The organism is Planktotalea sp. (assembly GCF_018607995.1).
GTDB lineage: Bacteria > Pseudomonadota > Alphaproteobacteria > Rhodobacterales > Rhodobacteraceae > Planktotalea.
This window is the reverse complement of record NZ_JABBAL010000017.1, coordinates 56004-112286: the sequence shown is the minus strand read 5'-3', so window position 1 is coordinate 112286 and position 56283 is coordinate 56004. Positions and strand designations below refer to the sequence as shown.

Here is a 56283-nt window from a genome sequence, read left to right as displayed (position 1 = left end):
TTGGCGTCGGTCCCGAAAATCTAAGCGTAACGCAAGCCGCGCGTTTGGCGGCAATCTTGCCCTCCCCTAAAAAGCGTAGCGCGTCGCGACCGTCAAACTATGTGCGCAAACGCACCCGTCAGATCATTGATGGTGCAGCTACGATCCGCCGCGACGGGCGAGCGGCTTGTTTTCAGGATTGAACTTGGACGCAATGCGGGGCATTCAGAGATTCATGTAATTTTGAGTTAGTTTTAATCTCTATGGCCCGTCTGTATCACGTTCCGCTCTCTCCTTTTTGTCGCAAGGTCCGGTTGGTGCTTGCTGAAAAAAAGATTGATGTTGAGCTGGTCGAAGAACGCTATTGGGAGGCCGATCCCGATTTCATGCGCCGGAATCCTGCTGGCAAGGTGCCAATCCTCAAAATGAACGGTCGCACGATGCCCGACAGTATGGCGATTTGTGAGTACCTTGAAGAGAAAAATCCCACACCACCGCTTATGCCAAGCAGTGCTGAAGGGCGCTATGAAGTGCGGCGTTTGGTGGCGTGGTTTGATGACAAATTTCATCAGGAAGTCACGTCCAAATTGCTCTACGAGCGGGTGAATAAGAAACTGATGAAGCAGGGCTACCCTGACAGCAAGAACGTGAAAGAGGGTGCGCGCGCGATCAAGTATCACCTTGATTACATGGCGTGGCTTTTGGATCATCGTCGCTGGCTTGCGGGGGATGCGATGTCGATTGCTGATTTCGCGGCGGCTGCGCATTTGTCTTCGCTTGATTATAGCTCTGATGTGGATTGGTCACGATCCGAGACTGTGAAAGACTGGTACGCGAAGATCAAATCGCGCCCTGCGTTCCGGTCTATATTGTCCGATCAGGTACCCGGCTTCCCGCCGTCTGCGCACTACAACGATCTTGATTTCTGATCTTAAAGCCAAGCTCGTCGCAGAGGCGCATGAGATCGGGTTTGACGCCTGTCGTATTTGTCGCCCTTGGGACGTGCCGCAGGTTCCCGAACGGCTGAACACATTCCTAGAAAAAGAGCGTCACGGCCAGATGGACTGGATGGCAGAGCGAGTTCGATGGCGCAGCAATCCGGGGGCACTTTGGCCAGACGCGCGGTCGGTGATAATGCTAGGTGAAAGTTATACACCAGACCATGATCCTTTAGAGATTTTGCGGCACCCTGATCGTGGCGCGATTTCTGTCTATGCACAGAACAAAGATTATCATGATCTGGTGAAAAAGCGACTGAAGCGTTTGGCGCGTTGGTTGATTGCTGAAAGCGGTGGAGAGGTGAAAGTGTTCGTGGACACCGCACCTGTGCCAGAGAAACCTTTGGGGGCCGCTGCGGGTCTTGGATGGCAAGGCAAACACACGAACCTTGTGAGCCGGGAAATGGGCAATTGGTTCTTTTTAGGGTCTGTTTTTACGACTTTGAAGCTGCCTTCGGATGAAGCAGAGGTTGATCATTGTGGGTCCTGTTCTTCGTGTTTGGATGTTTGTCCGACCAAGGCCTTCCCTGCGCCCTATCAGTTGGATGCGCGACGGTGCATTTCCTATCTGACGATTGAGCACAAGGGACCTGTAGACGAAGAGTTGCGTGCGTTGATAGGCAACCGGGTTTACGGGTGTGACGATTGCTTGGCGGTCTGCCCTTGGAACAAGTTCGCGGTTGACGCGCGCGAGTTGCGCTATGCGGCTCGAGAAGAGTTGAAAGCGCCGCGTCTCGCGGAGCTAGCGGCATTGGATGATGCGTCGTTTCGGGTGTTGTTTTCCGGCTCGCCGATTAAGCGCATAGGGCGGGATCGGTTCGTACGTAATGTGCTCTATGCGATTGGCAATTCTGGTAGGCCTGAACTTAAAGACGTGGCCGCTGCACTGGTCGATGATCTTGATGATGCGGTTGCAGATGCGGCACGCTGGGCAATTGCACGGCTTGCTTGAGAGTGCATGACGCTCCGCGGGAAGTTTATTTTGAAAGATGAAGCCTAAGGCGGCGCAAACAGGCGGGACGTGTCGCGTTTTGCTGTTATGGCAGATGTGAATTTGGGAGGCAGTCATGACGCTTTTGCTGGGTGTGGATACGGGCGGCACGTATACCGATGCTGTGCTGTTGCGTGGCGATCGTGATGTTGTGGCCTCGGCTAAATCGCTGACGACGAAGCACGATCTATCGCTTGGGATTGGCGGCGCGATTGAAGCGGTTCTGAGCGAGAGTGGCGTTAACGCGAGTGACGTCGCAATGGCGTCGCTGTCTACGACATTAGCAACGAACGCTCTGGTCGAAGGTCAGGGTGGGCGCGTGGCGTTGATCTATATTGGCTTCAAAGAGCGCGACCTTGATACGCATGGTTTGCGTGATGCTTTGAAAGGGGATCCTGTGTTGATCCTTGAAGGGGGGCATAATCACGCAGGCGGCGAGGTCGCGCCGCTTGGCAAAGAGGCATTAAAGCACTTTTTAGAGACGCATTCTGATGTGTCAGCCGTTGCTGTCGCCGCACAATTTGCTACGCGCAATCCCGCGCATGAGTTGGCCGCGATATCGATTGTTTCGGACATGCTTGGTGTCCCTGTAAGTGCGTCGCATCAGCTTTCGGCTAAGCTCAACGGGCCCAAGCGGGCGATGACGGCGCTTTTGAATGCGCGTTTGATTGGGATGATTGACGGACTAATTGGCTCTGCGCAATCAACGTTGAAGCGGTTTGGCATTGATGCGCCTTTGATGGTCGTACGTGGCGATGGGGCTTTAATAGGGTCTGATATGGCGCGCGAGCGTCCCATTGAAACAATCCTTAGCGGGCCTGCTGCGTCCATCGTTGGCGCGCGTTGGTTGACTGGAGCGGATCATGCGTTGGTGTCGGATATAGGAGGCACAACGACGGACATCGCCGTGCTGCGAGACGGGCGGCCTGCGATTGATCCGATGGGGGCGCAAGTGGGGCCATATCGCACAATGGTCGAGGCTGTTGCCATGCGAACGCATGGGCTTGGTGGTGATAGTGAGGTGCATTTCATCGGCTCTGGTTTGAAGGGCGGTGTCACGCTGGGGCCGAGGCGCGTTGTGCCCGTTTCCCTGATTGCGCTTGATGCGCCTGACGTAGTGCACGCTGCCCTTGATGCGCAAATGCGCAGCACTGTGCCGGGAGAGCATGACGGGCGGTTCGTGCGTGTCGTGAAAGGATTGAATGTTGACGGTTTGGGCGCGCGGGAAACTGCATTGCTGGAGCGGATTGGCATAAATGTCTTGCCGATGGGACATGCTCTGAAAAACCGCATTGAGGCGCAAGCGTTGAAGCGCCTTGTCGAACGCGGACTTGTGCAGATCGCGGCATTGACGCCAAGCGATGCGAGCCATGCTTTAGGGCGTATCGAAGTTTGGGATGTTGAGGCTGCCAAGAAGGCGCTCTGCTTGATGGGGCGTCGGCGCACAGGTGCTGGTGATATGCTGGCACCCGTGGCGGATGTGATGGCGCAGATCGTCATTGATCAACTGACAGAGCAGACTGTTTTGGCCTTGTTAGAGACTGCTTTTTCAGAAGAAAACGATGAGTTCACTCACGCCCCCAGCGATCTGGCGCGACATACATTAATGCGCATGGGAATGGATCAGCATCGTGGTTTGCTGCGCATAGACGCTGGTTTGAACCTGCCGATTGTTGGGCTTGGGGCCTCTGCTATGAGCTACTATCCCGCGGTTGGTGCGCGTCTGGGATGTGAGGCAATCTTGCCTGAACATGGCGGTGTTGCGAATGCGATTGGGGCCGTTGTTGGCCGCGTGACGATGCGCAGGCAAGGCACAGTGACTGCACCAAGCGAAGGTCGGTATCGCGTGCATTTTGAAAGCGGGCCGGAGGATTACGCTGACGGTGAGCTGGCGTTGAACGCGCTAGAGGATCATTTGCGTGCGCAGGCTTTGGCGGATGCGCAAGAGTCTGGTGCTGAGGACATTCATGTGCACGCACATCGCGATGTCACCACAGCACAGGCAGAAGCGCGCGATGTGTTCATTGAAGCGGTGATTTCAGTGGAAGCATCGGGGCGCCCAAGGATCGCAAGCTGATTCTTGAGAGAAAAGCAGCGTGTGCGATAGTATCAATGTCATGTTTCAATCGTTCACGGCGTCGCGCACAGATTGAAATCTTGCTTTGATTTTTACGCCAACGCCCCATCTAATAGGAACAAGCATATTAGGAGAAAGCCATGGCCGAGTATCACAAAGATATGGATGTAGTCGCAACGCTGAACCCCGAAGAGTATCGCGTCACGCAAGAAAGCGGGACGGAGCGGCCCGGCACAGGGAAGCACCTTGGCAATAAGGAGCCAGGGATTTACGTGGATATCGTATCTGGCGAGCCACTGTTTGCCTCTTCCGACAAATACGAGAGCGGATGCGGCTGGCCCTCTTTTACCAAGCCGCTTGTACACGAGTTTGTCAAAGAGGTGCGCGACACAACGCATGGGATGATCCGTACAGAAGTGCGCTCTAGCCATGGAGATAGCCATTTAGGGCACGTCTTCAATGATGGGCCTGTAGATCGTGGTGGCCTGCGTTATTGCATCAACTCCGCCTCTTTGCGCTTCGTTCATAAGGACGAGATGGAGGGTGAAGGTTACAGCAAATATTTGGATCAAGTGGAGGATATCGCATGAATGAACGCGCAGTTTTAGCAGGCGGATGTTTCTGGGGAATGGAAGATCTGATCCGCAAGATGGATGGGGTGATTTCTACGCGCGTGGGTTATACGGGCGGTGATGTGCCAAATGCGACTTATCGTAATCATGGCACACATGCGGAGGGGATTGAGATCATCTTCGATCCTGCAGGCATTACTTACCGCGTACTTTTGGAGTTCTTTTTTCAGATCCATGACCCCACCACACCAAACCGTCAGGGCAATGATCGCGGGTTAAGCTATCGCTCTGCCATCTATTATGTCGACGAAGCGCAGAAAGCGGTTGCACTGGATACGATCGCGGATGTTGATGCCTCTGGTCTTTGGCCCGATAAGGTTGTGACAGAGCTGGAGGAAGTCAGTGATTTCTGGGAAGCAGAGCCAGAACATCAGGATTATTTAGAGCGGGTGCCAAATGGGTATACCTGCCACTTTATCCGCCCTGATTGGGTGTTGCCACGACGCTCGGCAGAGTAGCCCTTTCAACATGTGCGATGCTGTTATAGCGATGGGGTATGTCTTCATTCACTGGCATCGCGCTTAAACTCGCATCCGTCGTTCTTTTTGTTGTCATGTCTGCGCTGATTAAAGCGACGACAGAGGACGTGCCGACGGGTCAAGCGATGTTCTTTCGATCCTTCTTTGCATTGCCTGTAATTCTTGGGTGGTTGATGTGGCGCCATGATTTGCGCACAGGTTTGCGTACATCACGCCCGATGGGACACGTATGGCGTGGCCTGATTGGCGTGTGCGGCATGGGCTTTGGCTTTTCCTCGCTTGCCTATCTGCCTTTGCCGGATGTAACGGCCATCGGCTTTGCCGCGCCGCTAATGACGGTTATTTTTGCAGCATTGATCTTGGGCGAACGCCTGCGCGTTTATCGGATGTCGGCGGTTCTTTTGGGCTTGGTTGGTGTTGTAGTGATCCTGGCCCCGAGGCTGTCGATCTTCTCAGGCGGTGCCATGGAAAGTGCTGCACAAATCGGGGTGATCTTGGTGCTGGCCTCTGCGATGTTTCGCGCGTTGGCACAGATCCACATTAGACGTTTGGCGCAGACGGAGCAGACTGCAGCAATCGTGTTCTACTTTTCGATGACGACGACGGTTCTGTCGCTTTTAACGCTACCCTTTGGTTGGACCATGCCTGACGCAGGGGCGATTGCAATGTTGGTTTGCGCAGGGTTGATCGGCGGGGTTGCACAGATTTTCATCACCTCGGCCTACCGTTTCGCAGACGCTGCTGTGATCGCGCCGTTTGATTACGCGTCGATCCTGTTTGCGATGATAATTGGCTATGTGTTCTTTGCAGACGTACCCACGCCGCAAATGTTGTTTGGATCTGCGATTGTGATCCTCTCTGGACTTCTGATCATATGGCGCGAACGCGCGTTGGGATTAAAGCGGGGCAAAGCGCGTCCGACGTTGACACCGCAAGGTTAAGGGCGGGAATTGAGTTTATTTGGCAAGATGAATCGATCAGCGATCTACTATACCCATTGCTGTATAGATAGGCGGTAAGAGCCATCGGCGTTTTGACCCTAGCGGGATTCTTTTTGGGATGTTTTTTAGCACGCCAGGATAGGGGTAGCGCGGTGGTTTGTCTTGTACCAGATCCGCCAGAAGCGGGCCGCAATAGCTGGCCATTGCGACGCCGTTGCCATGATAACTCAGCGACGCAAACGCGCCGGGCATCTCTGGGATCGGCCCCGTAAAGGGCGCGCCTTTGGCGTTCATGCAGACGAGGCCAGACCACAGATGCGGCGTGTCTACGTGTTTCCAAGCGGGGAACATATCCTCAAAATCCTCGCGGATGAGCCGTTTAATTTTCGCATCAGCGCGTTTGTTGACAAAGATTCCGCCGCGCATGCCAAAGAGGAAGCGACGATCTGGCATGAGGCGGAAATAATGCAAGAGATTACGACTATCGAAGGCCATTTGATCAGAGGTCCATCTGGCCGCGTTCAGTTCATTGTCGGTTAATGGGCGGGTGACAAGAACGCTCGATTGCACCGGCAAATAGCGCGCGGTGAGCCAGTCTGGAATATCCTCGGACGAATATCCGTTGGTGGCGATGATCAAACGTTTGGCAGTGAGTTTTCCTTGAGGGGTGTGCAGCGTGAATTGTGCACCTTGCTCGATACGTGTGACGGGGGAGTAGGCATATAATCGTGCGCCAGCGTTGATCGCGGCCCGTGCAATTCCCAGTGCGTATTTCAGAGGGTTCAAACCAAAGCCAATCGGGATGGTCAGAGCGCTATTAAATGGACCGGATAGTCCATGATTTGCGAGTTCTCTTTGTGGAATAAGGATCGGCTCAACCCCGTAGTTTTCCGTCACCTCTTGCGCGTGATGTTCGAGTGTTGCGATGCGCTTGGTTTTGTGCGCGAGCAGTGTTTCGCCATTAGAGTGCGTATCAGCGTCGATTTTGAAACGCTCAAGTAGGGAGGCAACGTGTGCGATTGCATCCTTTTCTGAGGTACGCCAATCATGACGTGCGTCACGTCCGTGAACCTTGTCGATCTTTTTGTCGTCAAGGATACCGCCGCCCAGACAACAAAACCCGCCATTGCGACCAGATGCGCCCCAACCAATAGTTTCCGCGTCTAGTAATGTAACGTCAACACCGTCCTCTGCCAGATGCAGCGCCGCGTTGAGACCTGTGAAACCGCCACCAATGATAGCGACGTCCGTTTGATGCGTGCCTTGAAGAGCGGGCTGATCGAGCGATTCTATCGTCGTTTGCCAAAAGCCATGTTTAACGGGTTCAGGACCATAGGCGCGTGGTTCGTAAATGCGTTTCACCCGCGCGCGGCGGCTTGTTCATCGCGTTGTTGTTTCAGGCTCGCTTGTTTGGAGATGAGCGATGCGCCGATCACGCCAATGGTGACGATGGCGATCATGATTGTGGAGAGCGCGTTAATTTCAGGGCTGACACCAAGGCGCACAGCAGAAAAGATTTTGATTGGGAGCGTTGTCGCGGACGGGCCCGCTGTGAAGCTGGCGATGACCAGATCATCGAGCGAGAGTGTGAAGGCGAGGAGCCAGCCGGAAATGACTGCAGGCGCGATGATAGGGAGTGTGACAAGGCGGAATGCTTGCCAAGGGGAACAGCCGAGGTCGAGTGCCGCTTCTTCGAGCGAACGGTCAAAAGAGACGAGGCGCGAGGATACAACGACTGAGACATAGCACATCGCAAATGTGGTGTGGGCGAGCACTATGGTAAGTACCCCGCGATCTAGACCTATGCCGATGAACAGCAGGAGGAGCGAGAGGCCTGTGATTACTTCTGGCATGACCAGCGGTGCATAGATCATGCCGGAGAACAGCGTGCGCCCTTTGAAACGGTTTGCGCGCACGAGGACATAAGCGGCCATGGTGCCGAGGATGGTGGCGATTGTGGAGGAGAAGACGGCGACTTTGATGGTGACCCAAGCTGCGTTGAGGAACGCTTCGTTCTGGATGAGCTCACCGTACCATTTGGTGGAAAAGCCTGCCCAGACGGTAACGAGTTTACTCTCGTTGAACGAATAGATCATGAGGATCACCATTGGCAGGTAGAGAAACGCGAAGCCGAGCGTCAGGGCGGTGGCGTTAAACCATGAGAAGCGCTTCATGCTTGTCTCCCCTTTTTTGGTCGAATGCTAAAGCATCCGATCCAAGCAGGGGTGCTGCCCCCGCACCCCCGGGATATTTTTGGAAACAGGGAGATAGGTGAATTGCTCATTGGCCCTCTGCTTCCCGTTGCTTCTGCTCGTTGCGTTGGAATAGAATGATTGGAATGATGAGGATCAACAACAGGATGATGGCCACGGCGGAGGCCACGGGCCAGTCACGGTTGTTGAAGAATTCTTCCCAGAGGACTTTGCCGATCATCAGGGTTTGCGAACCGCCCAAGAGCGACGGGATAACGAACTCGCCCAGCGTCGGGATGAAGACAAGTAAACAGCCCGCGATGATGCCTGTTTTGCTAAGCGGGACAGTCACCAGCCAGAAGGCGGATGTGCGCGAGCAGCCGAGGTCTTCTGCAGCTTCGAGTAAGCTGTCGTCCATTTTTTCCAGCGCTGAATAGATCGGCAGGATCATGAAAGGCAGGTATGTGTAGACGATGCCGATGTAGACGGCGGTGTTGGTGTTAAGGATGGTCAGGGGTTCGGAGATGAGGCCGCTCCAAAGTAGGAACTGGTTGAGCAAGCCTTCGTTGGAGAGGATGCCCATCCATGCGTAGACGCGGATCAGGAAGCTCGTCCAGAACGGCAGGATTACCAGCATCAGCAATGTTGGACGCCATTCAGGGGCTGCGCGTGCCATGGAATAGGCGATGGGGTAGCCGATGAGCAGCGTGAAACCCGTTGAGATGAGCGCAATTTTGAGGCTGGACAGGTAAGCTTTCCAATAGAGATCATCAGTCGTGAGGAACTCAAAATTCTCGAAATCGAGATCAGCAAAGAAGGCTTTGACCGCACCCCAGCCGCCCGCAAAATCGAGTTGCGGTGCGTAGGGTGGGATCGCCAGAGCGGCGTCGCTGAGCGAGATCTTGAGGACAATTAGGAAAGGGATGAGAAACAACGCGAGGAGCCAAATATACGGCACAGCGATGAGGGAAAAACGGCGCATCTTAGCGCTCCAGCAAGACACCAGCGGTGTCTGTGAAGCTAACCCAAACGTCGTCTTCCCATGTGATATCGCGGCGCGCGAGGCGACGAGCGTTGGCCATCTGCGCTTTAATCATTTGCCCGCCAATGAGTTCGACGTAGTAAGTCGACACATTTCCGAGATAAGCGATATCGATGACTTTACCTTGCAGCGCATTGGGCGCGTCGGGTTTGGTTTTAGAGATATTGAGCTTCTCGGGACGGATCGCAAATGTGAGCGTTGCGCCGTCTTTCGTCTCATCCCCGTTGCTTACAATAATCGTGGGGTTCTTGTCGGACCAATTGAGCAAAAGGCCGCCATCTTGGGCAGTTTGCATCTTTTCTTGTGAGGCGGCCAACTCAGCTGTGCTGGGCGGAGGGAGGCGTTTGATCGGCTCGATACGTTCTCCAATAATGGGAGAGAGAAGCTTATCGTGTATCCATTCGCCCAGTTTGTTTGGCTGAGGACTTGGGGTCTCGTCGACGATGTTCTCAGCGACTGCCCCTGGTTCGGGGTCATTTACAGGCGCGCTTGAAACGCGCAACTCAACCGTGCCCTTGATCAGGTTCACATCGCCAATAAAATCCGCGACGTATGTGGTGTTGGGAGCCTCATAGATGACGTCAGGGGTGGCGACTTGGATGATGCGTCCCTCGTCCATCACAGCCACGCGGGAGGCAACGGTCATCGCTTCCTCTTGATCATGTGTGACGATCACAAAGGTCGTGCCTGTCTTCTCTTGAATATCCATCAGTTCGAACTGGGTATCCTGACGCAGTTTCTTGTCTAATGCGCCTAGTGGTTCATCAAGCAAGAGCAGCTTAGGCGCTTTCGCGAGGGAGCGCGCGAGGGCGACGCGTTGACGCTGACCGCCAGAGATCTGATGCGGTTTGCGCTGGGCGAATTTTTCCAAACGCGTAAGTTTGAGCATTTCGTTCACGCGTGCATCAATCGCGCCTTTGGCCATATCGGTGCGGCGTAACCCGAAGGCGATGTTTTCATAGATCGAGAGGTGCGGAAACAATGCGTAGCTTTGGAACATCATGTTCACAGCGCGCTTGTTGGGGGGGACATTGTTCATGTCCTGACCTGCGATCTGGATTGTGCCAGACGTAGGCGTTTCAAAGCCACCCAGCATGCGCATCATCGTGGTTTTTCCACAGCCGGACGGGCCGAGCAGGGCGAAGAACTCTTTGGCGTAAATGTCTTGTGTAAGATCGTCGATGGCCGTGAAATCGCCAAATTTTTTGGTGACGTTCTTGAATTGAATCAGCGGGGACTCGTTGGGATCGTTCCAAGGTTCAAACAAGGTTTCTTGCGCCATTCGGGTGATCTCCGCAGATAGAAAAACCCCCGCGTCAAATAGAACGCGAGGGCATTTTTTGGCTTAGGTACCGGACTTGATCTTAGTCCACATACGCGTGACGACGCGCTGCACTTTTGGTGGGTAAGGCGTTGTGGTGAACAAGTTTTCAAGCGTAGCTGCATCAGGGTAGATCGCAGGATCGCCGATCACGTCTTCCTCAAGCAAAGGCTGGGACGCAAGGTTGCCGTTTGCGTAGTAAACGTAGTTCGACGCATCGGCCATGTTCTGCGCGTCCATGATGAAGTTCAGGAACATGTGCGCAGCATCTGGGTTTGGAGCGTCCGCAGGAATTGCCATTTGATCGAACCACATTTGCGCGCCCTCTTTGGCGGCATGGTATGCGATTTCGACGCCGTTTTTAGCTTCCACAGCACGATCACGCGCTTGCAGGATGTCACCAGACCAACCGATGGCCACGCAGATATCGCCGTTGGCAAGTGCGTTGATATACTCAGAGCTGTGGAACTTCTGGATGTGCGGGCGTACAGCGGTCAGAACCGGTTCTGCTTTGGCAATCACATCGGGGTCGTGGCTGTCTGGGTCTTCGCCGAGGAACTTCAGCGTCATTGGGATCATTTCCGCAGGCGCGTCGAGCATATGAACGCCGCAGTCCGCCAATTTCGCCATGTTGGCTGGGTTCAAGATCAGCTCAAGGGAATCCACAGGCGCATCGTCGCCAAGGATTTCTTTCACTTTACCGAGATTCACGCCGATACCAGTCGTGCCCCACATGTAGTTGATCGAGTATGCGTTGTCGGGATCATACTGCTCCGTGCGCGAGGACACGACGTCCCACATGTTGCCCATGTTTGGCAGTTTGGACATATCGAGTTTCTGGAACGCACCCGCGGTGATCTGGCGCTGCAAGAATGTGCCAGAAGGGACGACGACATCATAGCCGGAACCGCCCGCGAGCATCTTTGTCTCAAGCAATTCGTTGCTGTCGAACACATCGTAGATCAGCTTTATGCCTGTGTTGGCTTCGAACTTCTCCAAGAGGGCTTTGTCGATATAGTCGGACCAGTTGTAAACGCGGACTTCTTCGGCCGTCGCGTTTCCTGCGATCAGCGCAATCGTCGCACTGGCGAGCATTAGTTTTTTCATGAGTGGAACTCCCTAAGACACCTTTGTCGCTGCTTTTGTGATGCATAGCAGTCTGGGGCAGATTGTTTTCATGCGCTGGAAAGAGTCGCAAGTTTTTATTGTATTGATTGATTAGACTGAAGTAACTCATATTATCAATAAAACGCCGTTTGCCCAAAGAAGGAACGCCCTGATGAACGCGATCACCAATCACATGCCGACGGCTGAATTACAGGCACTTGATGCGGCACATCATATGCACCCTTTCACGACGGGCGATGAGATCGTGGCCAAAGGTGCGCGGGTTATCACCAGTGCTGATGGCGTCATGTTGCGCGATTCTGAGGGCAATCAAATCCTTGATGCCATGGCGGGTCTATGGTGTGTCAATGTTGGTTATGGGCGCGAAGAGTTGGCTGATGTTGCGGCGCGTCAAATGCGCGAATTGCCGTATTACAACACGTTTTTCATGACGACACATGTGCCTGTGATCGCGCTTGGTCAGCGTATTGCCGAACTCGCGCCTGAGGGAATGAACACCGTCTTTTACGCGGGTTCTGGATCAGAGGCGAATGACACCAATATCCGCATGGTGCGCACCTATTGGGATATGAAAGGCAAGCCATCCAAGAAGGTGATAATCTCGCGCCATAATGCCTATCACGGCTCTTCTGTTGGCTCGGGTTCCCTAGGCGGGATGAGCGGGATGCATGCGCAAGGTGGAATGCCGATCCCCGGCATTCATCACATCGGCCAACCCAATTGGTGGGCAGAGGGTGGTGATATGACCCCTGAAGAGTTCGGTCTGATGCGCGCGCAAGAGTTAGAGCAAGCGATTGAGCAAATGGGGATCGACCGCGTCGCGGCCTTTATCGCAGAACCTGTGCAAGGCGCGGGTGGTGTTATCGTGCCGCCCTCGACCTATTGGCCCGAGATCCAGCGTATTTGTGACAAGTATCAAATCCTCTTGATCGCGGATGAGGTGATTTGCGGTTTTGGACGCACTGGCAATTGGTTCGGCTCGACCACCATGGGCATTCGCCCTGACATCATGACGATCGCTAAGGGTCTGAGTTCTGGTTATCAGCCGATTGGTGGTTCGATTATCTCCGATGAAATTGCAAGCGTGATCAACTCAGGCGAGTTCAATCACGGCTATACTTATTCTGGTCATCCCGTAGCCTCTGCCGTTGCTTTGGAGAACCTGCGCATCCTTGATGAAGAGGGTATCGTGACGCGCGTGCGTGAACAGACGGCCCCTTATCTCAAGCAGAAATGGGACACGATGTTAGAGCATCCGCTTGTGGGCGAAGCGAACCTTGTTGGGATGATGGGCTCGCTCGTTCTGACGCCGCACAAGGAAAGCCGTGCAGCGTTTAAGTCCGACACAGGCACCGTTGGTTTCATCTGCCGCGAGCGGTGCTTTGCCAACAATCTGGTGATGCGTCATGTCGGTGATCGGATGATCATTTCGCCGCCTTTGGTGATTAATGAAGCAGAAATCGACACGTTGATTGAACGCGCGTGGCAATCACTGGATGAATGTCACTCAACGCTTAAGGCTGAAGGTCTGATGGTCGCGGGTTAAACTGCGTCGCGGCCGGGTTCATTAGGATCGCAGGAATAGACTGCGATCTTATTACCTTGGGGATCACGCAAGTAACTGACGTAGAAATGCGGCCCGTAAGAAGCGCGAAAACCGGGTTGGCCTTCGTCAGTCCCACCGGCGGCGAGTGCTGCTAAATGAAGGGTGCGTACTTGGGCTTGATTGCGCGCTTCAAACGCGACCATCGTGCCATTGCCTGCCGAAGCGGGTGCACCGTTGAATGTCGGTTTTATGTAAAAATCCGGCAGAAGGGTGGTTTGGTCCGGCGCGACAGGTAGTGCGTAGCTTAGTCCCTCTGGTCCCTCTTTCAGCCCATACCCAAGTGCTGGCAAAAACGCGTCGTAGAATTGTTTCGCGCGTGCAATGTCATCTGCGCCGACTGTGACGTAGGAAATCATCGCTAGCTCAACGCTTTCCAATAGGTGACCTTATCGTCGCCCTTGCTCCAGAAATCGCGAATGCGCGCTTCTTCGGTGTAACCGACTTTCTCATAAAACCTGCGCGTTTTTGCGAAAGCGTCAGTGCCGGACGTGTCTACGATCACAATGCGGCCCCCTTGATCGTCGATTTGCACTTCCATTTGCTCAGTTAGCTGTGTGCCCGCACCGCTCCCTTGAAGCGTGGGCGAGACGGCAAGCGCCAAAATGTTCCACGTATCCTCTGACATCTGCTCGGGATTGGCATAACAAAAGCCAAGCGCGACGCCCTGCACTTCGAGTGTAAGCCACAGATCATCGGTTTCGCCGTCAAGAAACCCTTTGACCATACCCTCAAGCATGTTGCTCGGGAAAAGCTCTGTCTGGTCAAGAACCTGTTTCAGCCCTGAAATATCGCTACTTTCAGTATATCTGATATCCATGCAAGATGCGCTTTCTGTTGTAGGTCGACCGCGGTTCGTTCGCGCCACTATAAGAACGCAAAGCTGCGGACTTAAAGCAGATATGTGAAAGCGAGTTTGCCCGAATGCGTGACGCTACGTTCATGCGAGCCAGAACGTGGTGACGAATGACGCGAGGTGTTGCAAGCTGTCACGCGAACACCTTTGACGAAAGAACCTACGATGAGCGACGCAATCGAATATGAACTAAAGGGCGATATCGCGATCTTGCGCGCGAATAACCCACCTGTGAACGCACTAGGACATGCTGTGCGCAGCGGTTTGATTGCGGGTCTAGAACGCGCTGAAAGTGAAGCAAAAGCAGCGCTGATTGTTGGCGGCGGGCGCACCTTTTTTGCGGGTGCGGATATCAAAGAGTTTGGCAAGCCGTTCAAAGAGCCGGGCCTGCCAAGCGTTTGCACCCGGATCGAGCGTTGTTCACTGCCAGTGATTTCAGCGATTCATGGAACGGCGCTGGGCGGCGGTTTAGAGGTGGCGCTTGGCACCCATTACCGTATCGCTGTTTCTTCTGCGAAAGTAGGTTTGCCCGAAGTCCTGCTTGGCCTGCTTCCGGGGGCTGGTGGTACACAACGCTTACCGCGCTTGATTGCGGTTGAGCGCGCGATCGAGATCATAACAACGGGTCGCCAAGTGGGTGCCGCCGAGGCGTTGGAATTGGGCATCATCGACGAGATCGGTGAAGGCGACATAGAAGAGATTGGCGTCGCTTACGCGCAGCGCATCTTGGCCGAGGGGAAAGGCCCGCGTCCTGTCGGGAACATGCCGCGACCCACGCCTGTTGATTTCGATGCAATCCACCAAGCAGCGCTCACCAAGGGCCGTGGTCAGATTGCCCAAGCAACTGCTGTTCGCGCGGTTGAGCACGCTTGCAACAACGACATTGATGCAGGGATAAAGCTTGAGCGCGACATGTTCATGGCGCTTCTTAAGTCGCCCCAATCGCAAGGGATGATCCATGCGTTCTTTAACGAACGCGCTGTTTCGAAATTGCCAGAACTCAAAGGTGTTGAACCGCGTGACGTGAAGGCCATTGGTGTAATTGGCGGTGGCACGATGGGCGCGGGTATCACGGTTGCTGCTTTGCTTGCGGGTCTTGATGTCACGATGGTTGAACGCGATAGCTCCGCTGCTCAGGCGGGTGCAGATCGGGTGTCAGGTTTCCTTCAAGGGTCGGTGAAACGCGGTAAGTTAACCGCTGATAAATACGATGCGATTATGGCGAATGGCTTTCGCGCCAGCGACAGCTACGACGCACTTAGCAATGCGGATCTTGTGATCGAGGCTGCCTTTGAAGAGATGGGTGTGAAGAAAACGATCTTCGCCAAACTGGATCGCGTGTGCAAAAAGGGTGCTGTCTTGGCGTCCAACACGTCCTACCTTGATGTGAATGAGATCGCAGCAAGCACATCACGTCCGGCTGATGTTCTTGGCCTTCATTTCTTCTCGCCCGCTCATGTAATGAAACTACTCGAAATCGTCGTTGCGGCGGACACCGCACCTGACGTTGTCGCAACTGGTTTTGCGCTTGGCAAGATTATGCGCAAGATTGCTGTGCGCTCTGGTGTGTGTGACGGGTTCATCGGCAATCGTATCCTCAAGACTTATCGCACTTGTGCTGATCACATGGTTCTGGACGGTGCGTCGCCATTTGAGATCGACACGGCGATGACCGCGTTCGGATTTGCGATGGGTCCGTTTGAAGTCGCTGATTTGGCCGGCCTCGATATCGGTTGGGCCACACGCAAGCGCCTTGCGCCGACGCGTGATGCCCGCGAACGCGTTGCGACATATGCCGACAAGATGTGTGAGGCGGGGCATTTTGGTCAGAAGACAGGGCAGGGCTATTACATTTACGAAAAGGGTAAACGCGGTGGCACGCCTGATGCGAATGTCACGGCATTGATTGAGGCAGAACGCCGCGAACTTGGCATCACGCCGCGTGCCTTTAGCCAGGACGAAATCCAACGCCGCTACATGTGCGCGATGGTGAATGAGGCTGCTAAAGTCGTTGATGAGGGCTTCGCACGTCGGCCTCTGGATGTGGATATGGTGCTGCTCTTTGGCTACGGATTTCCGCGCCATTGGGGTGGACCCTTGAAGTGGGCGGACCTGCAAGGGCTGGATGGAATTCTGGTGGATATCCAAAGCTACGCCAAAGAGGATGATTTCTTTTGGCAGCCTGCGCAGCTTTTGGAACGCCTCGTGGCGGCTGGAAAAACTTTCGATGATCTGAACAAAGGAGACACTGTATGAAACAAGCAGTGATCGTATCAACCGCAAGAAGCGGTTTGGCAAAGTCGTTTCGCGGCTCTTTGAATCAAACACATGGAGCAACCTTGGGCGCGCATTCGGTGCAACACGCAATTTCGCGCGCGGGCATTGACCCCGCCAGCGTGGAGGATGTGCTGATTGGCTGCGCCACGCCAGAGGGCGCAACAGGCGGCAATATCGCACGTCAAATCGCATTGTGCGCAGGCCTGCCAGTGTCGGTATGCGGTGCGACAGTGAATAGGTTCTGTTCCAGCGGTTTGCAAACCATCGCAATGGCTGCGCAATCCATTCAAAACGGTGCGGGCCCGATGGTCGCGGGTGGTGTTGAGAGCATCTCGCTCACGGGCAATCACGCGGTGCCATCTCATGACCCATGGATCAAAGAACATAAGCCTGCCGTCTACATGACCATGATCGAAACGGCGGATAATGTGGCTGAGCGATATAAAATTTCGCGCGATGCACAGGATGAATATGGCCTGCGCTCGCAATTGCGTATGGCGGCGGCGCAAGCGGCGGGCAAGTTCGCGGATGAGATTGTTCCGATGGCTGCGACCATGGCTGTGAAGGACAAAGAAACGGGCGAGATCTCGCAGCACGAGGTTACTGTAGATCGCGACGAGTGTAACCGTCCGCAGACCAATATCGAGGGTCTAACTGGGCTAAGTCCGGTACGCGAAGGCGGTTATGTGACCGCTGGGAACGCAAGCCAGCTCTCTGATGGCTCTGCTGCGGTGGTGCTGATGGAGGCGAGCGATGCAGAGCGCCAAGGTATCGAACCGCTTGGTGCTTTCAAAGGCTTCGTGGTTGCGGGTTGTGAGCCTGACGAGATGGGCATCGGGCCAGTTTATGCGGTGCCGCGTTTGCTGGAGCGGCATGGGCTAAAAATTGACGACATCGATTTGTGGGAACTGAATGAAGCCTTCGCCTCCCAAGCGCTGTATTCGCGGGATCGTCTTGGGATTGATGACGAGAAATGCAACGTCAATGGTGGCTCCATCGCGATTGGGCATCCGTTCGGAATGAGCGGCACGCGCATGACTGGACACTTGCTGCTTGAGGGCAAGCGTCGTGGCGCAAAGCTGGGTGTTGTCACAATGTGTATCGGTGGCGGTATGGGTGCCGCTGGACTGTTCGAAATCTTCTAAGGGGCCACCATAATGGATCTGAGTTACACCGACGAAGAAAGCGCTTTCCAAAGTGAAGTGCGTAATTTTCTGGCTGAGAAATTGTCAAAGCAGATGTCCGAGAAAGTGCGCCTTGGCGGTGATCTGACCAAGGCTGACATGGATGAATGGCACAGCATTCTGAATGACAAAGGCTGGCTCGCGCAGAATTGGCCCAAGGCGTTTGGTGGCGCGGAATGGGACGCTGTGCAGCGTCACATTTATGAGGAAGAAGCAGCCCTCGCAAACGCGCCGCGCATTGTGCCTTTTGGCCTGTCGATGCTCGCGCCTGTGCTGCATAAATTCGGATCGAAGGAGCAATGCGATCGCTGGCTCCCGCGTATTCTAAGCGGTGAAGATTGGTGGTGTCAGGGGTACTCCGAACCGGGTGCTGGGTCCGATTTGGCGTCCCTCAAAACGCGCGCAGTGCGTGAGGGCGATCATTATATTGTCAATGGCCAGAAGACTTGGACGACCCTAGGCCAGCACGCAAACATGATCTTCTGCTTGGTGCGGACGGATGTAGATGTGAAGCAGCAAGAGGGCATTTCTTTCCTGCTGATCGACATGGACACACCGGGAATCGAAGTGCGTCCTATCGTACTTTTGGATGGTGGCGCGGAAGTGAATGAAGTGTGGTTCACTGATGTGAAAGTGCCCGTCGCAAACCTTGTTGGTGAAGAGAACAAGGGTTGGACCTATGCCAAATACCTGCTGACGCATGAGCGCACGAATATTGCGGGTGTTGGTTTTTCAAACGCGGGTCTGCAAGCCGTTAAGCGCATTGCGAAATCTGAATTGTCAGCTGGCATACCGCTGATAGAAAATCCGCACTTCGCCGCGCGTATCGCGCAGGTTGAGATCGATTTGATGGCGATGAGCCTGAGCAATCTGCGGATCGTCAGCCAAGCCGCCAAAGGTGGTGCGCCGGGGTTGGAAGCGTCAATGTTGAAAGTGAAAGGTTCCATCATCCGCCAAGAGATCAACGATCTCGCACGGCGTGCGGTTGGACCCTATGCACTGCCCTTCGCTTCAGAGGCGATTGAAGGCGCGAATGAAGCGCCATTTGGTCCCGAGTACGCGGCGCCCGTTGCAGCGGAGTATTTCAACAATCGTAAGCTCTCGATCTTTGGAGGCTCCAACGAAGTGCAGCGCCAGATCATTGCCAAAACAACCTTGGGGGCGATGCGATGAACTTTGAGCTGACCGAAGAACGCCAAATGCTGCAAGACACGTTGCGACGGTTCCTAGCTGATAAATATGACGTGCCGACGCGCAATGCGATCCTTGAAAGCGAAAGTGGTATGAGCGCTGAGATCTGGTCACAACTCGCAGAGCTTGGCATTCAAGGTGCGCTGTTTGATGAAGCGCAAGGTGGCTTTGGCGGTGCTGGTTTTGATATCGCTGTTGTCTTCGAAGAGCTCGGTCGCGCAGGTATTGTCGAACCTATCTTGGAGACCTGTATCTTTGGTGGTGGGCTGATCGCCGCGCTTGGAAATGAGGCACAAAAGGGCTTGTTAGAGTCTATCATTGACGGAAACACCAAGATTGCGCTTGCTCATAGTGAGCCACGCAGTCGCTATGATCTAAGTCGTGTGGAAACCCAGTATGAGGATGGTAAAATCAAGGGTCACAAGTCCATGGCTATGGGCGCACCGAATGCAGATTTTGTGATTATCTCCGTACGCGAAAGCGGCGGCAATGACGATCAAAATGGCATTTCGCTATTCTTAGTGCCTGCACCTGACCTTGATATGCGCACGACGGCTGTCATGGGCGGTGGCATGGCTGCTGACATTTATCTGGACGGGCTTAGTGTCAGTGACGACAAGAGGCTTGGGCCAAAGGGCAGCGCATTCCTCTATTTAGAGACTGTTTTTGCCAAAGCGATCACCGCGATTTGTGCACAAACGCTTGGGGGTATGGAAACGGCGACGAAGCTGACCATCGACTATCTGCAAACACGCAAGCAATTCGGAAAACCGATTGGTACATTCCAAGCGTTGCAGCATCGCTTGTCTGATATGTTGATTGAGCTAGAACAAGCGCGCTCTGCGGTGATTGGTGCTGCCGGATATCTGGATGCGGATACACATTTGAGGGATCGTTATGTAAGCGCCGCAAAGAACCTAGTTGGCCGAGCTGCGCGTTTGATTGCGGAAGAGGCGATTCAGATGCATGGCGGCATTGCGATGACCCAAGAATATGAGCTTGCCCATATTGCGAAACGCGTGGTGATGGCGGATCATATGTTCGGGGATACGGACCATCATCTGGAACGGTTTATTGCATTGAGTGCCGTCTGAAATGACGCGCGAGATACGCAATGAAACGGGAACGCAAAGGCTGGTCGGTTATGTCATCGACGTGGGTCATGAAGATGGATGCGCACGCTGTTGGCTTGATTTGGATGAGCAGCATCTGAACCGTCACAACGTGCTTCACGGCGGGATCGCGACCATGCTTTTGGATAGCGCGAGCGGTGCAACGGGGAGCTTGACGGTTGATCCATCGGGATTTGTACCGTTCCTGTCCGTTTCGCTGAACGTGCAGTTCGTAGCACCGGGCCGACCTGGGCGCGTGACTGCGATGGGTCGCATCACAGGCGGTGGCAAGTCGTTGAAGTTCATTTCGAGCGAGCTGCGTCATGAAGACGGTACTTTGATCGCTACGTCGAGCGGCGTGTTCAAACGTGTCCCAGAGGAGAAACTGACATGAGCCTCGCACGCATCGAGCAACAAGGCGCCACTTTGGTCATCGTAAACGCTAACCCCACAAAGCGTGGCGCACTCTCACCGGATCTTTACACCGTAATTTTGCTGGCCTTGGAGCGTGCAATTGATCCCAGCATCCGTGCGATCATTTTTTCGTCTGAGGGCGGTTTCTTTTGCTCTGGTGGTGATCTGAACACGCTTCGCGAACGCAGTGGGCTTAGCCTAGAAGAGCGCCGCGCGAAGGTGCAGGAGTTGCATGATTTGGTGACTGGCCTGCGCAACGCTTCCGTACCGATCATCGCTGCGATTGAAGGTGGTGCTGCGGGGGCTGGCCTGTCGCTTGCCTTGGCCTGTGACATGATCATCGCTGCGCCGACCGCGACGTTCACGGCCTCCTATGTGAAGGCTGGTGTCGTGCCTGATGCTGGCTTAACGTCCGCGCTGACACGCATGTTGCCGCGTCAAATGGTGAGTGAAATGTGCCTGCTCGCGCGGTCTGTGACTGCGGAACGTTTGGCGGACCTTGGAGTGATCAACGCCATCGATACCGATCCTTTGAGTCATGCACATGCTATTGCAGAGAGTTTCGCCCAAGGTCCCCGCAAGACTCAAGGGACGATCAAAGGGTTAATTAACAGCGCCTATGAAAACAGCGAAGCACAACAGCTCGACGCGGAACGCGAAGCGATGATCCGTGCGGTTGTCGATACGGAAGCAAAGATTGGCATCGCCGCCTTTCTCAATAAAGAAAAGCCGGATTACCCATGATCTTGAACACGCCCTTGACGGAAGAATTCGCCCTGCGATTGCCCGTGTTGGCTGGCGGGCTGATGTGGCTTGCGGATGCGGATTATGTTGCTGCCTGTGCACATGCGGGCATCATGGGGTTTGTGACGGCTGCCTCCTTTCCTGATCCTAAAGATCTGAAGACCGAAATCACGAAGGCCAAACGCCTGTGTGGCGATAAACCGTTTGGCGTAAACGTGTCTATGCTGCCCAAGTTGGTGCCGGGCGAAAAGACCGCGGATATTTTCAAATTGATTGCGGATGAAGGCGTTAAGGCGATTGAGACTTCTGGCCGTAACCCAGAAGAATATATGGAACAGCTGAAAGCGCAGGGATCGTTTGTCATTCACAAGGTGCCCTCCGTCCGTTTCGCTCTGAAAGCCCAAAGCATTGGCGTTGATATGGTCGCGATTGTGGGGGCTGAATGTGGGGGGCATCCTGGGCTCGATCTGATTGGAACGATGGTGAACAATGCGCTCGCGCTTGAGCGGTTGCAGATCCCTTTTCTCATCGGGGGTGGCATTGGCCATGGAGCGCAGATTTCTGCTGCTATTGCGATGGGGGCGAGCGGTGTTGTCATGGGCACACGTTTGCTTGTTGCGGAGGAGCTGAACGCGCATCGTAATTACAAACAAGCGCTTGTCGATGCCACAGAACGCGACACAGCGCTGACGATGCACACTGTGCGCAACACAATTCGCACGCTGCGCAATGAAACGACGGACGTGGTTGCGAAGCTTGAATTGGAGAACCCAGAGATCGGGTTCGAGGGTTTGCGCGCGCATGTGGCGGGCACTGTGGGACGCAAGGCTTACGAAACAGGCGATGTGTCGCGCGGTATGTTGTCTGCGGGCCATGCGCTTGGGCTTACGGATAAGATAGAGCCAATGGCGGAGATTATTGCGCGGCTCGAAGCACAGGCCGAGGCAGCGGCGGGTCGGCTTTCAAAGGCAACACATGCGCATTCATGAGTTTCTTCAATATCAGGCTTCAAAGCGGCCCAACGGGGTAGCGCTTGAGGATTGGAATGGAGATAAATGGACGTTTGAGCGTGAGTGGAACTGCACCAAAGCCGCTGCTGACCTTTTGAAACTGACTGGCGTTCAACGTGGTGATCGCGTGCTTCTGGTGACGGAAAATTGCGCGGCTGTTTGCGCGTTCATTTATGCGTGTTCTCTGGTCGGTGCTTGGGCGGTTCCTGTGAATGCGCGGCAAACGGCGACAGAATTGAACCGCATCGTTACGCACGCCACGCCGCGCATGGCCATTTTCATGTCGAACGTGTCTGAGGACGCCAAAACCCATGGTACATCTTTTGAGGCTCGCGACGTGCGCGGCCCATGGGGTACAGTGATGATGGCTGATTTGGGCGTGAGCGATCCTGTTGATACCCTAGACGTCGCCGTGATGCTGTACACAACAGGGACGACGGGCACGCCGAAAGGGGTGATGCTGAGCCATGGTAATCTGGTCTATGCTGGCAAAACATCGGCTAAGACACGGGGTATAACGCCGGACGATACGGTCTATGGCGCGCTGCCGATGACCCATGTATTTGGCCTTGCCTCGATGCTGATGGCGGCGACATTTGCAGGTGCGACGATCCGGTTAGAAGCACGATTTGGCGCGGCCAAGCTCTATGCGGCCTTGTGCGATGGCGTGACGATCTTGCCAGCAGTCCCGCAGATGCACGCAGTGTTGATGCAATACACAGCAGAGCAAGGGATCGCCTCCATCGCCGGTGGGCCTTTGCGATATGTCTCATCTGGTGCCGCTCCGCTTGATCCCGTGTGGAAACGCAAGGCGGAGGCGTTTTATGGGATCGCCTTGCAAAACGGCTATGGCATGACCGAAACCAGCGCAGGTGTGTGCACAACCAAAAGCGCGTTTGGTGATCCAGATATCTCTGTTGGGCCACCTTTGGCAGGGGTCGAGATTGCGATTGACGAAACCGCGACGGGCGGTGGTGATGGGATTGGTGAGGTGCTGACGCGCGGGCCTCATATTATGCTTGGGTATTTCCGCAATGAGGATGAAACCGACAAGGTTCTGGATGCAGAAGGTTGGATGCACACGGGCGACCTGGGTCGGATTGACGACGCTGGCCTGCTACATATCCTTGGGCGCAGTAAGGAGCTGATCATACGTGGCGGCTTCAACATTTACCCGCCCGAGGTGGAGGCAGCATTCAACGATCATCCAGATGTGATCCAGACTGCGGTCGTTGGTCGGCTAACGTCTACAGGGGATGAAGAGGTACTTGCTTTTGTGCAAACCCCCTCCCTGGATACAGTCTCCACTGAAGTTTTACGCGCCTTTGTCGAACCGCGCTTGTCACCCTACAAACGCCCGAGCCAGATCATTCTTGCGCTTAGCTTGCCCGCTGCGCCGACAGGGAAGCTGCTCAAACATAAACTCATCGACACATTCGCGGACCAGTTGCGCTAGTGTTCTGACGTAAGGCCAAGCTTCGGGTCAATCACGACGCGCTCAACGCCCGCAAATCGCGCCATGCGATCCAGCTCAGCCAATAGTTTTTTACGTCGTGCAGGTGTTGCCTGAACATCCTTTTCCCACCAAAGGCCAGTAACGTTCAAAATATCATCAGAGCGCAAGGCCTTCATGTCGATGCGGCCTACAAGCCTGTCACCTTCAAGCATTGGAAACACGTAATACCCGTATTGCCGCTTTGCTTCGGGCACGAAAATCTCGATGCGATAGTGAAAGCCAAACAAACGTTCCGCACGTTTGCGATCGCGAAGCGCCGGATCAAAGGGGCTAAGAATGCGCAGGCGGCTTGTGGGCTTTGGGGGCGTTTCGTCCCAAATTCCATCGCGCGCAAAAGAGCGACGCAAAGTACCATCAACACTTTCAACATCAATCTCAGTCAGATCCGCAGTAGCGCACCATTCCTTCGCTTCCGCCTTGGTCACGATATCCCAAAAATCCGCAATCTCGGTTGATGTTGCAAAGCCCAAACGATCCAAAGCGGCATTACAGAGCCAATCGATGCTGCTCTACCTTTTGGGTTCTGGGGAGATCAAACCCGCATCCAAAACACGCGCGGTCACATTATAGAACTTCTTGAACGATTCGCGACGCGTGACGGTCAATTCACCTGTGCGCCACAGATATTCCAAGGCCGTCTTTGAAGGATGCCAATCCCACCAACCCCTAGAACCATGCTTTTCGCCTTCGCCAACACAGGCCGAAGACTTGGGCCCTTCCGCTTCAATGCGTTCTAAAAGCGTGTCGACTTTTTCTTCGAACCCTTCACGCCGCCAACTGCGCCACTGACGCCGCAATGTTTCTGCATCACGCTCAAAGCGTAGCTTCCAATGTGGGAAAAATGCGGTTGGAATGATGGAGGCATCATGCGTCCAATGCTCGAATAGGGAGTGATCTTTTTCCAGCAAGGGCGTGAGGTTTGTGGGGCGATACGCTGCTCGTCGCGCGCGCAGAACCATATGATGGGCGCGCTCAACCGTGTTGATGCTATCGACCTGAACAAAGCCAAGTTGGGTGATCAGATCAAATAAGTCTTCGCCCTTGCCAGACCCCGAGGGTGCAGCGCTTAGCAAATGCCGATCCAGAAAAATTGCTCGCGCGGCTTTGTTTTTGAGAACGGGCAGCGCCACGGGCTAACGACGTTTCAGCGTCTCGCCAAAGCTAATTTTAGGGGTCAACTCAACGCGTTTGTCCAGCTCGATTTCTGGGTTTTCAACACGTTGCGCAATAATTTCAGCAGCTTTGCGACCAATCTCTTGTCGGCAGGCATCCATCGTTGCCAATTGCCGTGGCAGGCCCTGCAACAACTCGACACCATTGAACCCCGCAAGACCGATTTGCGCAGGGATATCGTAACCATTTTCCATAAGATACAGCAGACCACCCGCGCCAATCATGTCGTTGGAATAATAGAGAAAGTCGAGCTCTGGATCACGTTCAAGCATAGCCGCAGTCATTTCGCGACCTTTGGCCAATGCAGAACCACCCGAATAAAACTCGCGCTCTGCGATTTCGATGCCCGCCTTTCCAAGCCCTTCAGTGAATCCCTCGAATCGTTTGCGCGCACGGTGATCGAGCGGCATTTTCGTGCCCATAAATCCGATGCGCTCATAGCGTCCTTTGATAATCGCTTGCGCCATTTCACGTCCGGCGCGGCGATGGGAAATACCCACGCTCGTGTCAATTGGCGTGCCATCTACATCCATGATTTCGACGACGGGAATGCCTGACGCTTTTAGCATCGCACGCGAGGCATCCGAATGTTCTAGACCCGCAACAATCACGCCAGAGGGTCGCCAGGACAGCATTTCGAAAAGCACGCGTTCTTCTTTTTCAGGCTGGTAATCTGTCACACCGACAACTGGCTGAAGTTCTGTGTCTTCGAGCACCTGAGAAATGCCTGTCATCACCTCAGGAAAGACCATGTTGGAGAGCGAGGGGATCACAACTGCGACAAGGTTCACGCGTTGGGAGGCAAGCGCACCTGCGATTTTGTTGGGAACATAACCCAGCTCTTTCGCTGCCTTGAGCACCTTTTCACGGGTCGCCGCCGAGACGTCCCCACGATTGCGCAAAACCCGCGAGACGGTCATTTCCGAGACACCGGATTCTTCAGAAACATCACGAAGCGTCAGAGGGCGAGCATCAGTTTTAGACAAGGTAGGCTCCAAGAGAGTGTTAGCGTTACCTCACCCTAATTCGGAACCGTGCGAAGTGCCATGGGGTGATTTTCCCGCTGACATTCGTTTTCTTGCGCGCTAGGCCAACTCGAGAGTGGCCTCGTGGCTCAACTGAATAGAGCGGCCACTTGGCTTTTTTACACGAATCAGGTGAAGGGCAGTCTTCTCCTTTCCGCAAGCGGAGTCGGCACACTAGCTCGATTTTAGGTCTGCCAAGAGCTGTGTAGCGATTGAGGACCGCAATCCTGATTTGGATCTCTGCAACTTGACGATCGAAGTCCCTCGCCGTCAACGATTGAGATGACCGTTTAGGCGCGAACTGTATCAATCATCAACTGAACGTTCTCAGGATCTGCATCAGGCGTAATACCGTGACCCAAATTGAAAATATGTGGCCCGTTCGAAAGCACATCGACGATGCGGCGCGTCTCAGACACCAAGGTCTCACCACCTGTCACCATATGGCTGGACGCAAGGTTGCCTTGCACACAGCCGTCGGGCTGTACGTTCTGTGCAACCCACTCGGCGCTGACAGCGTCGTCAAAGGCAATACAATCGGCACCAATGGCGGCATGTGCCCCTTTGTAGCGCTCGCCCGCGCCACGTGGGAAAGCGATGATCGGTGTGTTTGGATGTGCAGCTTTCACGCCATCAACGATTTTGCGCATGGGTGCGAGGGAATATTTGTCGAAATCATCGCCTTTGAGCGAGCCAGCCCAGCTATCGAAAATTTTGATTACTTCAGCGCCAGCTTCGATTTGCTTGTTCAAGTAGGCAATCGTGGCCTCTGTGATCCGATCGAGTACGCCTTCAAAGACAGGCAAGTTCTCGGCCTTCAACGCATGCGCGGGCGCTTGGTCTGGCGTGCCTTTGCCGCCAATCATGTAGGTCGCAACGGTCCATGGAGCACCTGCGAAGCCGATCAAAGTCGTCTCGTCAGGCAACGCCTTAGATAGTCGATTGACCGTTTCGTAAACGGGAGAGAGATGGTCGTGGATATCATCCGCAGGTTTCAAAGCGTCCAGCTCTGCCTGCGTGGTGATTGTCGACAACCGCGGGCCTTCGCCCGTTTCAAACCGCAGATCTGCCCCTAAGGCCTGAGGCACCAAAAGGATGTCCGCAAATAGAATAGAGGCGTCAAAGCCGTAGCGTCGAATAGGTTGCAAGGTCACTTCGGTCGCGAGCTCTGAATTATAGCAAAGAGACAGGAAATCACCAGCTTGCGCGCGTGTGGCACGATATTCAGGAAGATACCGACCCGCTTGGCGCATCATCCAGATTGGCGGCGTGGGCAATGTTTCACCGCTGAGAGCGCGCAGGATGGTTTTCTGGGATGTCATAGTGATCTTCCTTGGTTTTTGATGTGCAAAGGCGCGAGCGCCTCAAGTATTATGGTGGCGACGCGTTCTGCATCTTCTTCATGCGCTAAATGACCGAGATTTGGCAACAACTCAAACCGCGCATTTGGCATTTTCGCCGCGGCATTCCGGGATGTTTTAGGGGGAACGGTAGTATCCTTCTTTCCGGCGATCAAAAGCGTCTCAGCACCGTTCTGCGGCAGGCCTGCAATCAGGTTATTGAGCGACCATTGCGCCATCATTTGCAGCGTTGCATTCACATGCGAGCGCGAGGCGACAAGACGCTTGTAAAAGGCGATATCGTCCTTTGGCAGGTTTGATCCTGTGCTTTTCAAAATATGTTCGACCCCTTGTCCGCGCGAGGAGGTGGCGCTGAAAAAATCAGCGGCAAGGGGCAGGGCTGCGATAGCTTTCGCAAGCAAAGGGAACACCACACCTGCAACACCTGCGAAGGGTTCAAGTGCTGCGTTTATCCCTATGATCTTAGGCTGGTCCGGTGCCATAAGTTCCGCCATGCGCAAAGCAATGGCCGCTCCTGCGGAATGACCGATGATAGCATAAGGATTGAACTGCTCTGTGCGACATAGGGTAAGAATATCCTCTGCCATCGCATCCAATCCGCAGCGTTGTTGCGCGCCAAGCTTGGTGAAACCCTGCCCAGGAAGATCAATCACTACGACGCGGAAATGAGGTTGCAGTAAGGGGGTCAGATGTTGCCAGCTATGCGTCGCGCCACCCGCCCCATGCAAAAGCAAAACGAGAGGCCCATCGCCGATGTCCTGCACGTGCCATCGATGGGGCGCGCTAGACACGAAACGCGAATGGGCAGTGTTGGGCCAAGTTGCACTGTCTTTCGCCCAGTCCATCGCGCTTAGCTTGCCAAAGAGGCGGTGACAGCGGCGCTGACCCGTTTTGCATCTGCGCGCGGCAATGCGATGTAGTTGGCGTGCATCATATCTGCCAGTTGCTTAAGGCTGCGTTCGGGGCGAATGGTTGTATCAATCACCAACGCATCAACCCCAGCGCTTAGAATATTGCGCGCCATCGTTTGCGCATCATCACCTGCTTGTGTGCGGTTGGCTTGACCGTCCAGTGCAATATTCGCGCGCCCGTCTGTCAGCAGAACGATGGTTGCGCTCATACCTTTGTGTGACGCGGTTTCTGCGAGAGATAAAGCCGCTGTAAGACCGGAGGCAAGCGGTGTTCCGCCGCCACCAGGCAACGCCGCAAGACGACGTTTGGTTTGTACCAGCGAGCGCGTGGGCGGCAGAAGAACCTCTGCATCAAGGCCACGAAAAGAGATCAGTGCCACATGATCACGACGTGCATAAGCTTCGCTAAGGAGCATTTCCACGGCACCTTTGGCTTCAGCCAAACGTGCCATTGCGGCAGAACCAGAGGCATCGACTGTGAAAATCAGCAAACGATCGGAAAGCGTTTGATAGCGTTTGCGGCGCAGGTCACCGGGGTGAATGATGGGGCCCGTGCGCTGGGGTTGAGCTTCTCTACGGATAGTTTGATAGGGAATAGCGGCACGCAGTGTGGCGATCAAATCGACGCGCGCGGTATTGGCTTTTGACCCTGCGCGTGCGGGCAGGGGGCGGCCGCGCCGATTGCCGTTTTGCTTGGCACCAGCCCCGTTGCCAGTGGTGCGTTTGCGTTTGGTATCGCTCGCGAGCTTCTCCAGCACGTCGGCCGGCAACGCGGCTTTCACAGCGTTTAGCAAGAGATCTTCGGGGATGGAAAGCGTATCATCCTCATTTTGCCGCGTTTCGTTTTGCGGTTCTTGCGGTTGCTCTGGCTGCTCGTCTTGAGTTTCAGGCAGGCGGGTGGCGCGGTGGGAAAAGACGAGATCAACGGCGATGCTTAGATCCTCTGGCGTGATCACCTTGCGCTGATGCAGTGCCGCATGAGCTTGCGCGGCGCGCATCGCGTAGGTCGGTGCGCGTAGGCTGGGGATGCCGAAGCTAACCGCGAGCGTTACCAGCTGCTCAGGAACTTCATTAGGGATATCGACTTGCCGCACGTCCTTGGTGAGTTGCGCGAGATTGTCAGGGAGTGTCACAGGCTCAAAGTCCGCAAGCGCCAAACCATCAAGTGAAATCCAGAACGCCGCGCGATCACTTAGGGAATTGGGGAGCGTTTCATCCTCAACACCTTCATCAAGGGCGAGAAACGCATGTCCGTTACCCGCGTCGAGCGTCTGGCTAAGACGGGCAGTGAGATATGGATTAGCGCGCTCTGCCATTGGAAGGATGAAGAGGGACGGATCGCGATTCAGCAGGCCCTTTTGCATGATGAGCGTGCTGGCTTTGAGAGTGGACGAGAGATCAATTTCGCCATCAAGGACCTGCGCAGTCATGCTCGGATGCAATTTGACGTGCGGCATTGGTATTCGCTGGCTCGTACGCAGGAAAGCATCGCGCACAGGAGAGACACGTGCACGCACGATCAGGCCAGCGAAAGAATTCGGATCAATTGCCAGCAAAGTCAGAGCGAGAGTAGCGCGGTGCCAAGGCGTCATTCAGACACCCAACGTGTCTTGCACGATGCGCTCAACCCGCGTGCCAGTCCCTGCATCATCGAGAGGATCACGGCGTAGGCGGTGGCGCAGGGCGAGCGCAGCTGTGGCGCGAATGTGGGAGGTGGCAAGATGCGTATCATCGCGAAACGCCGCGTAAGCGCGCGCAGCTTTGAGCAAGGTCAATTCACCACGCAAACCATCGGCTCCAAGGTTGAGACAGAGCTCGGCCACATCACGCAGCGCGCTATCGGGTGTTTCAAGGTCCTTCAAAGCCATGCGTGCAGAGACAATGCGATCACGCAGCGCGGCATCTTCCGCCTGCCAGCGCAACATGAAGGCCGCATGATCATTCTCATAGGCATCGCGGCGTTTGATGACTTGAACACGTTCGTCGATATCACTTGGGGATGCGACGTCGACCGAAAGACCAAAGCGATCCAAGAGCTGTGGACGTAGCTCGCCCTCTTCTGGATTGCCGGAGCCAACAAGCACAAAGCGCGCGGCGTGGCGGATCGAGAGGCCTTCACGTTCGACCACATTTTCGCCGGATTGCGCGACATCCAAAAGCAGATCAACGATGTGATCTTCGAGAAGGTTCACTTCATCAATGTAAAGGTACCCGCGGTTCGCTTGGGCGAAAAGCCCCGGTTGAAACGCTTTCTCGCCACGTGTCAGTGCACGCTCGATATCAAGCGCACCGGTGACGCGATCCTCTGATGCACCAAGGGGCAGATCAACGACGGGCGTTGGAATTTCGTGTGTGTCTTTGTGTGTGACATTCGCCCACTCCGGGCAATCGGCAAAGTGTTCGCTGTTGACTGGGCAGGCTTTGATAGAGTTGATATTCGGTAGAAGCCCTGCAAGCCCGCGCACGGCGGTAGATTTGCCCGTGCCGCGATCACCAAACACCAATACTCCCCCAATCGAGGGATCGATGGCCGTGAGAATCATCGCCTGCTTCATGTCGTCTTGGCCGACAATGGCGGAGAAAGGGAATGGATGCTTCATGCTATGTCCACTTTTGCTAAGGGTGATGTGCCGCCCCATGTTCCGATGTCTGAAATAAGGGTGAAACGCGCGTAGAGCTCTTCGTTGAACCAGTCTTCGTTTCTGACGGCTTTGATGGCCTCTGCATGCGGTCCTGTGCGTGCGAAATTCGCCATTTGCGCGGCGTCGCGCCAAATCGAAAACGTCACCTGATGCAGCAATGGAATTTCACCGACACCGATCTTGAAAAGGACGTTTGGATCTTGACCAATCACGCTGGAAATATTCGGCACACGTCGCCAGAAGCGCGCGGCAATGCTTGGCTTGATCGTGGCGCGTGTCAGGGCCACCAGTGGGCCGGTTTTGTTATGTTGTGTTGGAATAAACGGGGTTTTGCCAGACCAAGCGCCACGCGTGGTGTCGGTGGTCATTAACATGCTCCAATGCTCTGACGCATGGGTTTTGTAACGTTGAAACAGGGGGTCATTCTCAATCGCGCGTGTCGCGCTTGCCTCGTCGGGCCATGTCGCGAGAATCGCATAGACGGATGTGTTGGGGATAGGTGTGAACCCCTCGCCAGAGCCGGAGCCGCATAACTTCCAGAAATCGATTGCCTCGACCTTGCGCAAATGACGGCGCGCGAGTCCCATCATCACGAAAGCCCACGCGCGCGCGCGCCATGAGCCAAAGCGAAAGAGACTGAAACTGACAACCTGCGACATCGTCATGTGTTCCCAAAGATTCCCTAATGTGTAAACTTAGAGTGACACATATCCCTTGCTTTGTGAAGCACTCTCACACTAGAATTGTAAACTAGACTAGACAGTTGTTGCCGGGATTGATCATGAAACAGCTTTCAGAAAATGGATTGGACAACCGCGCGATTGTGATTGGTGCGGGCCTGGGTGGTTTGTCGGCTGCGATGCGTTTGGGCGCGAAGGGCTATGCGGTCACTGTGCTCGATCGCTTGGATCGCACGGGCGGGCGTGGATCGTCTATTGAGCAAGACGGCCATCGATTTGATCTTGGTCCAACGATTGTTACTGTCCCTGATGTGTTTGAACGTCTTTGGGCTGACTGTGGTCGTGATTTTCATGCGGATGTGGACCTGCGCCCGTTAGAGCCGTTCTATGAGGTGCGTTGGCCGGATGGCACGAAGTTCCACGCAAGCTCTGACGACGACAAGATGTTGGCAGAGGTCACCAAGCTAAGTCCGAACGATGTAAAGGGGTTTAAGAAGTTCTTGAAGGATGCCCATGCGCGGTATGTTATTGGATTTGAGGGCATGGTTGCCAAGCCGATGCACCGTGCTTGGGAAACGATCAAAGTTTTACCGACGTTTGCAAGGCTGCGCGCGGATCGCTCTATTTACGGATTAGCGGCGTCGCGTGTGAAGGACGAACGCTTGCGCATGGCGCTCTCATTTCATCCGCTGTTCATTGGGGGTGATCCAACGCATGTGACCTCGATCTACGCTTTGGTTGCGCATCTCGAAAAAACCTATGGCGTGCATTATGCGATGGGTGGAGTGCAGGCGATTGCGGATGCGATGGCGGACGTGGTGCGCGCGCAGGGTGGCGTAGTCAAACAGAACGTCACTGTTGACGAAATCCTGGTTGACCAAGGCGCTGCAAAGGCTGTGCGCCTTAAGGATGGCAGCGAGCTGGACGCGCCTTTGATTGTCAGTAACGCAGACGCGGGGCACACTTATTCGCATTTGCTGCGTAACCATAAAAAACGTCGCTGGACCCCCAAAAAGATAGCGGGAAAGCGGTGGTCTATGGGGCTTTATGTTTGGTATTTTGGCACCAAAGGCACGGCGGACAAGTGGGCCGATGTGGGGCATCATACGATCGCCAATGGACCGCGCTTTAAGGGCCTGCTGAAAGATATCTTCATGCGCGGTAAACTCGCAGATGACATGAGCCTTTATATTCACCGCCCATGTGTGACTGACAAAAGTGCCGCTCCTGAGGGGGATGATACGTTTTATGTGCTCTCCCCTGTGCCACATCTCAATTGGGACAACCCTGTGGATTGGACGCGCGAAGAACCGATCTATCGCGCGAAAGTTGCTGCTGAGGTGGAAAAGCTGATCCCTGGCTTTCAGGATCACATCACAACCGAAACGGTCTTTACGCCCGAGACTTTTCGCGAGCGGTATCTTAGTCCGCATGGCTCTGGTTTTTCGCTTGAGCCGCGTATCCTTCAAAGCGCCTATTTTCGCCCTCACAATGTGAGCGAAGAGGCGAAAGGACTCTTTCTTGTAGGTGCGGGTACGCATCCCGGGGCGGGTCTTCCGGGGGTTGTTTCAAGCGCAGAAGTGTTGAGCAAAATGGTGCCTGATATGCATTCAGTTGAGACAGAGACAAGGTTGGCCGCAGAATGAGCGCGCCGGTGATCCACCCTGATGATCTTGAGCATTGCCGCGAAGTGATCCGCACAGGGTCTTTGTCGTTTCATGCGGCCTCCAAACTTCTGCCAGGCTCTGTGCGCGACCCTGCTTTGGCGCTTTATGCGTTTTGTCGCCTCGCGGATGATGAAGTGGACGAGGGTAGCAACAAGGGTGCAGCAGTGCTTGATTTGCAAGCTCGGCTTGATCTTGTTTACGCAGGCACGCCACGCAATGCACCGGAGGATCGTGCGTTTGCGGCCGTGTGTGAAAGGTTCGATATGCCGCGCGCTTTGCCGGAAGCCTTGCTTGAGGGTCTGGCGTGGGATGCTGTGGAGCGGCGGTATGAAACGCTGTCTGATGTGCGTGGATATTCTGCGCGCGTGGCTTCTGCGGTTGGCGCGATGATGTGTGTGCTGATGCGCGTGCGCGATGCGGATGCTTTGGCGCGGGCCTGTGATTTGGGTGTCGCGATGCAATTGACAAACATTGCGCGCGATGTTGGCGAAGATGCGCGCGCTGGGCGGATTTATCTGCCGCTTGAATGGATTGAAGGTTCGGGTATGACGCCTGATGCGTTCATGAGCGATCCGCAAGCCTCCCTTGCCGTGCGCAAAATGGTGAAGCGTTTGCTGGCCGAGGCACGTCGTCTATATATACGCTCTGAAACGGGGATAAGCTCGTTGCCGCTCAACGCGCGTACAGGCATTTTCGCAGCACGCTTTATATATGCAGCAATTGGCACGCAACTGACGCGACTTAAGCACGATTCCATCAACCACCGTGCGCGCACGAATACGGTGCATAAGCTGGGTTTGATTGGTATCTCAGGCCTGCGCTCCGCCGCGAGCGTGGTTTTGCCGAAGTCGCCTGTTCTGTTTGCACCTGCTTTGGACGAAGTGCGCTTTTTGGTGGACGCCGTCGCTACGAATAAGCCACGTGCGCAGGACTGGGGCACGGGGCGCACGGGGGCGCTTTTGTCAGTACTATCTGAGTTGAAAGCGCGCGAGGTTAACGCCAAAGCGACAATCGGGGTAGCGGCGGAGTAAACGCGGCTCTATGGTGACGCCATGGAATATTTACTCTTCGCACTCTTTCTAGGTACATGTTTTGGTGCAGGCGCGGCAGGCGGTTTGTTCCCACCCGGCGCATGGTATCAGACCTTGGAAAAGCCATCATGGACACCACCGAATTGGGTATTCCCGGTGATGTGGACGACGATCTATCTACTGATTTCTTTCGCCGCTGCGCGCGTCGCAGTGATAGAGGGCAGCCATTTTGCAATGGCTTTTTGGGCAGCGCAAATCGCGTTTAATACGCTCTGGACGCCGATGTTCTTTGGCTTGCGCCGTTTGAAGGGCGCGCTTGGCGTTATGGCGCTCTTATGGCTCTCAGTGCTGGGATGTTTCATCACACACATGTCGCTAGACCTATGGGCTGGCCTTGCGATGCTTCCGTATTTGTTCTGGGTCAGTGTCGCTGCGATGTTGAATTACTCCGTTGCAAACCTGAACCCAGAGGTCGAAGCGCTGGATCTATCCAAGCTCTAAAACGTCCAGTTCTTGCGGCGCGGCACGCGCACAGCGAGCATGGGCTTGATCAGGTTTGAGCCGTAGCGATTGAGATTAAGCGCTTCGTGCACGCCCTCAACACGTTCGCCATCGATTGTCGTCTGCACGACAGAGCGAGAATAAAACGGCGCATCAAGCATGGCTTTGACTTGCTTGGGCGTTGTGCCCACATCCGCGCGCGTGTCGCGTCTCAATGCCCAAAGCGTGCGTTTGATCGGTGTCTTCGGTGGGCCAGAAACTGCAAGCGCGTTGCCGTCTTCGTCAAAGTTGATCGCCGCATCAAGCACAGACCCATCGCATCGGTTCGCATCATAAAAACAGGTGGAACCCGTTGCTGTTGGATAGCGCGCCCAGTTCCATGTGGTGAAATCATTCTCCAAACGGCGCGTGCCGAAATTGCTGTCGAAATAACCGTGCCCTTCGAATTGCCAACCCTTTGCTTCCAGATCGACGCTGATGCGTGCGGTTGGCGCAAAAGGGCGCCAGACATGTGCGCCATCTAGGGTGAGGGGCATTTCAACGCTGGTTACCGCGGAAGGGAGCAGGCGGATTTGCCCGCGCATGCGTGAGATGAGAGGGAGGGAAGACACCTCGTTAATGTCGATGATCAACGCGCCATTGTCCCAGCGCATGGAGGAAGGACCGACTTGCAAGCAATCCTCGCTTTGGCGCAAAGCAGAACTGCCGCGATCTGTCATCGCGAAACGCCCGCCCCTGCCGTAAGTCGCCACATTAATACAGCAATGATTGCTTGGCTCACCGCGCCCTGACCACGCGTACCACGGTGAAAAGACAGAGCCGATGAAGCCGATAACAGAAACCGCGCGCGTGCCATCATCGCTTACACCGTCTACATACCACCATGCATATCCACCCGCAGGCACGTCTATGTTGAAGTTAGGTCGCTCAAGATCGCCGCGGCCGCATGCGCGCCGGAGAGGGTTGCCATCGGCACCCCCGCCCCCGGATGCGTGCCGCCTCCTGCCAGATAAAGCCCCTTCACCTTGCTGCGCGCGCTCGGACGTTTGAACGCGGCCATCATCCCATGTGGGGACCGTCCGTAAAGGGATCCGTGGCTTGCTGGAAAAAGCTGAGCGAAGTGTTTGGTCATCGTCAGAGTGTCGGGCGCAGGTTGGGGAGAGAAATTGAGACCAAATTGGTCGAGCTGTTGAAGGATCAAGGTCTGACATTGCTCTGTTTCTTTCTTACTTGGGGCGGCATTTATATCATTTGGCGGGCTGTTGAGGATAATTTCGAAGCGTTCAGGACCATCAGGCGTCGCACCGCCAAACCGATCTTGTGCGCAAATGTAGAGCGTCGGATCGTGCTGTTGCCGGCCTCTGGCGAGCGGGGCGTATTCCGTTTGAGGATCTCTCGCGAAAAAGACGTTGTGCGCGGCAAGGTCCACGCCCTTGGGAATGGCTGCAAACGACATGACATTGGCCGATAGACTGCGAGGGGTGGTCATGCCTTTATCGACGGCTTTCTCAAACGTTGGACCAAGCAGGCCAGTTTGCAGTGCATTTGGATCGCCGTTGAACAGCACGGCATCCACAGCGTAGCGCGTGTCTTCGGTTTGCACAGCGCAAGCGCTGCCATCTTGTGTTTTGATGCGCGTGACATGAGCGTTAAACACAAATTCCGCGCCAAACCCGCGCGCGGCCTTTACGATGCTTTGTGCAAGTTGATGCATACCCCCTTTGACGTACCAGACTCCTTTATTTTCAGCTTGCCAAATTAAACTCAAAAGCGAGGGTGACTGCGTGGGCAGGCCCCCGACATAGGTCGCATAGCGTGCAAAAAGCTGGGCGAGACGGGGATCGGTGAAATGCCTGTTCAAGTTTTGCGTAAGCGTGCTGAGCGGTCTCATCGCGCGCAGAAGCTTGGGGGATTTTGCAACGGTGAGTGCAAGCTCAGCGAGGGAGGGCTGCGCTGAGCGAATCATTGGACCATCGAATGCATCAAAGAGATGGTCTGTTTGTTGGCAGAAAGCTGTGAACTCTTCGGCACCGCTGGATCCGAACGCACGCGCCACATTCTCGCGGCTATGCGCTGCGTCGCGCATAAGGTCTAACACTTTGCCATCGCGCCAGAAATGGCGGGCGAGAATATCCTCAGCTTGTAGCGTCACGTGATCCTCAAGGCGCAAACCTGCATCGGCAAAGAGGTCCTCAAAAACAGATTTCATCGTTAAAACAGTGGGGCCCGCGTCCACGTCACCAGCGATCGTCGGCAGCTTGCGCATCTTGCCACCAGGACCCGCGTGACGCTCTAAAACAGTAACCCGGCACCCGGCGTATGAAAGGCGCAACGCAGCCGCAAGGCCAGCGATACCAGCGCCAATGATCGCAATATGAGGGGCAGCTGTGGTCATTAAACAGGTTCCCTTCGCAGGCTTTGGATTGACAGGCTGCTCGAATGTGTCCAGTTTAGTTTACATATTAGTAGTCTTCAAGAAAATACAACTTGAGCTGTCGAACCGCTAAAGGAGTGCCGGATGGATTTTGCAAAGCGCATCGAAAGCGCCATGTCGCGTGCAATCAAGGCCGGTCAAGCGGTGCCATCCCCTGACAAACTCGCGCGCGCGTTGCACTATTCTGTCAGTCCTGGTGGAGCACGCATTCGTCCGAACATTTTGCTCAGCGTCGCTGCGGCCTGTGGTGATGATGCCCCCAAAATTGCCGATGCGGCGGCAGTCGCGCTTGAGTTGATTCACTGCGCATCCCTCGTCCATGATGATTTGCCCTGTTTTGATGACGCAGATACGCGGCGCGGCAAGCCAACGACACATATCGAATTCAGCGAGCCGCTCGCGGTGCTCACAGGTGACAGCCTTATCGTCATGGCCTTCTCTGTTCTCACCGAAGTTGCCGGCCTTGATCCCATGCGTGTGATTGGCTTGATGAAGGTTCTCGCAGATCGCACAGGCATGCCCAACGGCATTTGCGCAGGGCAGGGGTGGGAAAGCGAAAGCACGGTTGATCTTGCCGCCTATCATCGTTCCAAAACCGGTGCATTGTTCATTGCAGCGACACAAATGGGCGCGATTGCAGCGGGCCAAGAGGGCGAGCAATGGGAAGAACTGGGCGCGCGCATTGGTGAAGCCTTCCAAGTGGCCGATGACCTGCGTGATGCGCTCTATGACGAAGAAACTTTGGGAAAGCCTGTGGGTCAGGATGATCTGCATGGGCGCCCAAATGCGGTAACTGAATTTGGCGTATACGGCGCTATTGATCGGATGAAAGACATCCTAAGCGGTGCAATTGCCTCGATTCCAAAATGTCCTGGTGAAGCAGGTTTGGCTAAGCTGGTGAACATGCAAGCAGAAGTGCTTACGCCTTTGAAATGGCGTGCTAGTCAGGCCAACAAAATTCCAGGTGAATAAATGACCGATGCGCGCATGGATATACCAAGCGCACTAGCGAAAAAGCCTAAGGGTGGTTTTTTCGCGAGACTGATTTCATCGCGTAAATTTCAGACATGGGCCGCTGGGTTTCCTTTGACACGCGGCATTGTGCGGCGCGAAGGCGAAGCGCTGTTTGATTTGCTCGCAGGGTTTTGCCAGTCGCAAGTTTTAATGGCTTTGGTGCAGTTTGATATCCCCAAACGCTTGCTGGATGAGCCGATGACGGTGATGCAACTGGCCCATGTTTGCCGTGTGCCGGAAGAGCGAATGCTGATCCTTTTGCGTGCAAGCGTCGCGATTCAGCTGATCAAGCAAAAGCGCGGTGGTCTATACGTTTTGACGCAAAGGGGTGCAGCACTTGTGGGTGTTCCAGGCCTAAGCGCGATGATCAAGCATCATGATATCCTTTACCGCGATCTCTCTGATCCAGTCTCGTTCTTTCGTGGCGAAACAGAGACGGAGCTGGCGTCTTTTTGGCCTTACGTCTTTGGCGGTGGGATGGAACCGGATGTAGCCGCGACTTATTCCGACCTTATGGCGCAAAGCCAAGAGTTGGTGGCACAAGATACCCTGCGCGCGATCGATTTCTCCGGCATCAAAACACTGCGCGATGTGGGCGGTGGCTCTGGCGCGTTTCTTGAGGTGGTGGGCAATGCTTATCCAGATCTAGAACTGGTTGTCTTCGATCTGCCGGAGGTCGCGCCAAGCTCTACTGCGCGGTTTGAAACTGCAGGTATGAGCGGGCGCGCGCGATTCGAATGCGCGTCGTTCAAGACCGATCCGATCTCTACTGGAGCTGATGCGATTAGCCTGATCCGTGTGCTTTATGATCATAGCGACAGCACGGTGCGCCAACTTTTGGCGAAATGCTATGAGGCGCTGCCAAGCGGTGGCCAGTTGATAATTTCCGAACCTATGTCTGGTGGCCAAAAACCTGAACGCGCGGGCGATGTCTATTTCGCGCTTTATACATTGGCGATGCAAACCGGCAAAGCGCGTTCTGCCGCTGAGATAAAAACGCTTTGTGAGGAAGCTGGCTTTGAAAATATCACGATGCCCAAGTCAATGCGCCCCTTCGTGACCACTTGTTTATATGCGCGTAAATAATAACCGTTAGGATAAGTGTCAGTTTTTGTTGACACTTAAGATTGTCAGTTTTACCTTACACATGAGAAGTAATGTCGCACCTGAGTCTTTTGAACGTGGTACCGGCAAGATCACCGAGGGGGTCAACATGGAAACAACTGCTGTTTTGCTGAAAGGCCCGAAGGATCTGGCCTTAGACGTTTTGCAGATCACGCCGCCCAGCGATGGTGATTTGGTAATCGAAGTGAATCACTCTGGCATTTCCACGGGCACCGAAAAACTGTTTTGGTCCGGTGCTATGCCCCCCTTCCCGGGAATGGGTTTCCCACTTGTGCCCGGCTATGAAACCATGGGCGAAGTCATCGAAGCGCCCATGGGTAGCATCTATAAGGCGGGTGACACTGTCTTTGTCCCCGGTGCGAATTGTTATGAGGGCGCGTTTGGCCTGTTCGGTGGCGCGTCGCGCACTTTGGTCAGCAACGAGGATCGCGTCACGAAAGTTGATGCAGGTTTTGGCGCTGAGGGTGCTTTGCTTGCTTTGGCTGCGACTGCACGTCACGCGATGGCGGGGCCGGGCAAAGCGGTTCCTGATTTGATTGTTGGTCATGGCGTTCTTGGTCGTTTACTTGCACGTCTCACACTTTCCGCTGGTGCGCCTGCGCCCACGGTTTGGGAAATTGACCCGGCTCGCCGTACAGGCACTGCTGGATATGATGTGATCGCTCCAGAGGATGATCCGCGTCGCAACTATGAATCTATCTACGATGCGTCTGGGTCCACTGCTGTGCTTGGTGACCTTATCGGACGGATCGCACGCGGCGGAGAGATCGTTCTCGCCGGATTTTACACAGATACCATCAGCTTCGCCTTCCCGCCTGCTTTCATGAAGGAAGCACGTTTTCGCGTCGCGGCTGAATGGAACAGGGATGATTTGATTGCCACACGCGCGCTGGTCGAAAGCGGCGCGCTGAGCCTTGGCGGTCTTATCACGCACAGCGCGCATTCAGCCGATGCGCCAGCTGCATATGAGCAGGCGTTCAGCGATCCTGAATGCCTCAAAATGATGCTGAATTGGAGGGACGCGACGTGAAAGACGAAGTGCCAAATCTCAAAGACTTTGACCAACGCCTGCGTGATGAAGCCGCTGTCGAGCCGTCTTTGGAAGTGCCGCAAGGTGAACCGACGAGCAAAACCCAGATCATTGCGATCTATGGAAAAGGCGGCATTGGCAAATCCTTCACGCTCGCGAACCTCAGCCACATGATGGCTGAGCAGGGCAAGCGGGTTTTGCTGATTGGCTGTGATCCGAAGTCTGATACGACATCCCTATTGTTCGGCGGCAAAGCTTGCCCCACGATCATTGAAACGTCTGGTGCTAAAAAGGTTGCTGGTGAAGAGGTAAAGATCGGTGATGTTTGCTTCAAGCGTGGCGGTGTCTTCGCGATGGAACTTGGCGGACCAGAGGTCGGTCGTGGCTGCGGTGGTCGCGGAATTATTCATGGTTTCGAGCTTCTCGAAAAGCTGGGTTTCCACGATTGGGATTTCGACTACGTCCTACTCGATTTTTTAGGCGACGTGGTTTGCGGCGGTTTTGGCCTGCCTATCGCACGCGATATGGCGCAGAAAGTTATCCTTGTTGCGTCCAACGATTTGCAATCGCTTTATGTGGCGAACAACGTGTGCTCCGCCGTGGAATATTTCCGCAAGCTTGGTGGCAATGTTGGTGTCGCGGGTCTTGTGATCAACAAAGATGACGGCTCTGGTGAGGCGCAAGCCTTTGCTGAAGCGGTCGATATTCCCGTTCTCGCGGCAATTCCGCAGGATGACGATCTGCGCAAGAAATCTGCAAACTACCAGATTGTTGGCACAAAAGAGTCTCAGTGGGGTGGGCTGTTTGCCCAGCTTGGCGAAGCCGTTGGCATCGCGCCACCTGTGCGCCCGACGCCACTTGATCAAGACGGTCTTTTGGGTCTGTTCGACGCTAAAGATACAGGTGGTGATTACCAGCTAGTGCCTGCCACGGATGAAGACATGCGTGGCAAGTTTTCCAAGCCTAAGGTCAGTCTTGAAGTGGTGTATGACGATGCTTAATCGCATAGATCCCATAAACCTCCGCTTAGGAGGATCGTCATGAGCGAAGGTTTGGGCCGTGACGGCTATGAAGTTGCATATGATGAGAACGGCGAGGTACAAATCGTGCCCGCTGATAAAGACGTGAAAGCACCCGCTGATTTGGGCATTATCGACGTCAGTTCTCCAATGACGTTCGAAGTTCCAAAAGACGCTCCTGCAGAAGTCAAAGAGATCGCTCTTGAGGGTGGGTGTTCTGCTGGCACGGCTCAGATGGAAGCGGCGGCGCGGGCTGCTGGCAAGTCTGACATTTTGGATCAATACGCGGCGGATTACCCGCAAGGACCACATGACAAGCCGCAGAGCATGTGCCCCGCATTCGGCTCTTTGCGCGTTGGATTAAGGATGAAACGCACTGCGACGATCCTCAGTGGATCTGCCTGCTGCGTTTATGGCCTCTCGTTTGTGTCGCATTTCTATGGCGCGCGACGTTCTGTCGGCTACGTTCCGTTCAATTCGGAAACCTTGGTCACGGGCAAACTGTTCGAGGACATTCGCGAAGCGGTGCATGACATTGCGGACCCCGAAAAGCTTGACTCAGTTGTTGTGACGAACCTTTGTGTTCCGACGGCCTCTGGTGTTCCGCTCCGTCTTCTCCCGAAGGAGATTAACGGCGTGCGCATCGTTGGCATTGACGTGCCTGGTTTCGGCATTCCTACTCACGCGGAGGCAAAAGACGTTCTTGCAGGGGCGATGCTGAATTACGCGCGTGAAGAGATCGAGGCAGGCCCTGTGCCGATGCCTGCGAGCGGTAAGTCGGATCGACCGACCGTGTCGCTGCTTGGTGAAATGTTCCCAGCCGATCCGATGGTGATTGGTCAAATGCTCGCACCTCTTGGCCTTGCCGCCGGTCCTGTGGTTCCGTGCCGTGAATGGCGTGAGCTTTATGCGGCGCTTGATTGCGGTGCTGTTGCTGCGATCCATCCGTTCTACACAGCGTCCGTGCGCGAATTCCAAGCAGCGGGGCGTCCTGTGATTGGTTCTGCGCCTGTTGGTTTAGATGGCACGCGTAACTGGCTTGCGAACATTGGTGAGGCGTTCAATCTGCCCGCAGATCAAATTGCCGCGGCCCAAAATCAGTTCCTACCAATGATCAAAGAAGCGCTTGCTGCGACACCGATCAAAGGCACGATCACGCTGTCCGGCTATGAAGGCAGCGAACTTTTGGTTGCGCGCTTACTGATCGAAAGTGGTGCTGAAGTTCCTTATGTGGGCACCGCTTGCCCCAAGACACCTTGGTCCGCAGATGATGCGGCTTGGTTAGAGGCGAAAGGCGTTCAAGTAAAATACCGTGCTTCGCTTGAGGATGATTGTGCTGCGATGGAAGCGATTAAACCTGACCTCGCCATCGGGACAACGCCTGTTGTTCAGAAGGGTAAAGAGCTGGGAATTCCGTCGCTTTATTTCACCAACCTTATCTCTGCGCGTCCGCTGATGGGCGCTGCTGGGGCAGGCTCGCTTGCGCAAGTCGTGAACGCTGCGATTGGTAACAAAGATCGCATGGCTAATATGCGCGAATTCTTTGAAGGCGTCGGCAATGCTGACACTGCAGGCGTGTGGGAGAAATCCCCGAACTTGCACCCGAATTTCCGTACCACGAACCTTAAGAAACTAGAACGCGCCGCGAAAGCCGCCAAAGCAGCGGAGATGATCTAATGTTAGTTCAAGATCACGACCGCGCGGGCGGATACTGGGGCGCTGTTTACGCATTTTGCGCTGTCAAAGGCTTGCAATGTGTCATTGACGGACCCGTTGGATGTGAAAACCTCCCGGTCACATCCGTGCTTCACTACACCGATGCTTTGCCACCGCATGAGCTCCCGATTGTGGTGACGGGCCTCGCCGAAGAAGAGATGGGTGCTGGCACGGAAGAGTCGATGAAGCGCGCTTGGGGCGTGCTTGATCCCGCGCTTCCTGCGGTCGTTGTCACAGGCTCTATCGCTGAGATGATTGGTGGTGGCGTGACGCCGCAAGGCACGAACATCCAACGCTTTCTACCGCGCACGATTGATGAAGATCAATGGGAAGCCGCAGATCGCGCGATGACTTGGATCTTTACGGAATTTGGCATGACCAAAGGCCGTATGCCACCTGAAAAGAAACGGACCGAGGACGCGAAGCCTCGCGTGAATATCCTTGGGCCAATGTATGGCACGTTTAACATGCCCTCTGATCTGGCCGAAATCCGCCGTCTCGTTGAAGGCATTGGCGCTGAGATCAACATGGTCATGCCGCTCGGTGCGCATGTCGCTGAAATGCGTGGCTTGGTAAATGCGGATGTGAACATCTGCATGTATCGCGAGTTTGGACGTGGACTTTGCGAGGTGCTTGGCAAGCCGTACTTGCAAGCGCCCGTTGGCATCGATTCAACTACGAAATTCTTGCGCACATTGGGTGAGCACCTAGGTCTCGATCCTGAGCCGTTCATTGAACAGGAAAAGCACTCCACCATCAAACCCGTTTGGGATTTGTGGCGCTCTGTAACTCAGGATTTCTTTGCGACTGCGTCCTTCGCAATTGTTGCCAATGAAACCTACACGCGTGGAGTTCGTAAGTTTCTTGAGGATGATTTGGGTCTACCTTGCGCTTTTGCTGTTGCACGCCTTCGCGGCAAAAAGACGAACAATGACGAAGTGCGCGCAATGATGCACCAAAAACGTCCGCTTATTGTGATGGGGTCCATCAATGAAAAAATGTACCTTGCGGAGATGAAATCAGGCTTCGGGCCTGCGCCTTCGTTCATTCCTGCGTCCTTTCCTGGTGCCGCCATCCGGCGCGCGACGGGCACGCCTTTCATGGGCTACGCGGGGGCGACGTATCTGGTTCAAGAGGTCTGCAACAGCCTCTTTGATGCCCTCTTCCATATTCTGCCATTGGGCACGGAAATGGACGAAACGCCTGCAACACCGACACAACTGCGTCGCGATTTCCCTTGGGATGCGGATGCACAAAAACGACTGGATGAGATCGTGGCGAACCACCCCATCCTGACACGAATTTCTGCTGCAAAAACGCTACGGGACGCTGCTGAAAAGCGCGCGCTCGAAAGTGGGGCGGAACGGGTTTTCCTTGAAATTGTGGAAGACCTCCAACCAGCTTCGGGAGGAGCCTAATATGTCTGATCTTACAAATAACGCTTCATGGAACGCGCACGAGAGCAAATCTGCGTCCGCGTCGAGCAATGAATACAAGGTCTACTTTGGCCTGATTCTGCTAGCCGCTTTGCCAATTTGCACACTGCTTTGGGCTTACGCGTTGGTGCGCAATTTGGCGCTGCCCGAGCAAGGGCCGATCCGCAAAGCGTGGAGCGAAGCGCAATCGATCACACCTCGGATTTTCTGGGGTTAACAGTTTCGCCGCCTCGTAAGGGGCAGCGGATATCGGGCAGAAGACGAGCTTCTGTTCACCCAGTCGCGGGGGCAGCGCGGCGTCAGTACATATTTTCAGGAGAAAAACATGGCTGATAAAAATGACCTGAGTTTCACGGGTCTTTCAGACGAGCAAGCGCAAGAGCTGCACGCAGTCTACATGAGCGGGTTTGCGATCTTTACGGTCGTAGCCGTCGTTGCTCACGTACTGACGTACATCAAATTGCCTTGGTTCGCCTGGGGCTAAGGAGAACATATGTTAGCACAGTTCTACAAAGTCTGGCTGGTCTTCGACCCACGCCGCGTTTTCGTGGCACAGGGTGTGTTTCTTTTCTTGCTGGCGGTGATGATTCACCTCGTTCTGCTCAGCAATGAAGAAACAAACTGGTTCAACCGCGCGTTCGCGGCTGAAGCAAGCGAGTAACTCAGTTTAAGAAAATCGCAGCGGGCGGCTCATTGCGCGCCGCCCGCCGCAACCTCGGAATTTTATTTGTCTTTGCTCGCACCAATCGGACGCCGGCTTAAGAAGGAGAAAGAAGATGGCACAGCTCAGCTTCGAAAGAAAATATCGGGTCCGTGGCGGGACTCTGGTTGGCGGGGATCTGTTCGACTTCTGGGTAGGTCCCTTTTATGTCGGCTTTTTCGGCGTCACGACGTTCTTTTTTGCCGCTTTAGGCACGATCATGATTTTCTATGGTGCCGCGCTTGGCGACACATGGAACCCATGGTTGATTTCCATTAATCCACCTGCGTTAGAAGTAGGTTTGGGCATCGCGCCACTAGAAGAAGGCGGGCTTTGGCAGATCATCACAGTCTGCGCAACATTTGCGTTCCTAAGCTGGATGATGCGCGAAGTTGAAATCGCGCGAAAGCTAGGCATGGGATTGCATGTGCCCTTCGCCTTTAGCATTGCGATACTTGCTTATGTCACGCTGGTTATCATTCGCCCTGTGCTCTTGGGTGCTTGGGGGCATGGCTTCCCATATGGCATCTTTAGCCACCTCGATTGGGTGAACAATGTCGGCTACGCCTATGGCAATTTCCACTATAATCCAGCGCATATGGTCGCGATCACGTTCTTCTTTACCACGTGTTTTGCCCTCGCGCTTCACGGCTCGCTCGTTCTGTCTGCGGTCAACACGGGCAAAGGCAATCCGATTGTTACGCCAGACCATGAAGACACGTATTTCCGCGATCTTGTCGGCTATTCGATTGGACCCTTGGGTATTCACCGTCTTGGTCTGTTTCTTGCGCTTAGCGCGGTTGTCTGGAGCGCCATTTGTATCGTGATTTCCGGCACCATCTGGTTCGACAGCTGGAGCGCGTGGTGGGATTGGTATGCTGAACTGCCTTGGTGGGCTGACCTGTAGGAGGGTATGAACAATGATTGAATATCAAAACATCTTCACACAGGTTCAGGTTCAAGGACCCCCTGAAATGGGCGTGGATCCTGATGGAAGCATTTCCCGCGAGCGTACAAAGGGCACCACCTTTTCCAAGCTCGCTGGTCTTCTTGGCAACGCACAACTTGGGCCGCTTCACTTGGGCGTCTTTGGCGTTGTCTCCATAGCAACGGGTCTGATCTGGTTCGTGATTATCGGGATGAACTTCTGGGCCCAGGCGGAGTATTCGCCAGGCATCTTCATGCGCGACCTGTTCTGGTTTTCGCTTGATCCGCCTGCTGAAGAATACGGGCTTGGCATGGCTCCTTTGAATGAGGGTGGCTGGTTCTTAATCGCCGGTTTCTTCTTCATGATCTCGCTGTGCAGTTGGTGGATCCGCACGTATTTACGCGCTGAAGAGCTGGGCATGGGCAAGCACGTCTCATGGGCGTTTGCATCTGCTTTGTGGCTTGTGTTGGTCTTGGGCCTGTTCCGTCCTATCCTCATGGGCAGCTGGTCCGAAGCAGTGCCCTACGGCGTTTTCTCGCATCTTGATTGGACGAACCTGTTCTCGCTGACCTATGGCAACTTGTTCTACAACCCGTTCCACGCGCTTTCGATCGCCTTCCTCTATGGCTCTGCACTGCTGTTTGCGATGCACGGTGCGACGATCCTTGCGGTATCTCGCTACGGCGGCGAGCGCGAGATCGAACAGATCGTTGATCGTGGCACGGCCTCCGAGCGCGCAGCTTTGTTCTGGCGCTGGACCATGGGTTTTAACGCCACGATGGAAGGTATTCACCGCTGGGCTTGGTGGTTCGCGGTTCTGACAACGCTGACAGGCGGTATTGGAATTCTGCTGACTGGCACGGTTGTCGATAACTGGTTCATATGGGCGCAAGAGCACGGATATGCGCCGCTCGATTAAGCGGCTGAGAAGAATGAGAGGAGTTTTATCATGAGTGATAATCACGACTATCTGGGAACTGGCAACAAGTCACGCTTGACCGCGGATGCTACGTTCTTGATGCTCAAGGGCGCTGGCTACGCGATGATGTTTTGCTTGGTTATTTGGGTCAGTCTCGTTGCGCTGCAAGGCATCGGTTTGTTGCTACCAGAAGAGTCTCGCGAAACGGAAGATCCAACCCCGTTCTCGCACCTGCTGAGCGATCCAGCGATCAATCAGCTCACGTAATTCGGTTGGGCCAGACTTTGGCCCAACTGTCCAAGTTCCGCATGTTTGGGTCCCTTCAAACATGCGGAAGCGTTAGGATCTCGACGTCCTGACATATCCTGTTGGCTACGGGAGGCAGATGTTGGAACTCGTTTGCAACGTCTGTCCCCGTGCCGACAGTCTAGCCAAAAATGTCGAGCATTACAAATCGTCGAGAAAGGACCCAAGATATGTCGCGTCCAAATACCCCCATTTTAGATCGTATCCATGTTCCTTCAGATATGAAGGGCCTGAGCAATTCCGAGCTGGAGACCCTCGCACATGAGTTGCGAAGTGAAGTCGTCGAGGCGGTTTCTGAGACGGGTGGACACCTCGGCTCCTCGCTTGGTGTGGTCGAATTGACAGTCGCTTTGCACGCTGTTTTTGATACGCCGCGCGACAAGCTAATCTGGGACGTAGGCCATCAATGCTATCCGCATAAAGTGCTGACAGGGCGACGCGAACGCATGAAAACGTTGCGCCAAGAGGGCGGGCTTTCCGGTTTCACCAAACGCGCTGAATCCGAGTTTGATCCTTTTGGCGCTGCGCATTCGTCCACTTCTATTTCTGCCGCTTTAGGCTTCACCATCGCGCGCGATATGGGTCTGCAAACTGGTGACGCGGTGGCGATTATTGGCGATGGATCGATCAGCGCTGGCATGGCCTATGAAGCGCTGAACAATGCAGGCGCAGAAGGTCGGCGCATGTTTGTCATTCTAAATGATAACGAGATGAGCATTGCACCGCCTGTGGGCGCGATGTCTAAGTATCTTTCCGGTCTTTATGCCTCTCCTTTGGGTGAATTGCAGACCATGGCCGAAGGATTTGAAGCCGCGCTACCCGGGCCATTGCGTGATCATGCCAGACGTGCGCGCCGGTTGGTGACTGGTGTCGCTGATGCAGGCGGGACGATGTTTGAAGACCTTGGTTTTCAATATGTTGGCCCTGTAGATGGACACGATATGGACCAGCTTCTGTCTGTCTTGCGCGCTGCACGCACTCGATCAACTGGCCCAGTTTTGATCCATTGCTGCACTGTCAAAGGTAAAGGCTATGCACCGGCTGAGCAATCCGCTGACAAGTATCATGGCGTCGCGAAATTCGACGTATCAACCGGCGTTCAAAGCAAATCCCGCCCTAATGCGCCAAGCTACACAAGCGTGTTTGGCAAAGCGTTGAGCAAGCTCGCTGCAGCGGACCCAAAAATCGTTGGCATTACCGCTGCGATGCCCTCTGGCACGGGCATGGACATCTTTGCTGATCACTTCCCTAAGCGCATGTTTGACGTTGGCATCGCTGAGCAACATGGTGTGACATTTGCCGCAGGTATGGCGGCGGGTGGACTCAAGCCATTCTGCGCGATTTACTCATCTTTCCTCCAACGTGGCTACGATCAAATCGTGCATGATGTGGCTTTGCAAAACCTGCCCGTGCGCTTCGCGATTGACCGCGCTGGACTTGTTGGTGCCGATGGTCCGACCCATGCAGGTGCGTTTGACGTGGGCTATCTCAGCGCTTTGCCAAACATGACGGTGATGGCCGCTTCGGACGAAGCCGAACTCGTTCATATGGTTGCCACTGCCGCCGCGCATGACAGTGGCCCGATTGCGTTCCGCTATCCGCGTGGCTCTGGCACAGGTGTTGAGATGCCTGAGATTGGTGAAGTGCTCGAAATCGGCAAAGGTCGCATCGTGCGTGAAGGCGCTGACGTGGCGATTCTCTCCTTTGGCGCGCATCTCTCTGAGAGCCTGAAGGCCGCTGATTTGATGGAAGCACAGGGCGTGAGCGCCACTGTCGCGGATGCGCGTTTCGCCAAGCCGCTCGATCACGCGCTCATTCGTAAATTGGTGAAAACGCACAAGGCGCTGATCACTGTGGAGCAAGGCTCCCAAGGTGGCTTTGGCGCGATGGTTTTGCACTATCTTGCAGGGGAGGGTTTGCTCGATGGCGACCTCGCCATTCGCACGATGACTTTGCCGGATCGCTTCATCGACCAAGCTGCACCCGATGCGATGTATACGGATGCGGGTTTGACCGCGACGGATATTGCCGCGACGGCTTTGCAGGCGGCCAACGTGTATCCGCAAAAGATGGGTGTTTTGGGTGAGCCGCTTTGAGTTCATCGGGGACTTTGTTGATGAACAACAAAGTGTTCAAGTAAACACGCATAAAAAAGTACGGGCGTACATTCCATCTGCCGATTTCACGCGGGGCAACAAGTGATGACAAAACCATGTCTTCGCTTGATGGCTTGAGGATTGATGATCTCGTCGTCACAGAGAAGATGGATGGTGAAAACACAACGATCCATAGCAAAGACACTTACGCTCGTAGTCCAGACAGTCGCTACCACCCATCGCGCGATTGGCTTAAGGCATTCGCGGCTGGGATTTCTCCCCAGCTTGCAGACAATGAGCGCATTGTCGGGGAAAACTTTTATGCCCAACACTCAATAGGTTATGATGCTTTCCAGTCATACTTCCTGGGTTTCGCCTGGATTGTCGAAAACGACATTCAGCCTTGGGATGCAACAATTATTAGGTTCGAAGAGCTTGGGATCACTCCAGTAAAAATACTCTATCGTGGTCAGTTCGCATAAGGGCTTATTCAGAGCCTTGCGGACAAATTGGACTTTGAAACACAAGAGGGTTTCGTTGCACGGGATGCCGCTGGATTCACAGAGATTGAAATGCCAAATCGCATGGGTAAATATGTGCGCGCGAACCAAGTCCGAAGCGAAACACACTGGATGACATCGGACCTTGTTCCCAACCGTCTAGCAAAAAAGTGTCACTAAGCCTAAGCTTTCTTAGGCGCTCACTGCGTCCCCAAAAATCAAACTCGCGTGCTGCGCCATATAGATGCGCAGCCACGGGGTGAATTTCGCAGGTGTGTCGCGCAGTTCTTGGTTAAGCGTGTTACGATGGACCCAACGGGTTGCCATGACTTCGTCTGGGTTCACTTGGAATGACAGATCACGCGATGCATGGGCGAGATAGACTTGCACCACCTCATGCTCGATCAAGCCACCACCCACATCTGCGCGGTATTCGACCTTGCCGCGGTATTGGTAGTTTAAGCCTGTGATCCCTAGCTCTTCGCTCACGCGGCGATTGGCGCATACCTCGGATGCTTCGTCCCATTCTGGATGCGTGCAGCATGTGTTCGCCCAAAGACCTGGCGTGTGATATTTGCACATGGCGCGCTGCTGGATCAGGATATGCTCGCCTGAGACGACAAACACGGACACAGCTTTATGCTTGAGCCCACGTTCATGCGCTGCGAGCTTCTCCACAGGTTGAAGCTTGCCTTCAACCCAAGCAGGGATCATGATTTGCGTCATACGCGTGTTTCGGAAACTAAACGCGTCAAATGCGCGAGGTTCTTCAACCCGATTTTCAAATGCGCCATGGGGCGTGCTTTGATCAAACGTTTGTTCATGTAGGCCTCGAACGTGAGTTTTTGCACATCTACATCATGACACAGCGAAACGAAACGTTCGCGTCGCTCATCGCTGCGATAGTAAGCGTTTTGCATCGCGCCCAGCACTTTGAACACGCTCTTATGTTCACGCATGAACAACTTGCGCGCCAGTTGAAGATCTTTCGCACGACCTGTCTCAAGGCAAGCACTTGCCGCTGTCGCCGCGACGCGACCACCGAGCATTGCGTAATAAATTCCCTCACCAGAGGAAGGCGCAACGACGCCAGCGGCATCACCTGCAAGCACAACGTCAGTTCCATTGTCCCAGCAATCCATTGGTTTCAAAGGAATTGGTGCACCTTCACGGCGCAAGGTTTTGCACCCCTCTAAACCTGCTGCCACGCGCAAGTCAGCTGTCGCTTTTTTGAGATCAACACCATCGATGCCCGTGCCCATGCCGACACTGGCAGAGGAGCCATGTGGAAAAACCCAACCATAGAAATCAGGCGAGATCGCACCGTCATAAATCACATCGCAGCGCTTAGGGTCGTAGTTGTGGCTCGCGGCAGGCGCTTCGATAATTTCGTGATATGCGATCACATAAGGGATCTTATCGCCGCCAGGAACTTCGGCCTTCGCCACCTTAGAACGTGCGCCATCCGCGCCGATGATCAGCTTGGTTGCGAGCGAAATTTCTTCACCGCTTTCTTTGTCGCGGTAAACCACGTGCGTGCCGTCGCTGTCACGCTCGATACGCATGAAGGTGCCTGTCATACACTGTGCACCAGCTTCCTTGGCGCGATTGCGCAGGAAGGGATCAAAGTCCTTGCGATCCACCATGCCAACAAAGCCGTCCTCAATCGGGATGTCCACTTTGCGCTGCGTCGGTGACACCATGCGCGCAGTCTTAATGCGGGCGATAATTTGGCTGTCGGGAATGAAGAAATCTTCAATCAAACGCGGAGGAATTGCGCCGCCGCAGGGCTTGATCCGCCCATCACGATCAATCATCGCAACCTTGCGACCTGATCGTGCGAGATCTTCCGCAGCTGTGGCACCAGACGGGCCACCACCGATAACAACAACATCAAACATTGCTTATTCTCCCGGGACAAGCGACGCGGTGTGCGGCGACTTTTGGGTTTCCATAACGCGCGCGGCCATCAGGGCGGCGGCGAGAAATAACAGCGCTTCAAAGGCGAAAACTGTGCCAAAGGCGGGGCCATCGGGCGTAAGCTTGCGCATCACATCAACAAGCAACGCCCCTGTGAGGCCGCCAAAACCTGCTGCAATCGCTTGCGCGGCACCCCAAAGACCCATGCGCGTGCCCTCGCGTTGGTGACGCCCCTCTGAAGCAAGCGCCATCATCGAGCCAATTGCCGCAACCGCGAACATTCCGTTGAAGACACCAAGTGCGACAACAAGGTAGCTAAAGTTGAGACCCGTGTAGGCGAACCCTGTCATGCAGATGAGGCCAAGCACGGCGCAAGATCCAAGGCAGCCCGCGATCACCCATGTACGCAACTGGCCAATCTTGAGGCCGGTCGCCACGATACCTACTATCAGCATGCCAATAAACACGCCGCCATTCTGTGCACCACTGAGGGCGGTAGATTCGCCGGGCGTGAAGTTGAAGACGAGGCCCGCATAGGGCTCCAGGATTAGCTCTTGCATGAAATATGCGTTCATTGAGAGGAACACGAAGAGCGTGAAATTGCGCGTCTTTGGCTCGCCCCAGATATCGCGCATACCTTCAAGGAAAGGAGTTGGGGCCTCCTCTTTCATCGTGCTCACGCGGCTCTCTATGCGGCCAATTGCGAGGATCGTGATGAGCGTTGCTGCGGTGACAACAACGGCTACAACGCTAAGCAACCGTTCGGGCGAGTAGGGGTCGAGAAAGCTACCCGCAAGACCAGCTGTCAGTGCGATGCCAAAGATCATCATCAGCCATGTAATTGTCGCTGCCGCAGCCCGTCTGCTGGGCGCAGTCGCCGTCGCAAGCAGAGCCAGTAGTGAGGTCCCCGATGCGCCAACACCAATGCCTATCAGCGCATATGCCAGCACGGATAGCACAAGCGCGAGTGCGTAGCTTTGCGCGAACAATGTCACCGAGAAGGCCGCGCCAAATCCACCGATAGCAAGGATAACCATGCCGCCAATAATCCAGCGTGTGCGATTGCCACCTGTATCAGAGGTATATCCCCAACGCGGCCGCGACAGCTGAATTCCGTAGTGCAGACCTACCAGCAACCCGGGGAGCAAAGCGGGCAAAGAGAACTCCACAACCATCAAGCGGTTCAGTGTAGAAGTGGTCAAAACCACAATCGCACCCAGGGCCATTTGAACAAGGCCGAGGCGCATAATCTGGGTCCAAGACAGGGTCATAACAGCGTCCTTAGGGCGAAAGCGGCGATCATCATGCCGGAGACGTACATCGTAACGCCTGAACCATTGTACCAAGGCGCGCGGGCTTTCGGATTGCTCAGCAAAACTGTCATCGCCCAAACTTGGGCCGCCAACAGGACTGCGATGGCAAGTGCATAGAAGGGCTTGTCCCACGCGATCAACAGCGCGATCACGATGGCCTGTGGCAAGGCCATGATCCAACACGCCACACGCGCGGCGCGTTCTGGGCCCAGGGTGACAGGAAGGGAATTTACGCCCATCTGGCGATCCCCTTCGAGTGCTTTGAAGTCATTCAATGTCATAATGCCATGCGCGCCGATCCCATAAAGCAGCGCGATCACAACGATCTGCGTACTCGGCGCACCTGCGGACAGGACGGCAGCACCTGTAAACCAAGGCAGGCTTTCATAGCTAAGACCCACAAGGCCGGGCCCCCACCAGCCTGAGCGTTTCAAGCGAATTGGTTCTACTGAATAGGCCCAGGCTGAAAGTACGCCTAGAACAGTTGCACCAAAGCCCCAAGGGCCAAGTTGCGCGCCGAAAAAGAGCGATAGAACAGACATTGCAACGGCGATGCCTAGGCCCCAGCGTTCAGGGATGCGACCCGATGGAATTGGGCGGTGCGGTTCATTGATTGCGTCCACATGACGGTCACACCAATCATTGGCGGCCTGGCTCATGCCGCACACAATCGGGCCTGCAAGAATGACGCCAAGAATGACCAGTAGCCATTGCCCGTTTGGGGATGCGCCCGAAGACACAGCGCCACACAAATAGGCCCACATGGGCGGAAACCATGTGATGGGTTTGATCAGTTGCAGCATGGCGGCTGGCTCTGGAAAGGTCCGTTCTGTAAGATTGGCTAGATCTGTCATAGTGTAAGTTTAAACTTACACTTGATGACTCTGCAAGTGTAAACTATAACTTACACACTTGATCAAGATCCGGTGAAGATCAGGGGAAAACGTTTCCCGAATTCTTGTTGCACGACTATAAAAGCGGTTGATAACTAGGTAAATACCGAAGGCGCCCTTCCCTTACTTCGAAGTCGCGCTAAATCAAGATCGCAAACACAGGGAATATCAACATGAAACTTATGAGCATCCTCACATTGGGCCTTGGTCTCGCGGCGGGACCGCTTTTGGCAGACGGCCATGCATCGGGCGACGCAGAAGCAGGCGAAAAAGTTTTCAAGAAGTGCAAAGCATGTCACATGATGGTCGCTGGAGATGGCACGGTTATCGTAAAGGGCGGCAAGACGGGACCGAATCTGTTCGGTTTGAACGAGCGTGTTGCAGGGTCTCTTGAAGGCTTCAAGTATGGCAAGTCCATCGTCGCTGCTGGCGAAGCGGGTCTCGCTTGGAATGAAGCGAAATTCGTGGATTATGTCGCCGACCCGAAAGATTTCTTGAAGCGAACGTTGGATGACAAAAAAGCGAAATCCAAGATGTCGTTCAAGCTGAAAAAAGAAAAAGACGCAACGAACGTTTGGGCGTACATCGTGTCCGCGGGTACGGAATAAGCAGCTTACTAAACTCTACCCAGCGGTAGATGGTAAAGGGGTCTGCTCGTTCGTGAGCAGGCCCTTTTTTTGATCCCGGAAATGCGTTAAGAACGCGGATGGCTTTCGACAAACGTGTTCTAGTTTTTGGTGCGAGCGGCACCGCAGGCAGCGGCGCTGTTCGTGCGCTTTTGCGTCATGGATACGGGGTCACTTGCGTGCTTCGTTCTGAGCGAAGCGTCAGCGCCCTGCCAGCTGGTGTTGAAGTGGTTTACGGTGATGTTACCGCGCCAGAGACGGGCTTGGCAGGTGCGCTAAGTGTTGAAAAATTTGATGTGGTAGTGTCTTGTTTGGCGTCGCGCAGTGGTGGTGCCAAAGACGCTTGGGCGATTGACCATGATTCGCAAGTTACGGTTCTTGATCTCACTAAACAAATCGGTGCGACCCGTTTCATTTTACTCTCTGCGATCTGCGTGCAAAAACCAACCTTGCCGTTTCAACATGCCAAACTGGCCTTTGAAGCTAAGCTGATCGCCTCTGGACTAACCTATTCCATTGTGCGCCCCACGGCGTTTTTCAAATCCCTCTCTGGCCAAATAGAGCGGTTGCGCAGAGGTAAACCATTTTTGGTGTTTGGCGATGGTACTTTAACCGCGTGTAAACCGATCAGTGACGATGATCTGGGCGATTACATTGCGGGCTGTATCGAAGATGATACGCGCCAAAATAGGATCTTACCGATTGGTGGGCCGGGTGACGCTATAACGCCAAAAGAACAGGGTGAGGCGCTGTTTCGATTGCTTGGTCGCGAGCCTGACTTCAAACATGTGCCAATCGCGATGATGGGCGTGATCCATGCCGTTTTGCGCTGTGCTGGATTGGTCAGCGATAAGGCGGCTGAGAAGGCGGGGCTTGCGCAGATTGGTCAATATTACGCGAGCGAGTCCATGTTGGTTTGGGATGCAGAGCAGGGTAAATATGATGCGGATAAAACGCCATCAACCGGCACGGAGACCTTGTTTGAATATTATGCCAAAGTGATCGGAAGTGGTGCCGCAATTGAACGCGGCGACCACTCTGTTTTCTAGCGGCGTTTAAGCTCGCTCTTGGCTCACATCATGCGCGATTGCGCACTGCTTCCAAAGGTTCGTCAACGCTTCGACAAGATAATCAATGTCTGCGTCCGTGTGCAAAGGCGAGGGTGTAAAGCGAAGCCGCTCTGTCCCCTTAGGGACCGTTGGATAGTTGATCGGCTGCACGTAAATACCCCACTGATCCATAAGGTAATCCGCAAGCATCTTGGTCTTGACCGGATCTTTGATCATCACCGGCACGATGTGGCTTTCGTTCTCCAAATGGGGAATACCCGCAGCGTCCAACCCTGCGCGTAGTTTAGCGACTTGGGCGCGATGTTGTTGACGCTCTACACCAGACGCTTTGAGGTGCATGATAGACGCGCGCGCGGCAGCCGCGACCGCAGGTGGCAGGGCCGTTGTAAAGATAAAGCCAGATGCAAAGCTGCGAATGAAATCACACAGAACTGCTGAACCGGTGATATAGCCACCGACAACGCCGAACGCTTTGCCGAGTGTACCTTCGATCAAAGTGATCCGATCCATCAGGCCTTCTTGCTCTGCGACACCGCCGCCGCGTGGTCCGTAAAGGCCAA

General features: G+C 54.6%; 55 protein-coding genes and 2 pseudogenes (2 of these 57 running past the window's edge). 35 read left to right on the top strand and 22 right to left on the bottom strand.

What is annotated here, in order from left to right; genetic code table 11:
* The 7 genes from mtgA to QZ280_RS07055 all read left to right on the top strand — a co-directional run.
* Positions 1-182, top strand: the final stretch of a protein-coding gene (gene mtgA, locus QZ280_RS07085; RefSeq protein ID WP_293441873.1) for a monofunctional biosynthetic peptidoglycan transglycosylase. 577 nt of this gene lie to the left of the window's left edge; 182 of the gene's 759 nt are visible here — the last part of the coding sequence; the start codon falls outside the window, past its left edge; its stop codon occupies positions 180-182.
* A gap of 60 nt (positions 183-242) precedes the next feature.
* Positions 243-908 (top strand): glutathione S-transferase family protein, encoded by a 666-nt coding sequence (locus tag QZ280_RS07080; protein ID WP_293441872.1) that lies wholly within the window; start codon positions 243-245, stop codon positions 906-908.
* Positions 898-1929, top strand: a complete 1032-nt coding sequence (queG, locus tag QZ280_RS07075) for a tRNA epoxyqueuosine(34) reductase QueG (RefSeq protein ID WP_293441871.1) — start codon at positions 898-900, stop codon at positions 1927-1929. The genes QZ280_RS07080 and queG overlap by 11 nt, the downstream gene beginning before the upstream one ends.
* Positions 1930-2044: 115 nt before the next feature.
* Positions 2045-4045: a hydantoinase/oxoprolinase family protein gene (locus QZ280_RS07070; RefSeq protein ID WP_293441870.1), complete on the top strand. Its 2001-nt coding sequence runs from the start codon at positions 2045-2047 to the stop codon at positions 4043-4045.
* A 140-nt stretch (positions 4046-4185) separates the two neighbouring features.
* Positions 4186-4635, top strand: coding sequence for a peptide-methionine (R)-S-oxide reductase MsrB (msrB, locus tag QZ280_RS07065; RefSeq protein ID WP_293441869.1), 450 nt, complete (start codon positions 4186-4188; stop codon positions 4633-4635).
* Positions 4632-5135: a peptide-methionine (S)-S-oxide reductase MsrA gene (gene msrA, locus QZ280_RS07060; RefSeq protein WP_293441868.1), complete on the top strand. Its 504-nt coding sequence runs from the start codon at positions 4632-4634 to the stop codon at positions 5133-5135. The genes msrB and msrA overlap by 4 nt, the downstream gene beginning before the upstream one ends.
* Positions 5136-5173: 38 nt before the next feature.
* Positions 5174-6097, top strand: coding sequence for a DMT family transporter (locus QZ280_RS07055; protein ID WP_293441867.1), 924 nt, complete (start codon positions 5174-5176; stop codon positions 6095-6097).
* Positions 6098-6133: 36 nt separating this feature from the next.
* Here QZ280_RS07055 and QZ280_RS07050 read toward each other — a convergent pair whose 3' ends face one another.
* From QZ280_RS07050 to QZ280_RS07030, 5 genes are all read right to left on the bottom strand, one after another.
* A complete protein-coding gene (locus tag QZ280_RS07050) occupies positions 6134-7459 on the bottom strand; it encodes an FAD-dependent oxidoreductase (protein ID WP_293441866.1) in 1326 nt (441 codons plus the stop codon).
* Positions 7456-8271 (bottom strand): ABC transporter permease, encoded by an 816-nt coding sequence (locus tag QZ280_RS07045; protein ID WP_293441865.1) that lies wholly within the window; start codon positions 8269-8271, stop codon positions 7456-7458. Before QZ280_RS07045 ends, QZ280_RS07050 begins: the two co-directional genes overlap by 4 nt.
* A gap of 106 nt (positions 8272-8377) precedes the next feature.
* Positions 8378-9271 carry an ABC transporter permease subunit gene (locus QZ280_RS07040; RefSeq protein WP_293441864.1) on the bottom strand — a complete coding sequence of 298 codons (894 nt, stop codon included), beginning with the start codon at positions 9269-9271 and terminating at the stop codon, positions 8378-8380.
* A gap of 1 nt (position 9272) precedes the next feature.
* Positions 9273-10613, bottom strand: a complete 1341-nt coding sequence (locus QZ280_RS07035; protein WP_293441863.1) for an ABC transporter ATP-binding protein — start codon at positions 10611-10613, stop codon at positions 9273-9275.
* Positions 10614-10676: 63 nt separating this feature from the next.
* Positions 10677-11759, bottom strand: coding sequence for a polyamine ABC transporter substrate-binding protein (locus tag QZ280_RS07030; protein WP_293441862.1), 1083 nt, complete (start codon positions 11757-11759; stop codon positions 10677-10679).
* Between the two features lie 172 nt (positions 11760-11931).
* Here QZ280_RS07030 and QZ280_RS07025 point away from each other — a divergent pair, with 172 nt between their 5' ends.
* Positions 11932-13326 carry an aspartate aminotransferase family protein gene (locus QZ280_RS07025; RefSeq protein ID WP_293441861.1) on the top strand — a complete coding sequence of 465 codons (1395 nt, stop codon included), beginning with the start codon at positions 11932-11934 and terminating at the stop codon, positions 13324-13326.
* Here QZ280_RS07025 and QZ280_RS07020 read toward each other — a convergent pair.
* Entirely contained in the window at positions 13323-13742 is a 420-nt protein-coding gene (locus QZ280_RS07020) for a VOC family protein (RefSeq protein WP_293441888.1), read from the bottom strand. The two genes, QZ280_RS07025 and QZ280_RS07020, sit on opposite strands and share 4 nt — an antisense overlap.
* A gap of 2 nt (positions 13743-13744) precedes the next feature.
* The gene (locus tag QZ280_RS07015) at positions 13745-14203 is read right to left on the bottom strand and encodes a GNAT family N-acetyltransferase (RefSeq protein ID WP_293441860.1); all 459 of its coding nucleotides are present in this window, start codon (positions 14201-14203) and stop codon (positions 13745-13747) included.
* Positions 14204-14404: 201 nt separating this feature from the next.
* On the opposite strand from QZ280_RS07015, the gene QZ280_RS07010 reads away from it, so the two are divergent.
* From QZ280_RS07010 to QZ280_RS06975, 8 genes are read left to right on the top strand one after another with little or no spacing between them, the layout of a single operon-like run.
* Positions 14405-16495, top strand: a complete 2091-nt coding sequence (locus tag QZ280_RS07010) for a 3-hydroxyacyl-CoA dehydrogenase NAD-binding domain-containing protein (protein ID WP_293441859.1) — start codon at positions 14405-14407, stop codon at positions 16493-16495.
* Positions 16492-17661: an acetyl-CoA C-acyltransferase gene (locus tag QZ280_RS07005; RefSeq protein WP_293441858.1), complete on the top strand. Its 1170-nt coding sequence runs from the start codon at positions 16492-16494 to the stop codon at positions 17659-17661. The genes QZ280_RS07010 and QZ280_RS07005 overlap by 4 nt, the downstream gene beginning before the upstream one ends.
* 12 nt (positions 17662-17673) lie before the next feature.
* The gene (locus QZ280_RS07000; RefSeq protein ID WP_293441857.1) at positions 17674-18873 is read left to right on the top strand and encodes an acyl-CoA dehydrogenase family protein; all 1200 of its coding nucleotides are present in this window, start codon (positions 17674-17676) and stop codon (positions 18871-18873) included.
* Complete coding sequence (locus QZ280_RS06995; protein ID WP_293441856.1) at positions 18870-19985, top strand: acyl-CoA dehydrogenase; 1116 nt, start codon at positions 18870-18872, stop codon at positions 19983-19985. The genes QZ280_RS07000 and QZ280_RS06995 overlap by 4 nt, the downstream gene beginning before the upstream one ends.
* Position 19986: 1 nt before the next feature.
* The gene (locus QZ280_RS06990; RefSeq protein WP_293441855.1) at positions 19987-20397 is read left to right on the top strand and encodes a PaaI family thioesterase; all 411 of its coding nucleotides are present in this window, start codon (positions 19987-19989) and stop codon (positions 20395-20397) included.
* Entirely contained in the window at positions 20394-21161 is a 768-nt protein-coding gene (locus QZ280_RS06985; protein WP_293441854.1) for an oxepin-CoA hydrolase, alternative type, read from the top strand. Before QZ280_RS06990 ends, QZ280_RS06985 begins: the two co-directional genes overlap by 4 nt.
* Positions 21158-22150: a nitronate monooxygenase gene (locus QZ280_RS06980; RefSeq protein ID WP_293441853.1), complete on the top strand. Its 993-nt coding sequence runs from the start codon at positions 21158-21160 to the stop codon at positions 22148-22150. The genes QZ280_RS06985 and QZ280_RS06980 overlap by 4 nt, the downstream gene beginning before the upstream one ends.
* The gene (locus tag QZ280_RS06975; protein ID WP_293441852.1) at positions 22137-23627 is read left to right on the top strand and encodes a class I adenylate-forming enzyme family protein; all 1491 of its coding nucleotides are present in this window, start codon (positions 22137-22139) and stop codon (positions 23625-23627) included. The genes QZ280_RS06980 and QZ280_RS06975 overlap by 14 nt, the downstream gene beginning before the upstream one ends.
* Here the strand turns inward: QZ280_RS06975 and QZ280_RS06970 are convergent.
* From QZ280_RS06970 to crtA, 8 genes and pseudogenes are all read right to left on the bottom strand, one after another.
* A pseudogene (locus QZ280_RS06970) lies at positions 23624-24817 on the bottom strand (crosslink repair DNA glycosylase YcaQ family protein). The gene QZ280_RS06975 and the pseudogene QZ280_RS06970 overlap by 4 nt on opposite strands.
* A gap of 3 nt (positions 24818-24820) precedes the next feature.
* Positions 24821-25846 (bottom strand): LacI family DNA-binding transcriptional regulator, encoded by a 1026-nt coding sequence (locus QZ280_RS06965; RefSeq protein WP_009828840.1) that lies wholly within the window; start codon positions 25844-25846, stop codon positions 24821-24823.
* Between the two features lie 226 nt (positions 25847-26072).
* Positions 26073-26165: pseudogene (locus tag QZ280_RS06960) on the bottom strand (IS5/IS1182 family transposase); the annotation flags it as partial.
* A gap of 10 nt (positions 26166-26175) precedes the next feature.
* On the bottom strand, positions 26176-27207 hold the full coding sequence (gene hemE, locus QZ280_RS06955; RefSeq protein ID WP_293441851.1) for a uroporphyrinogen decarboxylase: 1032 nt from the start codon (positions 27205-27207) through the stop codon (positions 26176-26178).
* Complete coding sequence (gene bchO / locus QZ280_RS06950; RefSeq protein WP_293441850.1) at positions 27204-28091, bottom strand: alpha/beta fold hydrolase BchO; 888 nt, start codon at positions 28089-28091, stop codon at positions 27204-27206. Before bchO ends, hemE begins: the two co-directional genes overlap by 4 nt.
* Positions 28092-28096: 5 nt before the next feature.
* The gene (locus QZ280_RS06945) at positions 28097-29749 is read right to left on the bottom strand and encodes a magnesium chelatase subunit D (RefSeq protein WP_293441849.1); all 1653 of its coding nucleotides are present in this window, start codon (positions 29747-29749) and stop codon (positions 28097-28099) included.
* Entirely contained in the window at positions 29750-30757 is a 1008-nt protein-coding gene (bchI, locus tag QZ280_RS06940; protein WP_293441848.1) for a magnesium chelatase ATPase subunit I, read from the bottom strand.
* The gene (gene crtA / locus QZ280_RS06935; protein WP_293441847.1) at positions 30754-31458 is read right to left on the bottom strand and encodes a spheroidene monooxygenase; all 705 of its coding nucleotides are present in this window, start codon (positions 31456-31458) and stop codon (positions 30754-30756) included. Before crtA ends, bchI begins: the two co-directional genes overlap by 4 nt.
* A 122-nt stretch (positions 31459-31580) precedes the next feature.
* Between crtA and QZ280_RS06930 the strand changes: the two genes are divergently transcribed.
* The 3 genes from QZ280_RS06930 to QZ280_RS06920 are packed head-to-tail and all read left to right on the top strand — an operon-like array spanning position 31581 to position 34678.
* Positions 31581-33125, top strand: coding sequence for a phytoene desaturase (locus QZ280_RS06930; RefSeq protein ID WP_293441846.1), 1545 nt, complete (start codon positions 31581-31583; stop codon positions 33123-33125).
* A gap of 8 nt (positions 33126-33133) precedes the next feature.
* Complete coding sequence (crtB, locus tag QZ280_RS06925; protein WP_293441886.1) at positions 33134-34177, top strand: 15-cis-phytoene synthase; 1044 nt, start codon at positions 33134-33136, stop codon at positions 34175-34177.
* A 21-nt stretch (positions 34178-34198) separates the two neighbouring features.
* A complete protein-coding gene (locus QZ280_RS06920) occupies positions 34199-34678 on the top strand; it encodes a TspO/MBR family protein (RefSeq protein WP_293441845.1) in 480 nt (159 codons plus the stop codon).
* Here the strand turns inward: QZ280_RS06920 and crtC are convergent.
* Together crtC and crtD are read right to left on the bottom strand one after the other, a co-directional pair.
* Positions 34675-35583: a carotenoid 1,2-hydratase gene (crtC, locus tag QZ280_RS06915; protein WP_293441844.1), complete on the bottom strand. Its 909-nt coding sequence runs from the start codon at positions 35581-35583 to the stop codon at positions 34675-34677. The two genes, QZ280_RS06920 and crtC, sit on opposite strands and share 4 nt — an antisense overlap.
* Before the next feature lie 2 nt (positions 35584-35585).
* Positions 35586-37073, bottom strand: a complete 1488-nt coding sequence (crtD, locus tag QZ280_RS06910; protein ID WP_293441843.1) for a 1-hydroxycarotenoid 3,4-desaturase CrtD — start codon at positions 37071-37073, stop codon at positions 35586-35588.
* Positions 37074-37196: 123 nt separating this feature from the next.
* Here crtD and QZ280_RS06905 point away from each other — a divergent pair, with 123 nt between their 5' ends.
* The 14 genes from QZ280_RS06905 (at position 37197) to QZ280_RS16290 (ending at position 49883) form a co-directional block, all read left to right on the top strand.
* Positions 37197-38084: a polyprenyl synthetase family protein gene (locus QZ280_RS06905; RefSeq protein ID WP_293441842.1), complete on the top strand. Its 888-nt coding sequence runs from the start codon at positions 37197-37199 to the stop codon at positions 38082-38084.
* On the top strand, positions 38085-39212 hold the full coding sequence (locus QZ280_RS06900) for a methyltransferase (protein WP_293441841.1): 1128 nt from the start codon (positions 38085-38087) through the stop codon (positions 39210-39212).
* Between the two features lie 127 nt (positions 39213-39339).
* Entirely contained in the window at positions 39340-40281 is a 942-nt protein-coding gene (gene bchC / locus QZ280_RS06895; protein ID WP_293441840.1) for a chlorophyll synthesis pathway protein BchC, read from the top strand.
* A complete protein-coding gene (locus tag QZ280_RS06890) occupies positions 40278-41282 on the top strand; it encodes a chlorophyllide a reductase iron protein subunit X (RefSeq protein ID WP_040778586.1) in 1005 nt (334 codons plus the stop codon). The genes bchC and QZ280_RS06890 overlap by 4 nt, the downstream gene beginning before the upstream one ends.
* Positions 41283-41534: 252 nt before the next feature.
* On the top strand, positions 41535-42977 hold the full coding sequence (gene bchY / locus QZ280_RS06885) for a chlorophyllide a reductase subunit Y (protein ID WP_156793453.1): 1443 nt from the start codon (positions 41535-41537) through the stop codon (positions 42975-42977).
* Positions 42977-44434 (top strand): chlorophyllide a reductase subunit Z, encoded by a 1458-nt coding sequence (gene bchZ / locus QZ280_RS06880; RefSeq protein WP_009827555.1) that lies wholly within the window; start codon positions 42977-42979, stop codon positions 44432-44434. The genes bchY and bchZ overlap by 1 nt, the downstream gene beginning before the upstream one ends.
* A 1-nt stretch (position 44435) precedes the next feature.
* Entirely contained in the window at positions 44436-44669 is a 234-nt protein-coding gene (pufQ, locus tag QZ280_RS06875; protein ID WP_009830879.1) for a cytochrome PufQ, read from the top strand.
* A gap of 108 nt (positions 44670-44777) precedes the next feature.
* Positions 44778-44936: a light-harvesting antenna LH1, beta subunit gene (pufB, locus tag QZ280_RS06870; RefSeq protein WP_009829744.1), complete on the top strand. Its 159-nt coding sequence runs from the start codon at positions 44778-44780 to the stop codon at positions 44934-44936.
* A 9-nt stretch (positions 44937-44945) separates the two neighbouring features.
* Positions 44946-45113: a light-harvesting antenna LH1, alpha subunit gene (gene pufA, locus QZ280_RS06865; RefSeq protein WP_293441839.1), complete on the top strand. Its 168-nt coding sequence runs from the start codon at positions 44946-44948 to the stop codon at positions 45111-45113.
* 115 nt (positions 45114-45228) lie between these two features.
* The gene (gene pufL, locus QZ280_RS06860) at positions 45229-46059 is read left to right on the top strand and encodes a photosynthetic reaction center subunit L (RefSeq protein ID WP_009830513.1); all 831 of its coding nucleotides are present in this window, start codon (positions 45229-45231) and stop codon (positions 46057-46059) included.
* A 13-nt stretch (positions 46060-46072) separates the two neighbouring features.
* Complete coding sequence (pufM, locus tag QZ280_RS06855) at positions 46073-46999, top strand: photosynthetic reaction center subunit M (protein WP_009831029.1); 927 nt, start codon at positions 46073-46075, stop codon at positions 46997-46999.
* Between the two features lie 30 nt (positions 47000-47029).
* The gene (gene pufX, locus QZ280_RS06850) at positions 47030-47266 is read left to right on the top strand and encodes an RC-LH1 core complex protein PufX (RefSeq protein ID WP_293441838.1); all 237 of its coding nucleotides are present in this window, start codon (positions 47030-47032) and stop codon (positions 47264-47266) included.
* Between the two features lie 209 nt (positions 47267-47475).
* A complete protein-coding gene (gene dxs / locus QZ280_RS06845) occupies positions 47476-49401 on the top strand; it encodes a 1-deoxy-D-xylulose-5-phosphate synthase (RefSeq protein ID WP_293441837.1) in 1926 nt (641 codons plus the stop codon).
* Positions 49402-49517: 116 nt separating this feature from the next.
* A complete protein-coding gene (locus QZ280_RS16290; RefSeq protein ID WP_365734338.1) occupies positions 49518-49883 on the top strand; it encodes an RNA ligase family protein in 366 nt (121 codons plus the stop codon).
* Positions 49884-50093: 210 nt separating this feature from the next.
* Here the strand turns inward: QZ280_RS16290 and idi are convergent, their stop codons facing one another.
* Genes idi through chlG form a run of 4 tightly spaced genes read right to left on the bottom strand, consistent with a single transcriptional unit; the run spans position 50094 to position 53988 of the window.
* Positions 50094-50627: an isopentenyl-diphosphate Delta-isomerase gene (gene idi, locus QZ280_RS06835; RefSeq protein ID WP_293441836.1), complete on the bottom strand. Its 534-nt coding sequence runs from the start codon at positions 50625-50627 to the stop codon at positions 50094-50096.
* Entirely contained in the window at positions 50624-51802 is a 1179-nt protein-coding gene (locus QZ280_RS06830) for a geranylgeranyl diphosphate reductase (RefSeq protein WP_293441835.1), read from the bottom strand. Before QZ280_RS06830 ends, idi begins: the two co-directional genes overlap by 4 nt.
* A gap of 3 nt (positions 51803-51805) precedes the next feature.
* Positions 51806-53092, bottom strand: a complete 1287-nt coding sequence (locus QZ280_RS06825; protein WP_293441834.1) for a BCD family MFS transporter — start codon at positions 53090-53092, stop codon at positions 51806-51808.
* The gene (chlG, locus tag QZ280_RS06820; RefSeq protein ID WP_293441833.1) at positions 53089-53988 is read right to left on the bottom strand and encodes a chlorophyll synthase ChlG; all 900 of its coding nucleotides are present in this window, start codon (positions 53986-53988) and stop codon (positions 53089-53091) included. Before chlG ends, QZ280_RS06825 begins: the two co-directional genes overlap by 4 nt.
* Before the next feature lie 212 nt (positions 53989-54200).
* On the opposite strand from chlG, the gene QZ280_RS06815 reads away from it, so the two are divergent.
* Both QZ280_RS06815 and QZ280_RS06810 read left to right on the top strand, forming a co-directional pair.
* On the top strand, positions 54201-54635 hold the full coding sequence (locus QZ280_RS06815; protein WP_293441832.1) for a c-type cytochrome: 435 nt from the start codon (positions 54201-54203) through the stop codon (positions 54633-54635).
* A gap of 98 nt (positions 54636-54733) precedes the next feature.
* The gene (locus tag QZ280_RS06810; RefSeq protein ID WP_293441831.1) at positions 54734-55702 is read left to right on the top strand and encodes an NAD(P)H-binding protein; all 969 of its coding nucleotides are present in this window, start codon (positions 54734-54736) and stop codon (positions 55700-55702) included.
* A gap of 6 nt (positions 55703-55708) precedes the next feature.
* Here QZ280_RS06810 and hemA read toward each other — a convergent pair whose 3' ends face one another.
* Positions 55709-56283: the 3' portion of a 5-aminolevulinate synthase gene (gene hemA / locus QZ280_RS06805; protein WP_293441830.1), read on the bottom strand. 652 nt of this gene lie beyond the right edge of the window; 575 of the gene's 1227 nt are visible here — the last part of the coding sequence; its start codon lies off the right edge, out of view — the gene reads right to left on this strand; its stop codon occupies positions 55709-55711.

Excerpts from the sequence above, each read along its gene's own strand:
- QZ280_RS07080 (WP_293441872.1), top strand. The coding sequence starts at position 243 with ATGGCCCGTCTGTATCACGTTCCGCTCTCTCCTTTTTGTCGCAAGGTC.
- QZ280_RS07070 (WP_293441870.1), top strand. The coding sequence starts at position 2,045 with ATGACGCTTTTGCTGGGTGTGGATACGGGCGGCACGTATACCGATGCT.
- msrB (WP_293441869.1), top strand. The coding sequence starts at position 4,186 with ATGGCCGAGTATCACAAAGATATGGATGTAGTCGCAACGCTGAACCCC.
- msrA (WP_293441868.1), top strand. The coding sequence starts at position 4,632 with ATGAATGAACGCGCAGTTTTAGCAGGCGGATGTTTCTGGGGAATGGAA.
- QZ280_RS07055 (WP_293441867.1), top strand. The coding sequence starts at position 5,174 with ATGTCTTCATTCACTGGCATCGCGCTTAAACTCGCATCCGTCGTTCTT.
- QZ280_RS07045 (WP_293441865.1), bottom strand. The coding sequence starts at position 8,271 with ATGAAGCGCTTCTCATGGTTTAACGCCACCGCCCTGACGCTCGGCTTC.
- QZ280_RS07040 (WP_293441864.1), bottom strand. The coding sequence starts at position 9,271 with ATGCGCCGTTTTTCCCTCATCGCTGTGCCGTATATTTGGCTCCTCGCG.
- QZ280_RS07035 (WP_293441863.1), bottom strand. The coding sequence starts at position 10,613 with ATGGCGCAAGAAACCTTGTTTGAACCTTGGAACGATCCCAACGAGTCC.
- QZ280_RS07030 (WP_293441862.1), bottom strand. The coding sequence starts at position 11,759 with ATGAAAAAACTAATGCTCGCCAGTGCGACGATTGCGCTGATCGCAGGA.
- QZ280_RS07025 (WP_293441861.1), top strand. The coding sequence starts at position 11,932 with ATGAACGCGATCACCAATCACATGCCGACGGCTGAATTACAGGCACTT.
- QZ280_RS07020 (WP_293441888.1), bottom strand. The coding sequence starts at position 13,742 with ATGATTTCCTACGTCACAGTCGGCGCAGATGACATTGCACGCGCGAAA.
- QZ280_RS07015 (WP_293441860.1), bottom strand. The coding sequence starts at position 14,203 with ATGGATATCAGATATACTGAAAGTAGCGATATTTCAGGGCTGAAACAG.
- QZ280_RS07010 (WP_293441859.1), top strand. The coding sequence starts at position 14,405 with ATGAGCGACGCAATCGAATATGAACTAAAGGGCGATATCGCGATCTTG.
- QZ280_RS07005 (WP_293441858.1), top strand. The coding sequence starts at position 16,492 with ATGAAACAAGCAGTGATCGTATCAACCGCAAGAAGCGGTTTGGCAAAG.
- QZ280_RS07000 (WP_293441857.1), top strand. The coding sequence starts at position 17,674 with ATGGATCTGAGTTACACCGACGAAGAAAGCGCTTTCCAAAGTGAAGTG.
- QZ280_RS06995 (WP_293441856.1), top strand. The coding sequence starts at position 18,870 with ATGAACTTTGAGCTGACCGAAGAACGCCAAATGCTGCAAGACACGTTG.
- QZ280_RS06990 (WP_293441855.1), top strand. The coding sequence starts at position 19,987 with ATGACGCGCGAGATACGCAATGAAACGGGAACGCAAAGGCTGGTCGGT.
- QZ280_RS06985 (WP_293441854.1), top strand. The coding sequence starts at position 20,394 with ATGAGCCTCGCACGCATCGAGCAACAAGGCGCCACTTTGGTCATCGTA.
- QZ280_RS06980 (WP_293441853.1), top strand. The coding sequence starts at position 21,158 with ATGATCTTGAACACGCCCTTGACGGAAGAATTCGCCCTGCGATTGCCC.
- QZ280_RS06975 (WP_293441852.1), top strand. The coding sequence starts at position 22,137 with ATGCGCATTCATGAGTTTCTTCAATATCAGGCTTCAAAGCGGCCCAAC.
- hemE (WP_293441851.1), bottom strand. The coding sequence starts at position 27,207 with ATGACATCCCAGAAAACCATCCTGCGCGCTCTCAGCGGTGAAACATTG.
- bchO (WP_293441850.1), bottom strand. The coding sequence starts at position 28,091 with ATGGACTGGGCGAAAGACAGTGCAACTTGGCCCAACACTGCCCATTCG.
- QZ280_RS06945 (WP_293441849.1), bottom strand. The coding sequence starts at position 29,749 with ATGACGCCTTGGCACCGCGCTACTCTCGCTCTGACTTTGCTGGCAATT.
- bchI (WP_293441848.1), bottom strand. The coding sequence starts at position 30,757 with ATGAAGCATCCATTCCCTTTCTCCGCCATTGTCGGCCAAGACGACATG.
- crtA (WP_293441847.1), bottom strand. The coding sequence starts at position 31,458 with ATGTCGCAGGTTGTCAGTTTCAGTCTCTTTCGCTTTGGCTCATGGCGC.
- QZ280_RS06930 (WP_293441846.1), top strand. The coding sequence starts at position 31,581 with ATGAAACAGCTTTCAGAAAATGGATTGGACAACCGCGCGATTGTGATT.
- QZ280_RS06920 (WP_293441845.1), top strand. The coding sequence starts at position 34,199 with ATGGAATATTTACTCTTCGCACTCTTTCTAGGTACATGTTTTGGTGCA.
- crtD (WP_293441843.1), bottom strand. The coding sequence starts at position 37,073 with ATGACCACAGCTGCCCCTCATATTGCGATCATTGGCGCTGGTATCGCT.
- QZ280_RS06905 (WP_293441842.1), top strand. The coding sequence starts at position 37,197 with ATGGATTTTGCAAAGCGCATCGAAAGCGCCATGTCGCGTGCAATCAAG.
- QZ280_RS06900 (WP_293441841.1), top strand. The coding sequence starts at position 38,085 with ATGACCGATGCGCGCATGGATATACCAAGCGCACTAGCGAAAAAGCCT.
- bchC (WP_293441840.1), top strand. The coding sequence starts at position 39,340 with ATGGAAACAACTGCTGTTTTGCTGAAAGGCCCGAAGGATCTGGCCTTA.
- bchY (WP_156793453.1), top strand. The coding sequence starts at position 41,535 with ATGGAAGCGGCGGCGCGGGCTGCTGGCAAGTCTGACATTTTGGATCAA.
- bchZ (WP_009827555.1), top strand. The coding sequence starts at position 42,977 with ATGTTAGTTCAAGATCACGACCGCGCGGGCGGATACTGGGGCGCTGTT.
- pufQ (WP_009830879.1), top strand. The coding sequence starts at position 44,436 with ATGTCTGATCTTACAAATAACGCTTCATGGAACGCGCACGAGAGCAAA.
- pufB (WP_009829744.1), top strand. The coding sequence starts at position 44,778 with ATGGCTGATAAAAATGACCTGAGTTTCACGGGTCTTTCAGACGAGCAA.
- pufA (WP_293441839.1), top strand. The coding sequence starts at position 44,946 with ATGTTAGCACAGTTCTACAAAGTCTGGCTGGTCTTCGACCCACGCCGC.
- pufL (WP_009830513.1), top strand. The coding sequence starts at position 45,229 with ATGGCACAGCTCAGCTTCGAAAGAAAATATCGGGTCCGTGGCGGGACT.
- pufM (WP_009831029.1), top strand. The coding sequence starts at position 46,073 with ATGATTGAATATCAAAACATCTTCACACAGGTTCAGGTTCAAGGACCC.
- pufX (WP_293441838.1), top strand. The coding sequence starts at position 47,030 with ATGAGTGATAATCACGACTATCTGGGAACTGGCAACAAGTCACGCTTG.
- dxs (WP_293441837.1), top strand. The coding sequence starts at position 47,476 with ATGTCGCGTCCAAATACCCCCATTTTAGATCGTATCCATGTTCCTTCA.
- QZ280_RS16290 (WP_365734338.1), top strand. The coding sequence starts at position 49,518 with ATGTCTTCGCTTGATGGCTTGAGGATTGATGATCTCGTCGTCACAGAG.
- idi (WP_293441836.1), bottom strand. The coding sequence starts at position 50,627 with ATGACGCAAATCATGATCCCTGCTTGGGTTGAAGGCAAGCTTCAACCT.
- QZ280_RS06830 (WP_293441835.1), bottom strand. The coding sequence starts at position 51,802 with ATGTTTGATGTTGTTGTTATCGGTGGTGGCCCGTCTGGTGCCACAGCT.
- QZ280_RS06825 (WP_293441834.1), bottom strand. The coding sequence starts at position 53,092 with ATGACCCTGTCTTGGACCCAGATTATGCGCCTCGGCCTTGTTCAAATG.
- chlG (WP_293441833.1), bottom strand. The coding sequence starts at position 53,988 with ATGACAGATCTAGCCAATCTTACAGAACGGACCTTTCCAGAGCCAGCC.
- QZ280_RS06815 (WP_293441832.1), top strand. The coding sequence starts at position 54,201 with ATGAAACTTATGAGCATCCTCACATTGGGCCTTGGTCTCGCGGCGGGA.
- QZ280_RS06810 (WP_293441831.1), top strand. The coding sequence starts at position 54,734 with ATGGCTTTCGACAAACGTGTTCTAGTTTTTGGTGCGAGCGGCACCGCA.